A 57671-nucleotide genomic window follows, 5' to 3' on the forward strand; every position below is an offset into this window, starting at 1 on the left:
AGGCGCGCCCCGACGCCCCCCGTCACCGACCCCGCGCCCGAGCGCGCCGGGCCAGGGGACGAGGCGTGGCTGCGCGTCACGGTGCATCCCGCCACGGACGTCCTGCTCCCGGCCGGGGCGCGCCTGGGCGACGTGCGCGGGGGTCTCGCAGAGCTCGTGTGCCGTCCGGAGCTGCGCACCGCCGCCCTGCTCGTGGACGGCGTCCCGGTCGATGACGACCAGCGCTGCGGGACCCGCCCCCTGCTCCCCGGGGCGACGGTCGCCGTCGTGCCCGCCGGCGGGAGGCCGGTCGCCGGGGCGGCCCGCCCGGACGCCGTGCTCGCCGCCCCGCTCCACGTCGCCGTCCTCGCGGGCGGGGACGCGGGGCGGCTCGTCGCCGTCCCGGACGGCGCGGGCCGCGCCCGGGTCGACGCGCTCGACGTCCGCCGCCGCGGCACGCCACGTGGCACGCGGGTCAGAGTCCGCGTGCCGCGCGGGACCCGGCGCGTGCCCGACGACGCGGCGGTCCTCGTCGCACGACCGGCCGGTGCCGGTCGCCGGCTCCCGTCCTGGCGCACGGTCCGGTGGCGCACGGGCGACGCCCTCGCGACCCCTCACGGCGTCTACGCCCTGCGACCGCGCCCCGCCCTCGTGCACGGACCCCGCACCGGCCCCGTGGACCCGGCCACCGTCGACGCGTCCCCGGGTCGGCCGAGCGCCGGCCACCTCGCGACCGCGGTCGTGCCCGCGGTCGCGTCGCTCGCCCTCGCCGTGACGTTCCGCCAGCCGCTGTACGCGCTGCTCGCCCTCGCCGGGCCGCTCGCGCTCCTCGGCCCCGCGCTCGTCGAGGGCCGCCGACGCCGCGCGGCCCGTCGGGGCGGCCGAGGTCCGGCTCCGGGGTCCGACGTGAGGCGAACGCCCGGTGACGACGGCGCACGCGCGACGACGCCCGTCGACCCGCTGCGCCCTCGGCCGGCAGACGCGCTCACCTGGGCGACGCTCGCGCGGCTCGCACCGGTCGCCACACCCCCCGGTGGGGCTCCGCCGGGCCCGGGCGCCGACCTGCACGCCGTCGCGGTCGCACCCGTCGCGCCCGTGCGGCTCCCCGACGGGTGCGTCGCCGTCGTCGGCCCCCGCGCCCTCGCGCTCGCCGCCGCGCGCGCCGTGCTCGGAGAGCTCCTGTCGACCGGTGCCGTGCCGACGTTCCGGCACCCGCCGCACGCCGCGGCCGACTGGGCCTGGTGCCGCTGGCTCCCTCGGGCGAGCGCCGTCGGCTCGCTGGACACCGCACGACCGCCGACCGGTCCGGCCGCCGTCCTCGTCGTCGACGGGGCCCCGCCCGCGGGCGAGCTCGCCCGGGCCTGGGAGCGGCTCGGGGCGACGGGGACCGACCTGCTCCTCGTGCTCGACGACGCGGCCCGCGTCCCGGCGTGGTGCCGGACGGTCATGGACGTGTCCGGCCCGACCGTCGTGGTCACCGGCCCGGACGACGCACGCACCGTGCGCGAGCACGTCGGGGCGAGCGAGGAGTGGGCTGTCGCGCTCGCCCGTCGGCTCGCCGCGGCGGACCATCTCGGCCGGCTGGACGGCACCGACCCCGCCGGGCACGACCCCGGTGACCCGACCTCACCCTCGCTGCCGGCGGACGTCGCGCTCGGCGACCTGCTCGGCCTGCCGGACGAGCCAGGCGACCTCACGGCGTGGGTCGACGCCCGCTGGCAGGACGCGGCACGGCGCGACGGGACCGGTCTGCGGGCTGTGCTGGGCGTCGGGGCCGGGGGCGCACCGGTGACCGTGGACCTCGTCCGCGACGGACCGCACGTGCTCGTCGCCGGGACCACGGGGGCGGGCAAGTCGGAGCTCCTCCAGACCCTCGTCACGGGGCTCGCGCTCGGGCGCTCGCCGGCGGAGCTGTCGATCGCGCTCGTCGACTTCAAGGGCGGCGCGAGCTTCGGGGCGTGCGGGCTCCTGCCGCACGTCGTGGGCACGGTGACCGACCTCGACCCGGGTCTCGCCGGCCGCGCGCTCGCCGGGCTGCGGTCCGAGCTGCGCCGGCGCGAGCGCGTGCTCGCCGCGGCGGGCGCGACCAGCGTCGACGAGCTCGCCCGAGGACGGCTGCCGCGGCTCGTCGTCGTCGTGGACGAGTTCCGGGCGCTCGCCGACGACCTGCCCGACCTGCTGCCCGGCCTGCTGCGCGTCGCCGCCCAGGGCCGCGCCCTCGGCGTGCACCTCGTGCTGGCGACGCAGCGGCCCGCCGGTGCCGTGAGCGCCGACGTGCGGGCCAACATCACCCTGCGCCTCGCCCTGCGGGTCGTCGACGTCGCCGACTCGCGGGACGTCGTCGAGTCACCGCTCGCGGCGCTCGTCCCGGCGTCGGCTCCGGGGCGGCTCGTCCTGCGCCGTGGTGCCGAACCTCCGCTCGCGGTGCAGTGCGCCCGGGTCGGGGCGCCGGCGCGCGCCGCGGCGTCGGGTGCGCGCGGCGCTCCCCCGTGGGGAGTCGCACGAGGCCTCCCCCGCGGAACCTCCGCGCCCGACGACGGCCGCGCGCCCGGCCCGGGAGCACCCCGGCCCGCTGACGACCGCCTTCGCCGGATCGTGGCCACGGCCCGCGACGTCGCGGAGCGGGCCGGCCTGCGCCCGGCGCCGCCGCCGTGGCTGCCCGCCCTGCCCGACCGGGTCGGGCAGGACGACCTCGCGGGCCTCGCACGTGCGGCCGGCCCCGCCCCGCACGACGGCGAGCACGACGGCGGGCGCGACGGCGGGCCCGCTACCGACGGCGCGCCGGACGACCCTGCGCACCCCGGCGACGGTCGGGCCGGCCCGGGGGGTCGCGCGGTGATCGCCGAGGTCGCGGCGCTGCCCGTCGCGCTCGGCGACGTCCCCGACCTGCAACGCCGGACGGTCGTCCGGTGGGACCCCCGCGACGGGCACCTCGCGGTGCTGGGCCGCGCACGCTCGGGCCGGACGACGGCGCTGCGGACCGTGGGACGGGCCGCGCTCGCGCGCGGGTGGGCGGTCCACGCCGTCGGGTCAGGGCTCGCCGACCTCGCGTCGCATCCCGGGGCGGGGACGGTCGTCGACCGCGACGACCCGCGTCGCCTCGTCCGCCTCCTGCGGCTGCTCGCCGGTCACGACGACGGCCAGGGGCGCCCCGCGGGGACCGACGCCACCGGCCGGGTCCTCCTGCTCGTGGACGACGTCGACGCCGTCCGGTCGGTCCTCGCGGGCGTGGCGGGCGGTGCCGGCGCCGACGCGCTCGCGGACGTGCTCGCGGGCCCCGCCGCGGTCGCCGTGGGGTGCGCCAGCCCGACGGTCGCGGGGCTGTCGTCGCTGGTCGGGGTGCGCGCGGTGATGGTGTCGCGCGACCGCCACGACGACGTGGCGCTCGGCGTGCCCTCCGCGCTCGCCGGACGGGGAGGCCCGGCGGGGCGGGCGGTGTGGCTCGGTCGCGGCGAGCCGGTCCTGTGCCAGGTCGCCCTCCCCGCGCAGCCGCCGCCGGAGCACGCTCCCGAGAGACCGGCGCTCCCGGCCGCCGCACGGCCGGGAGCGCCGGACCGAGACGCTCGGCCCGGCGCGTTCCGGCTCGTGCCGCTGCCCGCGCGGGTCGCCCCCGCCGACCTCACCACCCCGGACCCGCTCCACGCGTCGGCCGGCCCGGGCCCCGCGTGTGCCGGGCCGGGCCCCGAGCCGGACGGTCCGCGCCTCGCGTCGGCTGCGTTCCACGTCCCGGTGGGTCGGGGCGGCGACACGGCCGTCACGGTCACGTTGGACGTGTCGGGCGGCGCGCTCGTGGTCGGCCCGCCGGGCTCGGGGCGCACGAGCGCGCTGACCCTCCTCGCGCGGCACGTCGCGCGCGCGGGCGCGCTGCGCGCGGTCGTGGCCCGCGACGCCGTGCTCGCCGCGGCCGGACCCGGGACCGACGTGGTCCGCCGGTACGCGCCGGCCGACGTCGGCGCGCTCCTCGACGCCGTCGCCGCCGGCACGCGCGAGACCGGGCAGGAGGACGCGCTCGGGAACGGTCCACGGGGACGGCCCGGCGTGGTCGTGGTCGACGACCTCGACGTCCTCCTCCAGCTCTGCGTGGTCGAGGGCGAACGGCTCGCGGCAGCGTGCCGGGACGGCCTCGTGCTCCTCGCGTCCGCGACCACCGGCGGCGCCGCGTCGGCACTGCGCGGCCCGCTCGCGGACCTGCGCGGCGTGCGCGCCGGCATCGTCCTCGCGGCGGGTGAGCGCGGCAGCGCCGAGGTGTTCGGTCGTGGCCTCGAGTGGCTCGCGGAGCCAGGGCGGCCGCGACCCGGCCGCGGGGTGCTCGTCCAGGGCGCTCGGCTCACCCCGGTGCAGCTCGCGCTGGCCTCGGCGGACGGTCGACGCTCAGGGGCGTCCGGGCACGCGCAGCCCGGGCATCAGGCGTGACGCACCAGGGGCCCGGGTGCCCGGCGCGCAGGTGTCAGGCCGCGGCCCGGGAGTCACGGGTCGTGGCCTCGACGACCGGCCGGAGCATGAGCAGGACGAAGACCACGACGGCGAGCACGAGCGCGGCGACGACCCACGGCGTGACGCCCACCTGGAGCGAGCTGATCGCCACGACGGCCTGAAGGATCTGCCACGTCGCGACCGGCGACCGCGCCCAGCGCTGCCCGCGCAGCAGGCCGCGCAGGCTCGCGGCGAGCACCGCGGCGACGCCCAGCGCGAAGACGACGAGGAACACGCTGACCCCGAACGACTGCGACCCGCCGCGCACGAGCTCGACGAGGAGGAGGACCGCGCCGACGACCAGGACCGCGACCTCGATCCCGACCCCGACGAGGAGCGCGGTCAGCACCGGGGGTCGCGACGCGCCGTCGGGCGCCGGTCCAGGCGTCGGGACGGGCGTCGTCGGGGGCTGCTCGGGCGGCTGTCCGGAGGGCTTGCGGGGAGGCACGATCACCCAGCGTACGCGCCGACCTGCGGCTTCACACCCGTGTGACGAAGACCTCACGATTCATGCGACGGAAACTTTCTCGTAACCCCTTGTGCTGCGCTTCACGAGGTGTGAACCTGGTTCAAGCATCAATCACCCCCGCCTCGAGCCCTGGTCCAGGCAGCCCCCTGCCGGGCATCACCGCGACGAGTCATCACCTCGCGACCAGGCTCCCCTCTGCCAAGGAGACGACGATCATGGACTGGCGCCACCGCGCAGCCTGCCTCGACGAAGACCCCGAGCTCTTCTTCCCCATCGGCAACACCGGACCCGCGCTCCTCCAGATCGAGGAGGCGAAGGCCGTGTGCCGTCGCTGCGACGTCGTCGACACGTGCCTCAAGTGGGCTATCGAGTCCGGGCAGGACGCGGGCGTCTGGGGCGGCCTCTCCGAGGACGAGCGCCGCGCCCTCAAGCGCCGCACCGCCCGCGCGCGCCGCGCCGGCTGACACGCTTCACCACGCTCCGCCCGCCCACGGGCGTCGAGCAGCACGTCGACGACGGGCCGTCACCCTCCGGGGTGACGGCCCGTCGTCGTACCAGGCAGTGGGTCCGGGCGGTCGCGCCAGGCGGCGCGCGGGGCGGGCGCGCCGGGACCCGAGTTCTCAGCCCTGGCGGTTGCCGTCGCGCAGGACGAGCGCGAGCACGACCTGCGTGCCCCCGCCGGGCCGCGGCGACCACTCGATGGTGCCGCCGAGCTCGTTCGTGACGAGCGTGCGCACGATCTGCGTCCCCAGGCCGCTCTTGGCGGCCTTGCCCGCCCGGGCGACGTCGCCGTCGGGCATGCCGACGCCGTCGTCCGCGACCACGATGCGCAGCGCGGAGCCCTCGCGCTCGACCGCGACCTCGACGGTCCCGGTCTCCTGCTTCGCGAGGCCGTGCTCCACCGCGTTGGTGACGAGCTCGGTGAGGATGAGCGCGAGCGGGGTCGCGTCCTCCGCCGGCACGAGGCCGAAGCTCCCGGTGCGGACGGTGCGCACGCTCGTGTCCGCGGACGCGACGTCGGCGGCGAGGCGCAGGGCCCGGCCCACCATGTCGTCGAACTCGACCTCCTCGTCGAGCGTCTGCGACAGGCTCTCGTGCACGAGCGCGATGGTCGCGACGCGGCGCATGGCCTCCTCGAGTGCGGCGCGCGCCTCGGGCACGTCCATGCGGCGGGCCTGGAGGCGCAGGAGCGCGGCGACGGTCTGGAGGTTGTTCTTCACGCGGTGGTGGATCTCGCGGATCGTCGCGTCCTTGGTGATGAGCTCGCGCTCGCGCCGCCGCAGCTCCGACACGTCGCGGCACAGCAGGACGGCGCCGATGCGCTGGCCCGACTCGGTGAGCGGCAGCGCGCGCAGCGACAGCGCGACGCGCTGCGCCTCGATCTCCGTGCGCCACGGCGCGCGGCCCATGACCACGAGCGGGAGCGACTCGTCGACGGGCGTCTGGTGCTCGATGAGGTCGGCCGTCACCTCCGCCAGCGAGCGCCCGACGAGCGGGCCGATGACGCCGAGGCGGTGGAAGCAGCTCAGCGCGTTGGGGCTCGCGTAGAGGACCTCGCCCTCGGAGTTGAGCCGGATGAGGCCGTCGCCGACGCGCGGGGCGCCGCGGCGCGGGCCGGTCGCCGCGTTGGGGAAGGGGAACTCGCCGCGGGAGATCATCGCGATGAGGTCGTCCGCGGCCTCGACGTAGTTGAGCTCGAGGCGGCTGGGCGTGCGCCCGCTGCCGAGGTTGGTCTGCCGCGCGACGACGGCGATCGCGCGCCCGGCGTGCAGGACGGGGATCGCCTCCTCCCGGACCGCGTACGCGCCGAACCAGCGCGGCTCGCGCGAGCGCTGGGAGCGGACCTCGGTGAGCGCGCGCTCGAGCTGCGGGCGCTGCCCCTCGGGGGCGAACGAGCCCACGATGTCGTCGTAGTGGACGGTCGCGCCGGTCGACGGGCGGCACTGCGAGACGGCGACGAAGTTGCCGTCGGTCGTGGGGAGCCACAGCACGAGGTCGGCGAACGCGAGGTCGGAGATCACCTGCCAGTCGCCCACGAGCAGGTGCAACCACTCGTTGTCCGCCGGGCTGAGGTCGGCGTGGCGGGAGATGAGGTCACTCATGGCAGACACGGACCCCAGCGTAAGGGGGTCGGACCGGTAGAGTCCCCTCAGCGCCCGCGCGCGCGGTCGCCCGAACCCGCCGACCGGCCCGGCGGCCGACCCGCACAGGTCGGCGGCAGGTCGGCCCGTGGCCCGAGGAGGTCCCGTGCACCTGAGCGTCGAGCTCCGCTACCCCGCCGCCGTCCCCGTGGTCGGCGCGATGCTCGCCGACGAGGAGTTCGTGCGCTGGCGCGCCGCACGCTCCGGCGGCGACGGGGCCCGCGTCGAGCAGGTCGACGTCACCGGCGGCGCCGTCGAGGGCTTCACGGTGACGGTCCGCCGCACCCTGCCCACCGACCAGATCCCGGCCCACGTCCGGTCCTTCGTCGGGGGCCAGCTCGAGATCCGGCAGGCGGAGGCCTGGGAGCCGGAGCGCGACGGCGAGCGGTCCGGGACCGTCTCGCTCGAGATCACCGGCGCCCCGGTGCGGCTCACGGGGACGGTCACGCTCTCGCCCGACGGCGACGGCACCGTGGAGCGCTACGCGGGAGAGGTGAAGGCCTCCGTGCCGCTGTTCGGCGGCGCGATCGAGCAGGCGGCCGCGGAAGCCGTCCGCGCGGCGCTCGCGGCGGAGGAGTCCGCGGGCCGGGAGTGGCTCGCGCGCTGACGCCGCCCGGCGCCCCGATCAGGTCCGGGGAGCCGGTCTCGAACCGGTAACGATTTCCCCGGAACCCTACCGACCGGTCGATCATGAAAACCTCCTGACCTGCGGGAACGCGCGAGTGGGAGCGCGACCACACCGTCGTCGTCGCGACCGTGGCTTGACACGGGTTCGGCCGGGAAAGCACGATCACCCCGTTGTGTGGAAGCGCTACCACATTGGAGGTGGGAGCGCTGCCACGACCCCGCCCCACCGACAAGGGAGTCACCGTGCTGAGCAGCACCCGTACGACCCGCCGGCCCCGCAAGGCGATCGCCGCCGTCGCAGGCCTCGCGGCCATCACCCTCACCCTGACCGCGTGCTCGAGCGGCTCCGGCTCGAACGACGACGAGACGGGCTCCGGCGACGGCGAGAAGATCACCCTCACCGTGGCCACGTTCAACGACTTCGGCTACACCGACGAGCTCCTCGCCGCGTACACCGAGGAGCACCCGAACGTCACCGTCAAGCAGACCAAGGCGGCGAAGTCCGAGGACGCGCGCACCAACCTCACCACCAAGCTCGCCGCCGGCGGCGATGGCCTCGCGGACATCGAGGCCATCGAGGTCGACTGGCTGCCTGAGCTCATGCAGTACCCCGACCTCTTCACCGACCTCACCGACTCGTCGCTCGACGGTCGCTGGGTGGACTGGAAGGTCCAGCAGGCCACGACGCCGGACGGCAAGCTCATCGGCTACGGCACCGACATCGGCCCGAGCGCGATCTGCTACCGCCAGGACCTCTTCGAGGCCGCCGGCCTGCCGACCGACCCCGCCGAGGTGGCGGAGCTCCTCGGCGGCGAGGACGCGACGTGGGACGACTACTTCGCCGCGGGCAAGACCTTCGTCGCCGCGAGCGACGCGGCCTGGTACGACTCGGCCATGTCGATCTCGCAGGCGATGGTCAACCAGATCGACAACGCCTACGAGGAGTCCGACGGCACGCCCAAGGACCTCGCGACGAACCAGCCGATCATCGACATCTACGACACGGTCCTCGAGCAGTCCACGACGAACGAGCTCTCGGCGGGCCTCGAGCAGTGGTCGGGCGACTGGGACGCCGCGTTCCAGAACGACGGCTTCGCGACGATGATCTGCCCGGCGTGGATGACGGGCCCGGTCGAGGAGCGCTCGGGTGGCGTGACCGGCTGGAACGTCGCGGACGTCTTCCCCGGCGGCGGCCTCAACTGGGGCGGTTCGTTCCTCACGGTCCCGGCCTCCGGCCCGAACGCCGAGGCGGCCAAGGAGCTCGCCGCCTGGCTGACCGACCCGGTGCAGCAGACGACGGCCTTCGAGAACGCGGGCACGTTCCCGTCGCAGATCGAGGCCCAGGAGTCCGACGCCGTGCAGTCGTTCACGAACGACTTCTTCAACAACGCCCCGGTCGGCACGATCTTCGTGAACCGTGCGCTCGCGATCGACAGCGCGCCGTTCAAGGGCGCCAACTACTTCTCGATCCACACGACCGTCCAGGACGGCATCAAGCGCGTGGACGTCGAGAAGACCGACGACGCCGCGTCCTCGTGGCAGAAGACGCTCCAGTCCTTCCAGGACCTGGGTCTGTGACCTGACGGGGCCGGGGCGGCACCACGGTGCCGCCCCGGCCCCGCTCGCGTCCACCGCCGGGCGCCGCCGCCCCGGCGGCCGCCCGACCGCCACCCGCAGTCACCAGCAGCCCAGGAACCTCACATGGCCGTCCTCTCGCCCACCCAGCCCTCCCCGGGGCTCAGCGGGCCGACGCCGCGCACGCCGCGACGCGTCGGCTTCTCCCAGCGCCTGAGCCGCTGGGACGTCAAGGTCTCGCCCTACCTCTACATCTCGCCCTTCTTCATCCTGTTCGCGATCACGGGCCTCTTCCCGCTCGTGTACACGGCCGTGGTGTCGGTCTACGACTGGAACCTGCTCGGCGGTCAGGGCGACTTCGTCGGCCTCCAGAACTACACGGACGTGCTCGCGCAGCCGACGTTCTGGAAGTCGCTGCGCAACACCGTCTCGATCTTCGTCCTGTCGTCCGTGCCGCAGGTGATCGCCGCCATCGCGATCGCCGCGCTGCTCGACCAGAACCTCCGCGCCGCCACGTTCTGGCGCATGGGGGTCCTGCTCCCGTACGTCGTCGCCCCCGTCGCGGTCTCGATGATCTTCGGCCGCCTCTTCGCCGACCAGTACGGCCTCATCAACGAGCTCCTGGGCTTCGTCGGCATCGAGCCGATCCGGTGGCACGCGGACGCGCTCGCGAGCCACGTCGCCATCGCCTCGATGGTGAACTTCCGCTGGACCGGGTACAACGCGCTGATCTTCCTCGCGGCGATGCAGGCCGTGCCGCGCGAGCTGTACGAGGCCGCGATCATCGACGGTGCCGGACGCGTGCGCCAGTTCTTCTCCGTGACCGTCCCGCAGATCCGCGCCACGATCATCTTCGTCGTCATCACGTCGACGATCGGCGGCCTCCAGATCTTCGACGAGCCGCGCATGTTCGACGCGCAGGGCCTCGGCGGCGCCGACCGCCAGTGGATGACGACCGTGCTCTACCTCTACGACGTCGCGTGGGGCAACCAGAAGAACTTCGGGCGCGCAGCCGCGGTCGCCTGGCTGCTGTTCCTCCTCATCATCCTCATCGGCATCGTCAACTTCCTCGTCACCCGACGGATCGCCACGTCCAACGCCCAGCCACGCCCGCCACGGTGGGTCCGCCGTCGCCGCGAGACCCAGAAGCGCCTGCGCGCCGAGAGCGCCATCTCGGCCCAGCGCTCGCGCACGGGCACCACGGACGCCGACACGACCGCCGCCAGCACGACCGACCGGAGGAAGCGATGAGCTCCGTCCCCGTCATCGCCCAGACCGCCGGGCCGGGTGCGGCCCGCGCCGCCGCCCGACGCCGCGGCGCCGGGAAGAACGTCGGCGGTACCCAGCGCCGGCCGCGGTGGGTCACCTACACGATCCTCGGGATCGTCCTGCTGGTCTCGATCTTCCCGCTGTACTTCACGCTGATCCTGGGCTCCTCCACCCCGGAGGAGATCTCGCGCAGCGCGCTGCCCCAGCTCCTGCCGGACGCGAGCCTGTTCGACCGGTTCGCCGAGGTCATGAACTCCGACGCGATCAACTTCTGGAAGGCCGCCTGGAACTCGGTGGTCGTCGCGGTGCTCACGTCGCTGTCCGTCGTGCTCTTCTCGACGCTCGCGGGCTTCTCGTTCGCCAAGCTCCGGTTCCGCGGGCGTGGGCCGCTGCTCGTGTTCGTCATCGCGACGATGGCGGTCCCCACGCAGCTCGGCGTCATCCCGATGTACATCCTCATGTCGGACCTCGGGTGGATCGGCAAGCTCCAGGCGGTCATCGTGCCGGCGCTCGTCACCGCGTTCGGCGTCTTCTGGATGACGCAGTACCTGGGTGAGGCGCTGCCCTACGAGCTCATCGAGGCGGCCCGCGTCGACGGCGCGTCGATGTTCCGCACGTTCTGGTCGATCGCCCTCCCGGCGGCCCGCCCGGCCGCGGCGATGCTCGGTCTGTTCACGTTCGTCCAGCAGTGGACGAACTTCTTCTGGCCGTCGATCGTGCTCAACCAGAACAACCCGACGCTGCCCCTCGTGGTGCGGTCCCTCCAGTCGAACTTCTTCGTCGACTACTCGCTCGTCATGGCGGGGATCTTCCTCGTGACCCTGCCGCTGATCGTCATCTTCATCTTCACCGGCCGCCAGCTCGTGGCGGGCATCATGCAGGGCGCCGTCAAGGGCTGACGCCCGGCGCCACCGCGCGGCCCGCACCACCCCGGTGCGCGACGCCGCGCGGCAGACCGTCGCGCGGGCGGGCCCACCGGCCCGCCCGCGCGCCACTCCTCGACCCTCGAAGGACAATCGACCCATGACCAGCTTCGTCCCGTCCGCGCCCCTCCTCCCGAACCCGGCGACCGCGACCGGACGCGTCGAGATGCCCCCGGGCTTCCTCTGGGGCGCCGCGACCGCCGCGTTCCAGATCGAGGGCGCCGGGCACACCGACGGCCGCACGGACTCGGTGTGGGACGCGTTCGCCCGCGTCCCGGGCGCCGTCGTGAACGGCGACGACGGCATGGTCGCGTGCGACCACTACCACCGGTACCGCGAGGACGTCGCGCTCATGCGCGAGCTCAACCTCGGCACGTACCGGTTCTCGACGTCGTGGGCGCGCGTCCGGCCCGACGGCGGCGCGCCCAACCCGGCGGGCATCGCCTTCTACGACCGCCTCGTCGACGAGCTCCTCGGCGCGGACATCCTGCCGTGGCTGACGCTGTACCACTGGGACCTCCCCCAGGCGCTCGAGGAGAAGGGCGGCTGGACCTCGCGCGACACGGCCTACCTCTTCGCGGAGTACGCCGTGACGATGCACGAGGCGCTCGGCGACCGCGTGGGCGTGTGGACGACGCTCAACGAGCCGTGGTGCTCGGCCTTCCTCGGCTACACCGCGGGCGTGCACGCGCCCGGCCGCCAGTCGCGCGAGGACGGCCTCGCCGCGGCGCACCACCTCCTGCTCGGCCACGGCCTCGCTGTCCAGGCGCTGCGCGAGCGCGCGCCCGAGGCGAACCTCGGCCTGACGCTGAACTTCACCGTGTCCGACCCGGTCGACCCGCAGGACCCTGCCGACGTCGACGCCGCGCGCCGCATCGACGGGCAGTTCAACCGGATCTTCCTCGACCCGGTCTTCCACGGCGAGTACCCCGCCGACGTCCTGGAGGACGTCGCGCCCTACGGTCTGCTCGACCACGTGAAGGACGGCGACCTGGAGATCATCTCCACGCCGATCGACACGCTCGGGGTCAACTACTACAACGGCGGTGCCGTCTCGGGGCACCCCCTGCCCGCGACCGAGTCCGGCGGCGGGACGCGCCCCGAGGGCGTGCGCGACGAGCCCGCGGACGACGCGCCGGTGCGCGCGACGTCGTCCCCCTTCCCGGCCGCGGACGACGCGCACGACCGCTCGCGCGGCCTGCCCCGGACGGACATGGGCTGGGAGGTGCAGCCCGAGGGCCTGACGCGCCTGCTCACGCGCCTCCAGCAGGACTTCACCGGCCCGCGCGGCGTGGCGATGTACATCACGGAGAACGGTGCGGCCTACCCCGACCAGGTGGGCGAGGACGGCTCGGTGGACGACCAGGACCGGCTCGAGTTCATCGACGCGCACCTGCGCGCGACGCGCGACGCGATCGACGCCGGCGCGGACGTCCGCGGCTACTTCGCGTGGTCGCTCCTCGACAACTTCGAGTGGGCGCTCGGCTACACCAAGCGGTTCGGCATCGTCCGCGTCGACTACGAGACGCAGGAGCGCACGGTCAAGGCGAGCGGCGCCTGGTACGCGCAGGTCGCGCGCGACAACGCCGTGCCGGCGCGCGACACGGCCGGCGCGGACGCCGCCGCCGGGGAGTGACGACACGGTGAGCGGGGCGGTGCGGTCGGCCGGGCGCGCGCGGGATACTGTCCTGATGAACAGCCTGCGCTCCGCGCCGACCCTGGACGAGGTGGCCCAGACGGCGGGTGTCTCGCGCTCGACCGCGTCGCGCGCGATCAACGGCGGCCTGCGCGTGTCGCCCGAGGCCCAGGCGGCGGTCGACGCCGCCGTCGCCCAGCTCGGCTACACGCCCAACCGCGCCGCCCGCTCCCTCGTGACGCGCCGCACCGACTCGATCGCGCTCGTGGTCCCCGAGCCGGACGAGCGCATCCTCACCGACCCGTTCCTCGCGGGCACGATGCGCGGCGTGAGCGCCGCGCTCGGCGGCACGGACCTCCAGCTCGTCCTGCTGTTCGCGCGGCCCGACGAGCAGCCGGGCCGCATCGTGCGGTACCTGAGCAGCGGGCACGTGGACGGCGCGATCGTCGCGTCGCACCACCGCGACGACGAGCTCGAGGAGGCGCTGCTCGCGGCCCGGCTGCCCGCGGTGTTCGTCGGCCGGCCGTTCCGCCCGACGCCCGACCTGCTCTACGTCGACGTCGACAACGTCGAGGGCGGCCGTCTCGCGGCGCGCCGGCTCGTCGAGGCGGGCCGCCGCCGCATCGCGACGATCGCCGGTCCGCAGGACATGACGGCGGGCGTCGACCGGCTCACGGGCTGGCGCGAGGTGCTCCAGGGTGCGGGCCTGCCCGACGACGCGGTCGAGATCGGCGACTTCGCCGTCGCGGGCGGCGCCGCCGCGATGGAGCGCATCCTCGCGGCACACCCCGACGTCGACGGCCTGTTCGTCGCGTCGGACCTCATGGCCGAGGGCGCGCTGCGCGTCCTCGCGGCGCACGGGCGCGACGTGCCGCGCGACGTGTCCGTCGTCGGGTTCGACAACCTCGCGACCGCCGCCTCGACGGTGCCGCCGCTCACGACGGTCCAGAACCCGATGGTCGAGATGGTCCGCGGCGCGACCGACCTCCTGCTCGACCTCGTCGGCGGACGCGGGGACGAGATCGCGTCGCAGGTCCTCTCCCCCGCGCTCGTCGAGCGCGACTCGGTCTGACCCTCCCGTCGCCGTGGCGCCCTGCCCTGGGCGCCGCGGCGGCGTGGGCGGGCGCTCGTAGCCTGAGCTCGTGACCTCGTCCTCGGCAGCCCCGACCCCGCTCTCGCGCGCCGACGTGCTCACGGCGCGCTGGCACGCCCAGCAGCTCGACCGCGCGCCCGGCGCGGCCGACTCCCCGGGCGACGTCTCCGTGCTCGACCTGGGCGTCCAGGACACCGGGCCCGACGGCGCGGCCTGGGGGCTCGCGGTGCGCGGCGCCCCGGGCGTGGCGCCGGGCAGCCTCCCGCCGGGCCTCGCCCTCGCGTGGACGCTGCGCGGCGCCCCGCACGTCTACCGTCGCGCGGACCTGGCCGACGTCGCCGTCGCGACCGCCCCGCTCTCCGAGGCCGACGCCGCCAAGCGGGTCTTCGACGCGAGCAAGCCACTGCGCGCGGCGGGCCTCGCCGTGCTCGACGCGCTGCGCACGGAGGCGCGGGTCGAGCGCGAGCTCGTCGTCGACCCCAGCGTCAAGGGTGATCTCTCGACGCGGCTCACGCAGCGCCTCCCCGAGCCCCACCTGCGCTGGTGCCGCTCCTGCGGCGCGACGCACAGCTACGAGCAGACCTTCCGCCTCGCCGCGCTCCAGGCGGGGCTCGAGCTGGAGCCCGGCACGTCGCCGCCGGTGCTGCGACGGGTGCCGGGCCTCGAGCCGTCGTTCTACGGCCGGCTCGGCGGCGAGGCCCCGCCGCGCCTCGACGTGGTGCGGGGCTACCTGCGCTTCTTCCCCGCCGCGAGCGTCCAGGACGTCGCGGGGTTCCTCGACGCGCCGGTCAAGGACGTGCGGGCCCACTGGCCCGACGACGCGGTGCGCGTGGAGATCACCGACGCCGAGCCCGGCGCGCGCCCGGCCGAGCGCTGGGCCCTGGCCGACGACGCCGAACGCCTCCGCGGCGCCGCGGCACGCCATCGCGACGCGCACCCCGGCACCGACGCGCCCGTCGTCCGGCTCGTGGGCCCGTACGACCTGTACCTCCAGCTCCGCGACCGCGCCACGCTCGTGGCCGACGAGGCCCGCGCCAAGGACCTGTGGCGCGTCCTCGGCCGGCCCGGGGCGGTGCTCGCGGACGGCGAGGTCGTCGGGACGTGGCGGCCCCGCGCGTCCGGCCGCCGGCTCATGGTCCTCACGGACCCGTGGGTCCCGTGGGAGGCCGGGCTCACCGACGCCGTCGCCGAGCAGGCCGAGCGCCTGCGCGCGTTCCGCGACGCGGCGTCCGTGACCGTCTCGTCGGCGGAGACCGCACCCACGAGGTAGCGGGATCAGCGCTTCACGTGGCCGTACCGGTGCGTCGTGCGGCTGACGGCCTGCTCGTGCAGGACCGTGAGCAGCTCGCGGCGGCCGCTCGCGACGACGGGGTGGTCCAGGACCGTGACCTCACCGACGCGCTCGGCCGCGGCCTCGTGCAGCCCGGGGGCGGAACCGACGACGCGGACGCGACCCCGGACGGCACCGGACGCGACGCGGCGCGCGAGCTCCTCGTCGCTCACCGCGGCGTCGCCCGTGCTCGGCACGACGACCGCCGGTACCCCCGCGGTGCGCGCGGCGTGCAGCACGCGCTCGACCTCGACCGGCGACGCGTCCGCGCCGACGCGCACGGTGAGCACGTCGACCGGGCGGTAGCGGAAGACGTTCGACTCGACGTGCAGGCCCGAGGGGTCGTGGCCCGCGGAGAACTCCCGCTCCCACCAGCGCGCGTCGTCGGCCTTCGCCCACGCGAGCCACGCCTCGGGCGCGGCCTCGCGCGCGGGCGGCGCGGCGTCGGCGGGCGCGGCCCGCCCGGGCGCCGTGGTTCCCGACGGCGTCCCCGCGCCCTCGTCGGCGCCCTCGCCCGTCGCGTCGGCCCAGCGGCCGAGCTGCGCGACGTAGTTCGGCCCGCCCGCCTTCGCGGCCGGTCCCACGGCCGACTGCTTCCAACCGCCGAACGACTGCCGCTGCACGATCGCGCCGGTGATGTGCCGGTTGACGTAGGCGTTGCCCACCTGGACGGCGTCGAGCCAGCGCTCCACCTCGGCGTCGTCGAGGCTGTGGATGCCGCCCGTGAGCCCGAACGGCACGGCGTTCTGGAGCGCGATCGCCTCGTCGAGCGTCGCGGCGGTCATGATCCCGAGGACGGGGCCGAAGTACTCGGTGAGGTGGAACGGCGACCCGGGGGCGACGCCCTCCTTGAGGCCGGGCGTCCAGAGGCGGCCCTCGAGGTCCGGCCCACCGTCCAGCTGCCGGGGCCGCACGAGCCACGACTCCCCGGGCTCGAGCGTCGTCAGGGCGTGCAGGAGCTTGCCGGACGCGCGCTCGGTGAGCGGACCCATGGTCGTCGAGACGTCGGTCGCGGGCCCGACCGCGAGCGAGCGCACCGCGTCCACGAGCTGGCGGCGCACGCGGCGCCCCGTCTCGGTCCGCGGGTCGCCCGCCGAGCCGACGAGGATCGCGAGCGACGCCGCCGAGCACTTCTGCCCCGCGTGCCCGAACGCCGAGCGCACGAGGTCCGCGACCGCGAGGTCGAGGTCCGCCGACGGCGTGATGACCAGCGCGTTCTTGCCCGACGTCTCGGCGAGCACCGGTCGCGACGGCTTCCACCGCGCGAAGAGCTGCGCGGTCTCGATCGAGCCCGTGAGCACCACGCGCGCGACGTCGTCGTGCGTGACGAGGCGCGTGCCGAGCTCGTCGTCGGGCACGCGGACGTACTGCACGACCTCGGTCACCGAGCCCGCGTCCAGCCCCGCGAAGTCCCCGGGTTCCGCAGCCACCGCGTCGCGCAGGCCCGCGTGGATCGCCTCGACGGCGACCTCGAGGCAGCGCGGCGTGGGCGGAGCAGGCTTGGCGAGCACGGCCGACCCGGCCGCGAGCGCCGCGAGGACCCCGCCCACGGGAATCGCGACGGGGAAGTTCCACGGCGGCGTGACGAGCGTGACGCCGTCGGGGGCGAACCGGGCGCCGGGCACGTGGTCCAGCTCCTCGGCGGAGCGCGCGTAGTAGCGCGCGAAGTCGACGGCCTCGCTCACCTCGGGGTCGGCCTCGGCGACGGTCTTGCCGGGCTCGTGCACCATCGCGGCGACGAGGTCCGTGCGCGCCTCCTCCAGGCGCCGGGCGACGGCGCGCAGCGCGGCGGCGCGGGCGGTCGGGGCGACCCGCGCCCACGCGCCGGTCGCGCGCACGGCGGTCGCGACGGCGTCGTCCACCTGAGCGGTGGAGGTGAGCCGGGGCGTGCGGACGGCCACGAACCCGGACTCGGGCCCGGCCACGTGCCGCGCCCAGTCGCGCGACGCGGCGACGGCGGGGTCGGTGTCGGCCGCGTTCGCGAACCCGCCGAACCCGGCGTCACGGGCGGGGTCGGCGTCGTCGTGGCCGACAACCCCGGGCTCGGCGGGCTGGTGCGGCCCGACGGCGGTCGGGGCGCCCGTGCGGGGGCGGCGGCGCGGCGTCACGTCGGCCTCCGCGTAGTGCACCCCGTGGCGCACGGACGCGCGGAACGCGGCCTCCTGGCGCTCCATGGGGCTGGCCGCGGGCGACCCGTCGGGCGCGAACATGGCATGCAGGAAGTTCTGCTCGGCGGCGTTCTCCTCGAGGCGGCGCACGAGGTAGGAGATCGCGACGTCGAAGTCCTCGTCGCGCACGACGGGCGTGTACAGCACGACGCGCCCGCCGCGCCCAGCGTGCGGGCCGCTCTCGACCCGGTCGGCCGCGACCTCGTCGCGCACGGCGCGGGCCTCGCCGGGGGCCATGCCCTGGAGCATCTCGACGTCGAGCGCGTGGCTCACGCCGCGGGCCCGGCCGAGGAGGACGGCGAGCGCGACGTGGAACAGGTTGTGGCTCGCGACGCCGATGCGCACGGCGTCGGTGCGGGGCTCGCGCAGCGCGTGGTCGAGCAGGCGGACGTAGTTCGCGTCGACGTCGGGCTTGGTCGGGTAGGGCGCCTGCGGCCACCCGTGCAGCTCGGCCTCGACGGCTTCCATGGCGAGGTTCGCGCCCTTGACGAGGCGGACCTTGATCGGCGCTCCCCCGGCGGCGACGCGCTCGGTCGCGAACCGGGTGAGCCCGTCGAGCGCGCCGAGCGCGTCGGGCAGGTACGCCTGGAGCACGATCCCGGACTCGAGGTCGTGCAGGTCGTCGTGCGCGAGGATCTCGCGGAACACGGCCGTCGTGAGGGCGAGGTCCTTGTACTCCTCCATGTCGAGGTTGAGGAAGACGCCGTGGTCGCGCGCCGCGCGGTAGAGCGGCAGCAGCCGCTCGACGACGCGGGCGCACGACCCGTCGAGGTCCCACGTGACGAGCTGCGACGCGACGGACGACACCTTGACCGACACGTAGTCGACGTCCGGGCGCCGCACGAGCGCGAGCGTGCGCTCGAGGCGCGCGTCCGCCTCGGCCTCGCCGAGCACGGCCTCGCCGAGGAGGTTGACGTTGAGCGCGTAGCCCTCCGCGCGGGTCCGGGCGAGGTGCGGGCCGAGGCCGCGGCCGGCGTCCGCCACGAGGTGGCCCACGAGCTGGCGCAGGCGCACGCGCGCGGCCGGCACGACGACGCGCGGCAGCACGGGCGCGACGCCCGCCCCGACGCGCAGCAGCGTCCGGTCGACCGGGCCGAGGAACGATCCCGCGCTGCCCGCGAGCTCGCCGAGGCGGCCGAGCGCCCGCGCGGCGACCTGCACGTCCTGGGGCCGCGCGACGTCGTCGACGAACCGGACCGCGAGCTCGAGGCCCGCGGGGTCGGAGACGAGCGCGCCGAGCCGCTCGGCGGTCTTCCGGGCCCGGGCGTCACCGGCACCTTCGCTGGCCGCGAGCCAGCGACCGGCCAGGGCCACGGCCTCCTCGACGAGGTCCTCCGGGGAGGTGAGGGTCGTTCCGCCGACGGCTCCGGGGGTGGGGAGCGGCCGGGCGGGCGCGTCGTTGCTCATCCCTCCAGGGTGCCTCGGGTCGCCGTGACTCGTCTTGTACGATCCGGGGCGACATGGCACCCGTTCGCGACAACCTGTGGCCCGAGGGCGCGGCGCTCCTCGCGGCGCTGAGCCCGGCGATGGTCGCGCTCATGGACGAGCTGCCGGACACGATGTTCTGCGCCAAGGACGTCACGGGCCGGTACGTCGCGGTCAACCCGGTGTTCGTCGCGCGGACCAACGAGCGGTCGCGCCGCGCGGTGCTGGGCCGACGCGCGCGCGACCTGTTCGTCGCGCAGCTCGCCGAGCGCTACGAGCAGCAGGACGCCGAGGTGCTGCGCGGGCGCGCGCTGCGCGGCGAGCTCGAGCGCATCCGGCGGCTCGGCGGGACGTCGGGCTGGTTCCTCACGTCCAAGCTCCCCGTGCACGACGACGCGGGTCGCCTCGTGGGGATCGTCTCGGTCTCGCACGACCTGCGCGCGGGCGCGGCGGACGACGCGACGATGGACTCCCTCGCCGCGCTCGTCACCGCGGTCGAGGCGGACCTCGGGGCGCGCTGGACGACGGCGCGGCTCGCCGAGGCGGCGGGTTCCACGCCCGCGGTGCTCGACCGGCGCGTGCGGCGCGTGTACGGCGTGACGCCGCGCCAGCTCGTGCTGCGCACCCGGGTCGACCACGCGACGCGCCTGCTCGCCGGGAGCACCGTCTCGATCGGCGAGGTCGCGGCGGAGAGCGGCTTCTACGACCAGCCGTCGTTCACCCGCACGTTCGCGCGCCTCGCCGGCGAGACCCCGGCCCAGTACCGCCGCCGCACCCGTCGCTGACCGCCCACGCCCTGCCGCCGAACCCTGGTTCTCTCCTCACCGTCTGCCAGTCCTGGGGAGAGATCCAGGGCTCGGCGAGGACCCGGTGAGGGCCGCGCGGTGGCGAGCGGCGGCGTCGGGCACGGAGACTGGCGGCATGACCTCCACCACCTCCTCCCCCGGCGCCTCCGCCGGCCCAGTCCCGACCGTCGACCTGCCCGGCGGCGCGATGCCGCTGCTCGGGCTCGGCACGTGGCAGTCCGAGGGCGACGACGCGTACCGCGCCGTGCGCCACGCGCTCGACGTGGGCTACCGGCACGTCGACACCGCGACGGGCTACGGCAACGAGGCCCAGGTGGGGCGTGCGCTCGCCGACTCGTCCGTGGACCGCGCCGACGTGTTCGTCACGACCAAGCTCCCGCCGGACGCCGCGGGCCGCGAGCGCGAGACGCTCGAGGCGTCGCTGCGCGGCCTCGGCACGGACCACGTGGACCTGTGGCTCATCCACTGGCCGCCGTCCGGTGAGGCGTCGCCGTGGGTCTGGGAGCGGTTCGTCGAGCTGCGCGACGAGGGCAAGGTGCGCTCGATCGGGGTGAGCAACTACTCGGTCGAGCAGGTCGACGTCCTGTCCGAGCAGGTCGGCGAGACGCCCGCCGTCGACCAGATCCCGTGGAGCCCGGCCGACTACGACCACCGCGTCGTGCACGAGCTCGCGCAGCGCGGCGTCGTGCTCGAGGGGTACAGCCCGTTCAAGCGCACCGATCTCGACGCGCCGGTGCTCGCCGAGGTCGCGGCCACGCACGGCGTCACCCCCGCGCAGGTCGTGCTGCGCTGGCACCTCGACCACGGGTTCGTCGTCATCCCGAAGTCCGTGACGCCGGAGCGCATCGAGGCGAACTTCGCGGTGACCGGCTTCTCCCTCTCCGCGGACGAGCTCGAGGCGATCGACGCCCTGGGGCACCGCCGGGGCGCGTGAGGGGCGAGCGCCCGCGCCGGGGGTAGCGTGACCCTCGGTGCCGCACACCCCCGCGGCACCGAGGAAAACCCTCGAACCGGAGGAACCGTGACGACGACGTCCGTGCCGCCCACCCTCACCAGCGGCGAAACCACCCCGAACGACCCCGCTCCCCGTACGACCTCCCGACCCGACGCCGCGACCGCACCGGCGTCCGCCCTCGACACCGCGCACGCGCAGCTCGCCGGCGCGGTCCGCTTCCTCGGCTACGACGACGGCCTGCACGAGATGCTCGCGACACCACGGCGCGAGGTGAACGTGGCCGTCCCGCTGCGGCGGGACGACGGCCGCACCGTCCTCTTCCACGGCTACCGCGTGCAGCACAACGTCTCGCGCGGACCCGGCAAGGGCGGGCTCCGCTACTCCCCGAGCGTCGACATCGACGAGGTGCGCGCGCTCGCGATGTGGATGACCTGGAAGTGCGCCCTCGTCGACCTGCCGTACGGCGGGGCGAAGGGCGGGGTCTCGATCGACCCGCGCTGCTACTCCGAGGCCGAGCTCGAGCGCGTCACGCGCCGCTACACGTCGGAGATCATGCCGGTGATCGGCCCGGAGCGGGACATCATGGCGCCCGACATGGGCACGAGCGAGCAGACCATGGCCTGGGTCATGGACACCTACTCGGTCAACCAGGGCTACACGATCCCGGCAGTCGTGACGGGCAAGCCCATCACCGTGGGCGGTTCGCTCGGGCGCACGACGGCGACCAGCGCGGGCGTGGTGCACGTCACCGCCGCGGCGCTCGACGAGGCCGGCGTGCCGCTGTCCGACGTGCGCGTCGCGATCCAGGGGTTCGGCAAGGTCGGCTCGCACGCGGCGGCGCTGTTCGCGGCGCGCGGGGCGCGTGTCGTCGCGGTCTCCGACCAGTACGGCGGCGTGCACGACCCGGACGGGCTGGACGTGCGCGCGCTGTTCGAGCACGTCGCCGCGACCGGCAGCGTGGTGGGCTTCGACCGCGCCGACCCGGTCGACAACGACGCGCTGCTCGCGCTCGACGTCGACGTGCTGGTCCCGGCGGCGGTCGAGGGCGTGCTCGACGGCGACACCGCGGGCACCGTGCGCGCGCGCTGGGTCGTCGAGGGCGCCAACGGCCCGACGACCGCCGAGGGCGACCGGGTACTCGCCAAGAACGGCGTGACGGTCGTGCCGGACGTGCTCGCGAACGCGGGCGGCGTCGTCGTCTCCTACTTCGAGTGGGTCCAGGCGAACCAGGCGTACTGGTGGACCGCGGAGGAGATCGGCGACAAGCTCGAGCACCGCATGCTGCACGCGTACGAGGAGGTCGCGAGCCTCGCGCGCCGCGAGGAGCTGAGCCTGCGCGACGCCGCGCTCGTCATCGGCGTCCAGCGCGTCGCCGAGGCGCACCAGATCCGCGGCCTCTATCCCTGACCTGCAAGGTGCCCCGCCGAGCACGGGGTCCTCGGCCGTCCTGGGCTCGACCCGGTCGCGGACCGCGTGCTCGGCGGGTGATCAGGCGCGCGCCGGGCGGGTCGCGGCGAGGACCGCCGCGACGAGCGCGACCGCGGACGCGCCGACGGCCGCCCAGGCCACGGTGGTGTCCACGAGCTCGCCCTGGAACCGCCCGACGGCGATCCACGCGAGACCCCACGACATCGCGAGGCCGATGCCGAGGGCGACCGCCCGGCGTCCGGCGGCGAACGCCGCCCACGCGACGGACAGCGCCGCGGCCGCCACGACGAGCACGACGGACCAGCCCGTCGCGCCGAGGCCGAGCTCGCCGACGCCCGCGTCCGCGAGCGCCGCGGCGACGTTGGCGAGCGTCGCGACGCTCACCCAGCCGGTGTAGAGGCCCATGGTGCCGTCGAGCACGACGGCCTGCCCGGTCGACTCGGGCCGCCGGCGCACGAGCCGCACCACGACCACGGCGTTGACGGCGAGCAGCGCCGCGATGACGACGACGCTCAGCGGGATCCACCCGGCCTGGACGACGCCGATCCACGCGGCGTTGAGGACCATGGAGACGAGGACCCACCACGCGGTCACCCGCAGGCGCGGGCTCGCGGCGTGCCGGGGCAGCACCTGGTAGACGGCGAAGACGAAGAGGCCGAGGTAGATCACGGACCAGATGCGGAACGCCGGGTTGTCGGGCGCCACGGGCGTCGCGGTCGAGGACAGCGCTCCCCCGGCGGTCTGCTCGACGGCGGTGCCGCCGAACGCGCCCGCGCCGTAGGCCGCGGCACCGGCCGCGACGAGCGAGCCGACGAGGACGACGACCTGGCGGACGCGGTCGGAGGGCGCGGGGGCGGGGACGGCGTCCGCCGGGACGGCTGCTGTGGTCATGCCTCCAGCCTGACATCACTCAGCATGCTGAGCATCTCGGGCGCCGACGCGCCCCGCTGCCGAGAACGACGCTGCTCGCTGCCGAGAACGACTCTGGTGTCGTGATCCGACGGATAACGACACCAGAGTCGTGTTCGGCGCGGGCCGGGTCAGGACAAGGGCTGGCGGTCCGCCCAGGCGGTGAGCGTCGTGCGCGGGCCCGTGAAGAACGGGACCTCCTCGCGCACGTGGCGGCGCGCCTCGGTCGCGCGCAGCTCGCGCATGAGGTCGACGATGCGGTGCAGCTCGTCGGCCTCGAACGCGAGGATCCACTCGTAGTCGCCGAGCGCGAACGACGCGACCGTGTTGGCGCGCACGTCCGGGTAGTCCTTCGCCGCGAGCCCGTGGTCGCGCAGCATGGTGCGGCGCTCGGCGTCGGGCAGCAGGTACCAGTCGTACGACCGCACGAACGGGTAGACGGACAGGTAGTCGCGCGGCGCCTCGCCCGCGAGGAACGCCGGCACGTGGCCCCGGTTGAACTCGGCAGGGCGGTGCAGCGCCGCGTTCGACCACACGGGCTCCAGGTGCGCCCCGAGGCCGCTCGCGCGCAGGCGCTGGTAGGCGCCCTGCACGGACTCGACCGTCGGGCCGTGCCACCACACCATGAGGTCGGCGTCCGAGCGCAGGCCCGCGACGTCGTACCAGCCACGGACGACGAGGTCGCCGTCCGTCGCGGCCGGGTCGTCGCCCCCGCCGACGGCGGTCAGCGCGTCGGCCACGAGGCCCCCGCGCTCGTCCGCGTCGGCGGGCAGGGGCGCCGCCGTCGCGAAGACGGACCACATCGCGTAGCGGATGGTGGTGTTGATCTGCTCGTGGTCCGCGGGGACGCGCGCGGCGTCGTTCATCGGGGTTCCTCCCTGATCGGTACGGGGCTCAGCTGTGGACGTCCGTGCTGCACAGCGCGGGGACGCCGCTCGGCTCCCCGTCGCGACGCAGGCAGCAGCCGGGCGCGCACACCGAGCGGAAGGCGGGCAGGCTGCCGACGGTGGCCTCGGTGACGGCCTCGCCCCGCGCGAGGGCCGCGCGCTCGACGAGCAGGTCCACGAGGCCGCGCACGAACGGCTCGCGCGTGCTCACAGTGCCCGCGCGGACCGCGGTCATCTCGAGCCCCGTCGCGGTCTCCATCGCCTCGGTGTCGAGGTCGTACGCGACCTCCATGTGGTCGGAGACGAAGCCGATCGGCGACAGCACGACGTCGCGGACGCCGTCCTGCGCGAGGGCCTCCAGGTGGTCGTTCACGTCGGGCTCGAGCCACGGCTGGCTCGGCGGGCCGGACCGCGAGCAGTACGCGAGGTCCCACGCGACGTCGTGGCCCAGGCGCGCGGACACCTCGGCGGCGATCACGCGCGCGAGGTCGAGGTGCTGCTCCGAGTACGTCGCGTGCGAGACGCGCGACGCCGCCTCCATCGTGTCCGGGATGGAGTGCGTGACGAACACGAGCCGCGCGGCCGCGCCGTCGCCGCCCTTCTCCGCGAGCGCCGCGTAGCCGTCGAGCACCGCGTCGACGTTCGCCTGCGCGAAGCCCGGGTGGTTGAAGTAGGAGCGCACCTTGTCGAACTGCACGCCCGTCGAGCCGTCGGGACCGAGCTGGCCGCGCCCGTCGAGGACGACCGCGAGGTCCTCGCGGTACTGGCGGCAGCCCGAGTACGACGAGTACGCGGACGTCACGAGCGCGACGGCGTTCTTCGCGCCCAGCGCCTCGAGCTCGTCGATCGCGTCGGTCGTGTACGGCTCCCAGTTGCGGTTGCCCCACACGACGGGCAGCTCGACGCCGCGGCGCGCGAGCTCGGCCTCGAGCGCGGCCTTGAGCGCGAGGTTCTGCTCGTTGATGGGGCTCTTGCCGCCGAAGCCGTAGTAGTGCTCGCCGACCTCCTCGAGGCGCGCGTCGGGGATGCCCTTGCCCGCGGTGACGTTGCGCAGGAACGGCACGACGTCCTCGGGCTTGTTGGGCCCGCCGAACGAGTACAGCAGGAGCGCGTCGTAGGGGCGCAGGTCAGGGGTGGGACCGGGGTCGACGGCGCTCGCGGGGGCGGCGACGGGCTCAGCGGCCCGGCCCGTGTCGGCAGCGACGTCCTGGGGGGAGAACGGGGGCATGCTCCCGATCATGGCACCTGCTTGGGGCCCCGCCCGCCGGGAAGCCGACCGGGAGGACGTGACATTGACGGGACAGAGTGTCACCTCGTCCGGGCGGCTTCCCGCGGCCCCTAGACTCGGGCTCGCTCGCTCCTCGGGCCGGGCACCGGGCGCCGTCGCCCGCCCCGCAGAGCCGCCCGAGCCGGACCACGTGGAGGTGGAGCAGTGCCGCTCCCGGAGATCACCGAGCGCGTCGCGCTCACCCTGCCCGACGGGAGCCTCGACCGCCGGTCGGTCGGCTGGGCGCGGCAACCGCTCGTCGACACGTCCGGCGTGGCACGGGACGGCCGCGGCCGCTGGAGCCGTCACCGTGGCCGGAACAAGCGCTGGGAGTACTGGGGCGTCGTCACCCCGACGCACGTCCTCGCCCTCACCGTGTCCTCGCTCGACTACGCCGCGGTGCACGAGGTGTGGGTCCTGGACCGGGAGACGGGCCGCACGTGGGGCGAGGCCGCGACCGTCGTGCCGGCGCGCGGCGTCGAGCTGCCCGGGTCGCTCGGGGACGGCCCGGCGCGCGCCCGGGCGAAGAACCTTGCGATCGACCTCGACGAGGTCGACGGCGGGACGCGCCTGCGCGCGCGGACCCGCGACGTCTCGTTCGACATGGTCGCCGAGCTGCCGCCCGGGCACGAGCGGCTCGCGGTCGTCGTGCCGTGGAGCGACACCCGCTTCCAGTACACGGTCAAGGACGTCGCGCGCCCGGCGCACGGCACGCTGTGGGTCGACGGCCGGACGGTCGAGGTGCCCGCCGGGTCGTCGTGGGCCGTGCTCGACCACGGGCGCGGCCGCTGGCCGTACGACGTGCGCTGGAACTGGGGCGCGGGCTCGGGCGCGAGCCACGGGCGAGTCGTCGGGATCCAGGTGGGCGGACGCTGGACCGTCGGCACGGGCTCGACCGAGAACGCCGTCCATGTGGACGGCCGGATCCACCACCTGCCCGACGAGATCGTGTGGGACTACGACCTCGCGGACCCGGACCGGCCGTGGCGCGTCACCGGCGACGGTCTCGACGCGACGTTCGAGCCCTTCCACACCAAGGTGACGCGCACGCACCTCGGCATCGTGTCGTCGTCGACCGACCAGTGCTTCGGGACCTGGTCGGGCACGTTCGCCCCGCCCGACGACGGCCGGTCGGGCGCCGCTGCGATCGGGCCCGTGCGGTTCGACGGCCTCGTCGGCTGGGCCGAGGAGGTCCACAACCGCTGGTGAGCGCGCCGCGCCCCCGCTCCGCTTGCCAGTGCCCGGGCCCTGCCTAGCGTGGGGACGATCCGGCGGCACCGACGCCGCCGGGCGCGGCCCGCGCGCGACGGCGACACCGTCCCCTCCGCGGCCGTGCCGGCACCGGCAGCGACGCCGGTGGGAAGGGGAGGCTCATGCAGTCACGACGAGGACAGCTCCGGGCAGGGACCACGGGGGTCGCGGCGGCCGCGGCGCTCGTGATGCTCCTGCCGTTCGGCGGGAGCGAGCGCGGCGGCGGCCAGGGTCAGGGCCACGGGAACGGGAACGACCGCGCCCGCAACGTCATCTTCATCCAGGGCGACGGGCTCGGCCTGTCGCACCGCGAGCTCATCCGGCTCGCGACGGTCGGCAAGGACGGGCAGCTCGCGATGGACTCGCTCGAGCACGCCGGCTGGACCACCACGGACTCGGCAGACCCCGAGGAGGCGGTTACCGACTCCGCCGCGGGCGCGACCGCGTTCGCGTCCGGGGTGCGGACCTACAACGGGGCGGTCGGCGTGGACGTCGACGGCAACCCGGTCCCGACCCTCCTCGAGGCGGCCCGGGGCGCGGGCAAGGCCACCGGGCTCGTCACGACGGCGCAGGTCACGGACGCGACCCCCGCGGCGTTCGGGGCGCACGTGCCCGACCGCGGCGACCAGAGCGAGATCGCGCGCCAGTTCCTGGAGAGCTCGCGGCCCGACGTCGTCCTCGGCGGCGGCGAGGACTGGTGGTACCCGGCGGGAGACCCGGGCGCGTGGGAGGACAACCCTGCGAAGGACCCGACCGAGCAGAGCAAGGGGACCGAGGGGAACCTCGTCGAGCGCGCACAGGACCTCGGCTACACGTACGTGAGCGACGCCGAGGGGCTCGCGGACGCGCGCGGTCGCAAGCTGCTCGGCCTGTTCGCCAACGAGGAGATGTTCGAGCAGCGCAACGAGGGCGAGGGCGACCTGTACGAGCCGGAGGTGCCGCTCGTCGACATGACGGCCAAGGCGCTCGACGTGCTGAAGCGCGACCGCGACGGGTTCTTCCTGCTCGTCGAGGAGGAGGCGGTCGACGAGTTCGCGCACCGCAGCAACGCGACGCGCACGATCCAGGCCGGGCAGGCGCTCGACGAGACCGTCGCGCTCGCGCTCGACTTCGCGAAGAAGAACCGGGGCACGCTCGTGCTCGTCGTGGGCGACCACGCCACGGGCGGGCTGGCGATCGAGAACGTCGACCCCGAGGACGAGAGCGGCGAGGGCGCCACGACCGAGGACGGCCCGTTCGACCTCGCGGGGTCGGACCTCCAGTTCACGGTCGACTGGACCACGGGCGGCCACACCGGCGAGGCCACGCCGATCACCGCGCAGGGGCCGGGCGCCGAGCGGCTCGCCGGCGCGCAGCGCAACACCGACGTCCACGACGCCGTCCTGCGCGCGATGCAGCCCCGCGGCCGCGGCTGAGCACGACCGCGCGCGCGGTCGAGAACGACTTTGGTGTCGTTATCCGCGGGATAACGACACCAAAGTCGTGTTCGGCGATGTACCGGGGGTCAGCCCTTGACCGCTCCTCCGAGGCCGGCGCCCTGGAGGAACATGCGCTGGAACACCAGGAACAGCGCGACCGGGATGAGCGTGGAGATCGCGAGCGCCGCGAGGAACACGCCGAGGTCGGTCGACGCCTCGATCGACGGCAGGCGCACGGACAGCGGCTGGATCGCCGGGTCCTTGAGGACGAGCAGCGGCCAGAGGAAGTCCTTCCAGGCCGCGATGACCGCGAACACCGAGACGACGCCGATGATCGGCTTGGACATCGGCAGGACGACCGACCAGAACAGCCGGTACGGCCCGGCGCCGTCCATGCGCGCGGCCTCGAACACCTCGCGCGGGAGGCTGTCGAAGAACCGCTGGACGAGCAGCACGTTGAACGCGCTCGCGCCCGCCGGCAGCCACACGGCCCAGAAGCTGTTGATGAGCGACCGGCCCAGCAGCGGCGGGTCGAGGATCGTCAGGTACAGCGGGACGAGCAGGACGATCGCCGGGACGAACATGGTCGACAGGACGAGCGCCTGCACGACCTTCCCGTACCGGGGCCGCAGGACGGACAGCGCGTAGCCGCCCGTCGTCGCGACGAGGATCTGGGACGCCCACGACCCGACCGCGAGCCAGATCGTGTTGAGGAAGTACCGGCTGACCTGGACGTCGTTCCACGCCTTGTCGAGGTTGTCCCACGCGATGCCGTTCGGGAAGATCGCCATCGGCGTGCGCAGGATGTCCTGCGTCGGCGTGACCGCGTACTTCGCGAGCAGCAGCATCGGGCCGAGCCCCGCGACGACGAGGATCACGAGCAGCAGGACGTGCGTGGTGCCCATCCCCCACCGGATCGACGGGCGGCGCCAGTCCGCCTCGGAGAGCGCGCCGCGGTCCTCGACGCCGTCGAGCGCCTTGCGACGGCGAGCGCGCACCCTGCGGCGGTCGGACTCGCGCCGGGAGCGGCTCGCCGCGGCGGCGCGGCGGGACGTGCCGTCCGGGTCGTCGACGGCGTCCGTCGCGGCCGCGGAGTCCTGCGAGACGACGCCGATCTCGCTCGGGTTGTCGGTGGGCGAGAGAGTCATGACGTGCTCCAGGACCGGGTGAGCCGGAAGTAGAGGATCGAGAAGACGGCGAGGACGGCCGCGAGCATGATCGACAGCGCGGTCGCCGCCCCGTAGTCGCCGCCGAGGCTGTTCTGGAAGGCGTAGCGGTAGATGAGCAGCAGGATCGTCAGCGTCGCGTTGTTCGGCCCGCCGCCCGTGAACAGGTAGGGCTCGAGGAAGACCTGCGCCGTGCCGATCACCTGGAGGATCAGCGTGATGAACAGGACGCCGCGCAGCGCCGGGAGCGTCACGTGCCAGATCTTGCGCCACAGCCCCGCGCCGTCCACCTCGGAGGCGTCGTAGAGCTCGGGCGGCACGCTCGTCAGGGCGGCGAGGTAGATGATGATCGTCCCGCCGGCGCCGGCCCACGTGGCGGCGAGCACGAGCGAGGGCATCGCCGTCGAGGCGTCCTGGAGCCACGGGTACGGGCCGAGGCCGACCCAGCCGAGGATCGTGTTGAACACACCGGTCGGGCTGCCGTTGTAGAAGAACTTCCACAGCAGCACGGCGACGACCGGCGGCACGACGACCGGGAGGTAGGCGAGCGCGGAGTACAGCCCGCGTGCCCGGCGGACCTCGCGCATCAGCACGGCCGCGACCAGCGGGATCGGGTACCCGAACAGCAGGGCGAGGAACGCGAAGTACAGCGTGTTCTTCACGGCCTTCCACAGGAGCGGGTCGTTCAGCACCTGGCGGAAGTTGTCGAGCCCGACGAACGTCGGGTCGCTCACGAGGTTCGTCTCCTGGAAGCTCATGATCACCGCGCGCACGATGGGGAACCACGAGAAGACGCCGAAGATCAGGATGAGCGGCAGCAGGAAGACGAGGTTGCTCAGGCCGCCGCCACGGAACCACGTCACGGGGCTGCGGCGTCGGCCGTCGCGGTCGGCCCGCGCGTGGGAGGCGGGTCCCCGTCGCGGCGGGGCGGTGGTGGCGGTCACGGGCGAACGTCCTTCGGTGCGGTGGGGAGGTGCCCGACGACGCGAGGTGCGTCGCGCCGTCGGGCACCGGCGGGGTACGGGTCGGCCGGCAGGGGGCGCTGCCGGCCGACCCGGGTCTGCGGGTCGCGCGGCCCGGTGCGGGCCGCGCGACCGCGGGGCGTCAGCCCTGGTCGAGCAGGGCCTGCGCCTCGGTGTTCGCCTGCTCCAGCAGCGCGTCCACGTCGGCGTTCTCGTCCGTCAGGACGGCCTGGACGACCGGGTCGAGCAGGGCGTAGATCTCCTGCGTCTTCTGCGACGGCTCACCGACGAGCGGCAGGTCGAACATCGTGTCCGTGTAGCTCGTCATCTGGTCGAGCGGGACGTTGATGTAGTCCTTGATCCACTCCTGGTTCTGCTCGTACTGCTCCTGGGAGAACATCGGCAGGACCGGGGTGCCCACGGGCTGGTCGTTCGCGACGAGCGTCTCGGCGTCGGCGACGGCGCGCTTCTCGTCGACGAGCTTCCCGAGGTAGAAGAAGTCGATCCACTTGATCGCGGCCTCCTTCTTCGACTCGTCCACGTTCGCCGGCATCGCGGCGAGCGTGCCGCCGGTGAGGACGCCCGCGTCGTCGCCCTCGAGCGGGAGCGCCGCGAGACCGTAGGTGGCGGGGTCGATCGCGTTCGTCTGGACGAGCGACGTGAAGACGTCGGAGCCCGACGTGTACATCGCGACCTGGCCGGCGGCGAACGCCTGGTTCATCGTGCCCCAGTCGAGGAGGAAGTTGCTCCCGAGGGAGTTGTCCTCCCAGCGCATGGCCTTGAGCCACTCGAGCGCTTCCTTGGTGCCGTCGTTGGTCAGCGTCGAGGTGGCCGTGCCGTCGTCCGCGACCTCCTGCGTGCGGCCGCCGCGCGCGAACGTGTTGACCGTGAGCTGCCAGCCGCCCGTGTTGTTCTGCGACATCTGCATGTAGCCCGCCACGCCGGGGTTCGCGTCCGCGATCTTCTTCGCGTCCTCGCGGACCTCGTCCCACGTGGTCGGCGGCTGGTCGGGGTCGAGCCCGGCGGACTCGAACAGCGCACGGTTGTAGTGCAGGCCCACGCCGTACACGTTCTTCGCGGGGATCGCGTAGACGTGGCCGTCGGCGCCCGTCCCGGCCTCGATGATGGCCGGGTTGAACTTGTCGGCGTAGGGCAGGGTGCGGAACTGCTCGTCGAGGTCCGCGAGCTGGCCGTTCTCGACGAGCGTCTTCGCGTCGGTGAACGGGATCTCGAAGACGTCGGGCAGCGTGCCGCCGGCGAGCTGGGGGGCGAACGTCGTCGCCTTCCACTCGTACTCCTCCGGCACGATGTCGATGTCGGGGTTCGCGGTCTCGAACTCCTCGACCTGGGCATTGAAGGCGTCGATCGCCTCCTGCTCGGAGCCCGGGAGGAGGGAGACCACCTTGAGGGTGACCTTCCCGTCGCCGTCCGAGCCGCTGCTCTCGTCGTCGCTGCCCGAGCCGCCGCTCGAGCACGCGGCGAGCGTGCTGATCGCGAGCGCCCCCGCGAGGGTGAAGGCGATCGCCTGACGTGTGGACTTCATCGTCACTCCTGTGTTCCGGTGGTGCTGGGTGTGTGCTGGGTGGGTGCTGGGTGTCCGGGCCGACCGGCTCGCGGCCCGGGGTCTGTGGCGGTCAGGCCTGACGGCTCGTGCGCGCCGTCAGGCGCGCAGCCAGACCGCGGTGTCGGGGGCGAGGCGCGTCGGTGGCTCCGACGCGTCCGCCCCGTGCGGGGTGCCGCTGTGGAGGAGGACCTCCGCGTCCGCGGGCAGCGGCACGTCCTCGGTCCCGAGGTTGACGACGCACGTGACCGCGCGGTCGTCGTCGCCGCGGGTGTCCTCGCGGACGAACGCGAGCACGTCGTCGCCGAGCGCGACCCCATCGAGGGAGTCGAGCCAGCGGAACGCCTCGCCGTGCAGCGCGGGCTCCGCGCGCCGCGTCGCGAGCACGCGGCGGTAGAGCGCGAGCATCGACGTCTCGTCGTCGGCCTGCGCCTCGACGGAGACCTCGCCCCAGCCCGCGGGCTGGGGCAGCCAGGGCTGCGCGCCGCCGTCGGGCCCGAACCCGTTGCTCGTGCCGCCGCGCGTCCACGGGAGGGGGACGCGGCAGCCGTCACGACCGGGGTCGACGCCCTCGGAGCGGAAGTGCATGGGGTCCTGGATCGCGTCGAGCGGCAGGTCCTCGACCTCGGGCAGGCCGAGCTCGTCGCCCTGGTAGAGGTAGAGCGACCCCGGCAGCGCCGCCGAGAGCAGCGCCGCGGCGCGGGCCCGACGGCGGCCCGTCTCCAGGTCCGTCGGCGTGCCGAAGCGCTTGGTCGCGAACGCGAACGAGCTGTCCTCGCGCCCGTACCGCGTCACGGGACGCGTCACGTCGTGGTTCGAGAGCACCCACGTCGCGGGCGCCGCGACCGGGGCGTGCGCGTCGAGCGTCGTCTGGACCGACTCGCGCAGCGCCTTCGCGTCCCACGGGCGCGCCATGAAGTCGAAGTTGAACGCCGTGTGCATCTCGTCCGGGCGCAGGTACTGGGCGAACCGGGCACGGTCCGCGAGCCACACCTCGCCCACGAGCACGCGGGGCTCCTCGTAGGAGTCCGCGACGGCGCGCCAGCCGCGGTAGATGTCGTGGAGCTCGTCGCGGTCGACGTGCGGGTGCTCGCCCGGGCCGGGGTGGGCCGGGACCTCGGGCAGCGCCGGGTCCTTGACGAGCTGGGCCGCCGAGTCGATGCGGATACCCGCGGCGCCGCGGTCGAACCAGAACCGCAGGATGTCCTCGTGCTCCCGACGCACGTCGGGGTGGTTCCAGTTGAGGTCCGGCTGCTCGGGCGCGAACACGTGCAGGTACCACTCGCCAGGCGTGCCGTCGGGGTTCGTCGTGCGCGTCCACGTGCTGCCCTGGAACTCGGAGACCCAGCGCGTCGGGATCTCGGAGCCGTCGTCGCCCTTGCCCGGGTGGAACCAGAAGCGCTCGCGCTCGGGCGACCCGGGGCCGGCCGCGAGGGCCGCCTTGAACCACTCGTGCTCGGACGAGACGTGGTTGGGGACGACGTCGATGATCGTGCGGATCCCGAGCTCGCGGGCCTCCGCGATGAGGCGCTCCGCCTCGGCCAGCGTGCCGAACTGCGGGTCGATCGCGCGGTAGTCCGCGACGTCGTAGCCGCCGTCCGCGAGCGGGGACACGTACCAGGGGGTGAACCAGATCGCGTCGACCCCGAGGTCGCGGAGATAGGTGAGGTGCTGGCGCACGCCCGCGAGGTCGCCCGTGCCGTCGCCGTTACCGTCCGCGAAGCTGCGCACGTACACCTGGTAGATCACGGCGCTGCGCCACCAGTCGGGCGACGCCGCCGCCGGCTCCCGCACCGCCTGCGCGAGGGTCGCGTCGGGGGTGGGTTCGCCGTCGGCGACTCGGGGGTGATCGTTGCTCACCGCGTCCTCTTCCGTGAGTTCGTGGGCTGCACGTGCCGGGGCCGTGTCTCGCCTGCTGCTGCGCACTGCGTTCGTTCCGACCGGGTGGGCGCCCGGGACGGCCGTCGTGCACCGGGTGCCGACCGCGCCGTCGTGGAAGACTGTAACTAGACGACAGGATGCGCGCAAGAACCTGACAGCGCCGTTATCGAAACGCTATCTCTCGACGTCGAGAGACCTACGCCCCCTTGCGCCCGACGGACCCCGACCGCGCCGAGCCCGGGGATGTCGGCGGGCTCGATCTCCGCCGTGCCGACGACCCCGGGTTCGGCGACCGCGGGAGGGCACGACGACGAGGGCCCCGGTCCGGCGCGCGCGAGCGGCCGGGCCGGGGCCCTGGAGGAGCGGAGTGCGGGCTAGGAGGCGGTGGCCTCGCGCCCGGCGGTGTGCGCCGCCGCGGTCGAGCCGCGCACGACGAGCTCGGGCTCGAACAGGAGCTCGTCGCGCGAGACGTCGGCGCCCGCGATCATGCTCGCGAGCAGGTCGACCGCGGCCCGGCCCATGGGCTCGATGGGCTGGCGGACCGTGGTCAGCGCCGGGTCGGTGGAGTTCATGAGGTTCGAGTCGTCGTAGCCGACGACGGAGACGTCCGTCGGGACGTCGAGACCCGCGCGCCGCACCGCGCGGACGGCGCCCAGGGCGAGCGGGTCGCTCGCGCACACGATCGCCGTCGCGCCGGCCTCGAGCAGCCGGTTCGCGGCGGCCTGCCCGCTCTCGAGCGAGTACTGGCTGTGCACGACGAGCGACGCGTCGAGCACGTGCCCCTGCCGCTCGGCGAACGCCTGTGCCGCGGCGAGCTTGCGCTCGGACGGCACGTGGTCCGCCGGCCCGAGCAGCAGGCCGACCTTCTCGTGGCCGAGCGAGAGCACGTGGCCGAGCGCCTGGTTCATCGCGACGAGGTCGTCGCACGAGACGCGCGGGAAGTCGAGGTCCTCGATCGAGGCGTTCATGAGCACGACCGGCAGCCCGAGCTTCTCGAGGCGGCGGAAGTGCGCATGGTCGGCCAGGCGCTCGGCGTAGAAGCCGCCCGCGAAGATCACGCCGGACACGTGCTGACCCAGGAGGAGGTCGATGTACTCGGCCTCCGTGACGCCTCCGGCGGTCCGTGTGCACAGCACCGGGGTGAAGCCCTGCTGCGCGAGCGCGCCGCCGATGACCTCGGCGAACGCTGGGAAGATCGGGTTGACGAGCTCGGGGAGCACGAGCCCGACGAGGCGGCCGCGCTCGCCGCGCAGCTTGGTGGGCCGCTCGTAGCCGAGCACGTCGAGCGCGGTGAGCACCGCGTCGCGCGTCGCCTGCGACACCCCGGGCTTCCCGTTGAGCACGCGGCTCACCGTGGCCTCGCTGACACCGACCTTGGTGGCGACCTCCGCCAGACGTCTCGACATGCCGCCGACTATACGCCGCGCTGCAAGCCGCTTGCGTAATTCCGAGCCGCCCGAACGCATGCTTGCGTCAAGGAGTATCGCGCAGGTCCGCGCCCCGCGGCACGGTTCTGCCGAACACGACATGAGGGTCGTTCTGGCGCTCATACCGACCGCCATGTCGTTCTCGGCGCGGGGTCGGAGCGGGTTCGAGGCGGGGAGGGGATAGCCCGGCTCGGGTGGAGGTGGGGAGTCGGCGGCGGTAGCGGCTAGGCTCGTTCGGTGTCCTTCCAAAAGGTGCCCGCGCCCTACCCCGTGTCCACGACGGACCCGTTCGGGATCCTCCCTGCTCCTGCGGCGCTGACGCCCGGCGAGGGCACGACCGCCGTCGTCGACGGGGCGCGGGTCGTGGCCGACCCGGCGCTGCGTGCCGCCGCGCGCTGGTGGCGCCGCGTGACCGAGGACGCCTTCGGCCTCGACCTCGTGCCGGCCGGCGCCTCGGAACCCCGCACCACGGTGACGTTCGCGCTCGACGGCGACCTCCCGGCGTCGGGCTACCGCCTCACGGTGGACGCCACCGGCGTCCGCGTGGACGCCGGCGACCTCGACGGCGCGCACGCCGCCGCGCAGACGCTCCGCCAGCTCGCCGGCCCGGCCGCGTTCCGGCGTGCCCCGGCCGACGCCTCCACCACGCCGACGCTGGTCCTCCCCCACGTCACGATCACCGACCATCCCCGGTTCCCGTGGCGCGGCGTGCTGCTCGACGTCGCGCGCCACTTCCTGCCCACGGCCGACGTGCTGCGGTTCGTCGACCTCGCCGCGGCGCACCGGCTCAACGTGCTGCAGCTCCACCTCACCGACGACCAGGGGTGGCGCATGGAGATCGCGCGCTACCCCCGGCTCACCGAGGTCGGGGCGTGGCGGCGTGAGTCGGGCGTCGGCACGTGGCGCGCCGGAGTCTTCGACGGCCGCCCCCACGGCGGCTTCTACACGCAGGACGACCTGCGCGAGATCGTCGCGTACGCGCGCGAGCGCGGGGTGACGGTCGTGCCGGAGATCGACGCGCCGGGTCACGTCGAGGCCGCCGTGGCGGCGTACCCCGAGCTCGGCACGCGCAAGCAGCCGCACGAGGTGCGTACGACGTGGGGCGTGAGCACCGAGGTGCTCGACCCGTCCGAGGAGTCGCTGACGTTCTTCCGGCACGTGCTCGACGAGGTGCTCGACGTGTTCGACGCGCCGTTCGTGGCGATCGGCGGCGACGAGGTGCCGACGACGCTGTGGCGCGAGAACCCGGCGATCGTGGCGCGCGCGGAGGCGCTCGGGCTCGACGACGTCGGCGGGCTGCACGGCTGGTTCCTCGCCCGGCTCGCGGAGCACGTCGCGTCGCGCGGGCGCCGCGCGGTCGTGTGGGACGAGGCGTTCGGCCCCGCGCTCCCGCGCGACGTGGTCGTGACGTCGTGGCGCGGCTGGGCCGTCGGGGCGGACGCGCTCGCCGCCGGGCACGACGTCGTCATGGCGCCGGAGCAGGTCGTCTACCTCGACCACCGCGGCGGCGACGCCCCGGACGAGCCGGTCCCCGTCGGGTTCCTCAGCACGGTCGACGACGTGTACGCGTTCGAGCCGCTGCCGGCGGGGCTCGCGGGCGCGGACACCGACCCGGGCACGGGCCCGGGCGGGCCCGGTGCGGGCCGCACCGGCGCGCTCCTCGGCGGCCAGGCGGAGCTGTGGTCCGAGCACCTCGACTCCGCGCGCCGCGTCGACTACGCCGCGTTCCCGCGCCTCGCGGCGTTCGCGGAGGTCATGTGGTCGCCCGAGGCCGACCGCTCCCCCGGTTCGCCCGCGTCGCGCGCGTTCCGCGAGCGCCTGGTGACGCACCACCTGCCGCGCCTCGACGCGTACGGGGTCGAGTACCGGCCGCTCGACGGCCCGCACCCCTGGCAGACCCGGCCCGGCGTCGCAGGCTGGCCGCGGGACCGCGCGGCCGAGCTCGCCGCGGGCGGCCTGCGCGGCGTGGGCGGCTGGGTCGAGGGGCGCGACGAGGACGAGGGCGGCCCCGCATGAGCGCGCTCGTGGTCCGTGGCGCCCGGCTCGTCGGGCCCGACGGCGGGGCCTCCTCCCCCGTGGACGTGACGGTCCGCGGGGACCGGGTCGAGAGCGTCGACCCCGCGGCGGGCGCCGGGGCGTTGCCCGACGACGTGGCGATCGTCGAGGCCGACGGGCGCCTGCTGCTGCCCGGTTTCGTGGACGCGCACGTGCACGGCGAGGCCGCGGTGCTCGACGAGGACGTGCAGCTCGCGATGCTGCGCCAGGGCGTGACGAGCGTCGTCGTCGGGCAGGACGGGGTGTCCTACGCGCCCTCGCCCACCCCGGGCGAGCAGCGCACCGCGGGCGACGAGACGGCGTCGGGCCTGCACGACGCCGCGACCTGGGCGAGCGGGTACTTCGCCGCGATCAACGGCGAGCACCCCACGTTCCGCGGCGGGTCGGTCGCAGACCTGCTCGCGACCTACGACCGCACGACGCGCGTGAACGTCGGCTACCTCGCCCCGCACGGCACGATCCGGTACGCGGTCCTGGGCGCGGCGGCCCGCACCGCGACGCCCGCCGAGACCGACCGCATGCGCGCGCTGCTCACCGCCGCGCTCGACGACGGCGCCCTCGGCATGTCGACCGGCCTGGAGTACGTCCCGGCGACGTACGCCGACGAGGCCGAGCTCGTCGCCCTCACGAGCATCCTCGCGGCGCGCGGGGTCCCCCACGTGTCGCACATGCGCGGCTACGAGGACAAGGCCGGCCCCGCGTTCGCCGAGCTCGTGCGCGTCGCGCGCGCGTCGGGCGTCGCGACGCACGTCTCGCACTACCACGGCCCGGCCGCGGAGCTGCTGGGGTACGTCGACGACGCCCACGCCCAGGGCCTGGACGTCACGTTCGACTCCTACCCGTACCTGCGCGGCTGCTCGATCCTGTCGATGGTGTCCCTGCCGACCTGGCTGCCCATCGCGGACGTCGACGCGACCGTGGCCGCGCTGACCGACCCGGCCGTCCTGGACCGCCTGCACCGCGAGCACTTTCCCACCCTGACCGACCTGTGGCCCCGGGTGACGATGGCCGCGGTCCCCACCGGGGCGGCGGCAGGCGCACCGGCAGGTGGACCCGCCGACGACCTCTCCTGGGCCGAGGGCATGACCCTGCCCGACGTCGCCGCGCACCTGGGCCTGTCGCCCGCCGCCGCAGCGGTGCGCCTGCTCGTCGCGACACGGCTGCGCGCCTCGTGCGTGTTCGCCCAGCCCCCGACCAACTCGCCCGAGTCCGTGCGCGCCCTGCTGCGCCACCGCGCGCACGTCGGCGGGTCCGACGCGATCTACGCGCCCGTCGGAGGTGGTGGCCGGCCGCACCCGCGCGGGTGGGGCGCCTTCGCGCGCTTCCTCGCCGAGCACGTGCGTACGCTCGGGGACTGGACGTGGCACGACGCCGTCACGCACCTGTCGACGCGACCCGCCGCGCGGTTCGCGCTCGCCGGGCGCGGCGTGGTCGCGCCGGGCGCGGTCGCGGACCTCGCGCTCGTCGACCCCGACCGGGTGCGCGACGAGGCGACGTACGAGGACCCGCGTCGCCCGGCGTCCGGCGTCGCCGACGTGCTCGTGGCGGGCGTGCCCGTCCTGCGCGACGGCTCGCTCACCGACGCCTTCCCGGGACGACCGCTGCGCCCGGGCGCGCCGGCGACGTGAGCCGCGAGCCGTCCAGCACGAGAGCCCCACTCCCGAGGAGGACCACATGACCGGCACGACGGACGACGTCGCGCGTCCCGCACCCGACCGACCCTGGGCGGGCGACGTCGTCGGGCCCCGGACCAAGGGGTTGCGGCTCGGCGCCTCGGCGACCGTCGCGGACGTGCTCGCGGGCTCGCCGCGCCTCACGGACGCCGCATTCTCCTGGCCGCTGCTCGCGCTCGACGACGCGACGCTCGACCACAACGTCGGCGTCGTGGCGCGCGTGTGCGCGGAGCGCGGCGTCGAGCACGCGCCGCACGTGAAGACCACCATGTCGCGCGCCCTCTACGCGCGGCAGGCTGCCGCGGGCGCGTGGGGCGCGACCGTCGCGACACCGGCGCAGCTCCGGACGGTGCGCGACTGGGGCGTGCCGCGCGTGCTGCTCGCGAACGAGCTGCTCGACCCGCGGGAGATCGCGGGGCTGCGCGACGACCTGTCGAGCGTCGTCGACGGGGCCCCCGACGAGGTGTGGCTGTGCGTGGACTCGCCGCACGGCGTCGACCTGCTCGCGCGCGGTCTCGCCGACGCGCCTGCCGCCGTCCGGGCGCGCCTCGGCGTGCTCGTCGAGCTCGGCGTCCCGGGCGGGCGTACGGGCGTGCGCAGCACCGCCGCGGCGCTCGACCTCGCGCGCGCGGTCCGCGCGTCCGGCCTGCGGCTGCTCGGCGTCACGGGGTACGAGGGCTCGGTCGCGGGCGGCACGACCGACGACGAGCTCGCCGCCGTCGCCGCGTGGTGCGACGGCCTGCGCGACCTCGGCGCCGCGTTCCTCCGCGAGGGCCTCGCGGGCGTCGACGAGCCGCTCGTGCTGTCCGCGGGCGGCAGCTCGTTCCTCGACGTCGTGCTGGCCGAGCTGCCCGGACCCGTCGCGGCCGGCGACGGAGACGAGGCCGAGGTCCGCGTCGTCGTGCGCTCGGGTGCGTACGTCACGCACGACCACGGCTTCTACTCGCGCACCGACCCGTGGAGCCGCATCCCCGGCGCGGAGCCGCTCCGGGGCGCCGCGACGGTCTGGGGCCAGGTGCTGTCCGTCCCGGAGCCGGGCCTCGCGATCTGCGGCATCGGGCGCCGCGACGTGTCGTTCGACATCGACCTGCCCGTCGCGCTCTGGCTGCGCTCGCAGTCCGACGACGGCTGGCTGCCCGCGCGCGAGCTCGCCGGGACGCGCGTCACCGCGCTCAACGACCAGCACCTCTACCTCGCCCTCGACGCGGGTGCCGGCCAGGTCACCGGTCCCGCGACCGCCCAGGTGCGCCCGGGCGACGTCGTCGGCTTCGGCATCTCCCACCCCTGCACGACGTTCGACCGCTGGCGCGTCGCCGCCGTCGTGCGCGGCGACGAGGTCGTGGACCTCGCGACCATCGATCTCTGACCATCGCCCGTGACCACCTCCATCCCGCGACCCCGTAGAACCGAGAGGACATTATGACCAGCGAGAAGACCGCGATCTCGACCCCCGACGCCCCGGCCCCCGCGCACACGTTCCACCAGGGCGTGCGCAAGGGCCCGTTCGTCCAGGTCTCGGGCCAGGGCCCCGTCGACCCCGCGACGAACGAGTACCTCTACCCGGGTGACGTCGCCGCGCAGACCACGCGCACGCTCGAGAACGTCAAGGCCATCGTCGAGGCGTCCGGCGCGACGTTCGACGACGTCGTCATGCTCCGCGTCTACCTCACGAAGCGCGAGGACTTCCCGATCATGAACGACGCGTACGGCGCGTTCGTCGCGCAGCACACCACGAAGGGCGTGCTCCCCAGCCGCACCACCGTGTTCACGGGCCTGCCGCGCGAGGAGATGCTCGTCGAGATCGACGCCTTCGCCATCACCGACTGATCCCGCCCCGCGCTGTGGGCGTGAGACGGGCCCGGTTCTCGGTCGAGAACCGGGCCCTTCTCACGCCCACAGCAGGTCAGCGGGTCAGAGCAGGTGCGCGAGCAGGATGCGCACGCCGAGCAGCACGAGCACGGCGCCACCCGCGACGGTCGCCCAGCGGCCCAGGCGCTCGCCCGCACGGGCGCCGAGGCGCACCCCGAGGCCGGACAGCACGAGCGTCACGACGCCCACGAGCGCGACGGCGGGGAGGATCGGGACGCCGAGCACCGCGAACGTGACGCCGGAGGCGGCCGCGTCGATCGAGGTCGCGATCGCCAGCGGGAGCAGCACGCGGTAGGCCACGCGGGGTCGCCGGGTGGCGGGCGGCGCGAGCGTCGCGACGGCCGCCGGCGCTCCAGAGGCACCGCCGTCCGCGGCCGCGGTCTGGTCCCCCGCCGGTCCCTCCACGTGCTCGACGGCGTGCTCGGCCTCGTCCTGGAGGCCCTCCTTGACCATGTGCGCGCCCACGAACGCGAGCATCCCGCAGGCGATCCACGGCGCCACGCCGGAGACCGCGTCCGCGAACCACGTGGACAATGCCCACCCGGCGAGCGGCATGAGGGCCTGGAAGAGGCCGAAGAGGACCGCGACGCGCGCGGTCTCGCGCCACGTCGGGCGCCGCATCCGGGTACCCTGCGCGAGCGCCACGGCGAACGCGTCCGCCGCGAGCGCCACGGCGACCACCACGAGCTCGAGAATTCCCACGGGAAAGCAGCCTAGAAAGCGCCGAAGGAATGCGTCCAGGGGCGTCGTGGTGACGCTGGTCTCGGCATTTCCGGACGTGGTTCCCGGCATTCCTGGACGCGCTTTCCCGCATTCCTGGATACGGACGTCCGCAACCTCGGGTGCGGGCGTCCGCGGCACCGGCCGCGCCCGCGTGGGAGGCGACGCGTAGCGTGCGCGGCGGAGGTGACGATGCTCGCGACGATCGCCGTGGAGGGGTACCGCTCCCTGCGCAGCCTCGTGCTGCCGCTCGACCGGCTCACGGTCGTGACCGGGGCCAACGGGACCGGGAAGTCGAGCCTGTACCGCGCGCTGCGCCTGCTCGCGGAGTGCGCTCTCGGGGGCGCGGTGGGGGCGGTCGCACGCGAGGGCGGGCTGCGCTCGACCCTGTGGGCCGGGCCGGAGCAGGGCGGCAGCCGCGCGCTGCGCGACGGCGGACCGGTGCAGGGCACCCGGCGGACCGCGCCCGTCGCGCTGCGGCTGGGGTTCGCGGGCGCGGCCCCGGGCGACCTCGGCTACGCCGTCGACCTCGGGCTGCCGCAGCACCCCGGCTCGGCGTTCGGACTCGACCCCGAGATCAAGGTCGAGACGATCTGGTCCGGACCGGCCCCGCGACCCGCGACGCTCCAGGTCGAGCGGCGCGGGCCCGCCGTCCGCGTGCGGGACGACGCCGGGCGCTGGGTCTCCTCCCCCGCCCGGCTCCGGTCGTTCGACAGCGTGCTCACCGAGCTCGTCGACCCGGTGGGCGCGCCGGAGGTCGTCGCGGTGCGGGAGACCCTGCGCTCGTGGCGGTTCTACGACCAGCTCCGCACCGACGCCGGCGCCCCGGCGCGCGCGCCGCAGGTCGGCACCCGCACGCCCGTCCTCGCGCACGACGGCGCGGACCTCGCCGCCGCCCTCGAGACCGTGCGCGACCTCGGCCGCGGCGACGAGCTCGACGACGCCGTCGCGCGCGCGTTCCCCGGCAGCCGCCTCGCGGTCCAGGCCGACGACGGACGGTTCGAGCTCGCCCTCCACCAGCACGGCCTGCTGCGACCGCTCACCGGCGCCGAGCTCAGCGACGGCACGCTGCGGTACCTGTTCCTCGTGGCCGCGCTGCTCTCGCCGCGCCCGCCCGCGCTCCTCGTGCTCAACGAGCCCGAGACGAGCCTGCACCCCGACCTGCTGCCCGCGCTCGGCGCGCTCGTGCACGCCGCGGCCCGGGAGACGCAGGTCGTCGTGGTGACCCACGCGGCGCCGCTCGTCGCAGCGCTGCGGGACGCGACGGCGTCGGGAGCGGCCGACCTGCCGGGTCCCGACGACCTCCTCGAGGTCGAGCTCGTCCGCTCGCCGTTCGGTGAGACGACCGTCGCCGGGCGTGAGGGCCTGCTCGACCAGCCGCCCTGGACCTGGCCCCGGCGGTGACACCGGCGGCGCGGGCGTCCGGGCTCGAGCCCGCCTCGGGGGCGGTCAGCGCCGCGAGGCGACGTGGAGGCTCGTGACCGTCGCGGCGAGATCGGTCAGCCGGGAAGCAGTCCGGTCGAGGAGCTCGTCGAGCTCGATGGGGCCGGGAGCGATGCTGAACGCGGCGGCGATGCCGGCGTCGCGCGCCTGGTGCGCCGGCAGCAGGACGCGCCCCGCGAGCACGACGACCGGCGGACGGTGCGGCGCCTCGGCGGCGAGCGCGCCCATCGCGTCGGCGACCTTCCCGTTGACCGACTGCGAGTCGAACGACCCCTCGCCCGTGACGACCAGGTCCGCGCGACGGATCGCGTCCGGCAGCCCGACGGCCTCGGCGACGAGGCGTGCGCCGGGCTCCAGCTCGGCTCCGAGGACGCCGACCATCGCCGCGGGCACGCCGCCCGCGGCCCCGGCGCCCGCGAGCTCGGACACGTCGAACCCGGCCTCCTCGGCGAGCACGCCCGCCCAGCGGCGCAGCGCGTCGTCGAGGAACGCCACGTCGGCCTCCTGGGCACCCTTCTGCGGGCCGAACACGTGGGCGGCGCCCCGCTCGCCGTGCAGGGGGTTGGTCACGTCGACCGCGAGGCGCCAGCGCACGTCGCGGGCGCGCGGGTGCAGCCCGGACAGGTCCAGGCGCGCGACGCGCGCGAGCCCCTCCCCGCCGTCGGGCACCTGCGCGCCGGTGGCGTCCAGGAGCCGCGCGCCGAGACCGGTGAGGATCCCCGAGCCGCCGTCGGTCGAGGCCGACCCGCCGAGGCACACGATCACCTCCTCCACGCCCGCGTCGAGCACGGCCGCGGCCGCCGCGCCGGTGCCGAGGGTGTGCGCGTGCAGGGGCTGGAGCGCGACGTCGCTCACCTGCGGCAGACCGCTCGCCTCCGCGAGCTCTACGACGCCCAGGCGCCCGTCGGCCGAGACCCCGTACCGCGCGGTGCGCGGGCGCCCGATCGCGTCGACCGTCGCGACCTCGCGCGCCGGCACGCCCCACACCGCGAGGAGCGCCTCGAGCGTCCCCTCGCCGCCGTCGGCCATGGGGAGCTCGACGACCTCGGCGTCGGGGACGACGCTGCGGATCCCGGCGGCGACGGCGTGCGCGACGTCCGCGGCGCTCAGGCTGCCCTTGAACGAGTCGGGCGCGACGACGACGCGCAGCGGGCCGTCGGGGCGCGGCTGGGCGGGACCGGTCGGGGTGGTGCTCGGCGTTGAGGACACGCTCGCATCCTAGGCAGCCGGACCCGCCCTGGTCCGCCCGGGAACGGACGGACCGGACGTGTTCCCCGCCACAGCGGTCAGGGTCACCACCCGTCCGCCCGGGGGTCCACCGCGTCCGGGATCGTGGACTGCGCCGCACGCAGCCGCTCGAGGAGCGCGCCGAGCGTCGCGAGCTCGTCGTCGTCGAGCGCCCCGCCCACGTAGGTCGCGATGGCCCGGGCGTGCGCGCGGCCGGTCGCTCGCTGGAGGTCCCGACCCGCCGGGGTGAGCCGGACGAGCGTGCCGCGTGCGTCGTCGGGCGCGGACGTCCGCTCGACGAGGCCGCGCGTCGCCAGCCGGTCCACCATGCGGCTCAGCGAGGGCTGGCTGAGCAGGATGTAGACGTTGAGGTCGCGCAGGCGCATGCCCTCGTCGGGGCCCTTGGTGAGCGAGAAGAGCACGTCGTACTCGCGGAGGGTCAGGCCGTCCCAGACGGGGTCCGACTGGAGCCGGCGCATGATGGTCACCTGCGCCCGGAAGAGCGACTCCCACGTCTCCACCGCGAGGCGCGGGCTCGCATGGCCGGGTGCGGTCACGGGCCCGTCGTCGCGGTAGCCCTGCTCGGCCATGACACCCCCGGACGGCTCGATCGATGCGTTCGCATCGACCTTATCGGCTGAGCGACGAGATCAGCGGCCGAGCCGGCGCTCGCGCTGGGAGTACGCGCGCAGCGCGCGCAGGTAGTCGACGCGCCGGAAGTCGGGCCAGTAGGCCTCGCAGAAGTAGAACTCGGAGTGCGCGCTCTGCCAGAGCAGGAACCCGCCGAGGCGCTGCTCGCCCGACGTGCGGATGACGAGCTCCGGGTCCGGCTGGCCCTTGGTGTACAGGTGCTCCTCGATGTGCTCGACGTCGAGGTTCTCCGCGAGGTCCTGGAGCCGCGCGCCGGCGGCCGCCTGCTCGCGGAGGTAGGACCGCACCGCGTCGGCGATCTCGTGCCGGCCGCCGTACCCGATGGCCACGTTCACCTGGAGCCCGTCCACGGAGGCCGTGCGCTGCTGCGCCTCGCGCAGCGCGGCCGTGAGGCGCTCGGGGAGCAGGTCGAGCCGGCCCATGACCCGCAGGCGCCAGCGGCCCGAGTCGGCGAGGTCGCGCACCGCGTCCTCGATGATGTCGAGCAGCGCGGAGAGCTCCTCCTGCGAGCGCGAGAGGTTGTCGGTCGAGAGCATCCACAGCGTGACGACCTCGACGCCCTGGTCCTCGCTCCAGCCGAGGAACTCCGCGATCTTGTCCGCACCGCGGCGGTGGCCGGTCGCCGTCGACTCACCGAACGAACGCGCCCAGCGCCGGTTGCCGTCGAGGATGACGCCCACGTGGCGCGGCACGCTCTCGTGCGAGAGGGTCGCGGCGAGGCGACGCTCGTAGAGTCCGTAGACAGGGCGGGGCAGGCGCACGACGGTTCCTCGACGGTGGAAGGACGGGGTGTCGCCCGGCGGGCTGGTCCTTTTCGGGACGAGCGGGCCGAACCCGCACACGCTACCGCTCCGCATCGCTCGGACGGCAGGGCGGCGGCGGCCGCCCACGCCCCTGCCCAGGATCTTCACACCGCGGCGCCGTCCGCGGTCATCTACCTACGCTGCCGTAACCTACGATGGCGTAGGTTGACCGGGACGGCACCGCACGCCGGCCCCGTCAGACCGAGCACGACCCTGACCGCGCCCGATCCGGCCCGACCCCGAGGAGACGCCGTGGACCGACCGACCGACCGCGACCGCACCCCGAGCGCACCCGACGCGGGCGCCCTGGAGAGCGTCCGCGAGAGCGTGGGCGACGCCGTCGAGAAGGTCGCCGAGGCGGTCAAGCCCCGCCTGCGCGGGTGGATCCACGCCGGGACGTTCCCCTTCGTCCTCGTCGCGAGCATCGTCCTCGTCGTCGTCGCGCCGCCGGTCGCGGGCAAGGTGTCGTGCGCGATCTTCGGGCTCAGCGCGTGCCTGCTCTTCGGCACGAGCGCGGTCTACCACCGCGGCACGTGGTCGCCGCGCGTCGCCGGGGTCCTCCGCCGCGCCGACCACTCCAACATCTTCCTCATCATCGCCGGCACCTACACGCCCCTCGCGGTGCTCCTGCTCCCCCAGCGGACCGCGACGATCCTCCTCGCGATCGTGTGGGGCGGAGCCGTCCTCGGCCTCCTCGCCCGGATCCTGTGGCTCGACGCCCCGCGCTGGGTCTACGTGCCCATCTACGTAGCGCTCGGCTGGGTCGCCGTCGGCTACATGCCGCAGTTCTGGACCACGACGAACGGGCCGGCGATCGTCTGGCTCGTCGCCGCGGGCGGCCTCGCCTACACGCTCGGCGCCGTCGTCTACGGCATCAAGAAGCCGAACCCCAGCCCCCGCTGGTTCGGCTTCCACGAGATCTTCCACGTGCTCACCGTCGTCGGCTTCACGTGCCACTACGTCGCGATCATGCTGGCGGCGGTCGCGGCGCGCTGAGCGCGCCGCGGGCTCAGTCCCGAGGGACGACGGCGTAGCGGCGGTTGGCGAGCGACGGGTTGCGCTCGCGCACGCTCGCCAGGGCCGCGGGATCGAGGTCGGCGCTGCGCAGCTCGGCGCCCTCGCCGAGCTCGAGACCCACCTGGCCGTCCGGGCCCACGAGGACCGAGCGGCCGGTCACGCCCTTGCCCGCCTGGCCGACCGCGAGCACGACGGCGGTGTTCTCGATCGCCCGCGCCCGGGCGAGGGTGCGCCACTGGTCCGCCTTGAGGTCGCCCGCCGCCCACGCCGCGGGCACGACCAGCACGTCCGCACCGGCGTCGACGAGCCGCCGCGCACTCTCGGGGAACCGCAGGTCGTAGCACGTCATGACGCCGAAGGACAGGTCACCGAGGCGCAGGACCAGCGGGGGCGCCGCCGGGTCGCCGGCGTCGAGCCGGTCCGACTCGCGGTGCCCGAACGCGTCGTAGAGGTGGACCTTGCGGTACGTGCCCACGAGCTCGCCGGACGCGTCGACGGCGACCACGACGTTGACCGCACGTCCGGCTGCGCTGCCGGGCACGAGGGTGCCCGCGATCGCGGCGACCCCGTGCTCGCGCGCGAGCCGGCACAGGGTCGTCACGAACGGCCCGTCGAGCGGCTCGGCGTGCTCGACGCCCGTACCTCGCGGGTCGAATCCGGCCGCGTACTCGGGGAGCACGAGCAGGTCCGCGCGCACGCGCGCCGCCTCCCGGAACGCGGCGCCGACCGCGACGAGGTTGGCCGCGTGGTCGGCCGACACCTCGAGCTGGCCGATGGTGACCCGCGCCCCGGTGGCCACGGTCAGCCCTGCCGCGCGGGACCGCCGCCGGGCGCCCCGCCGGGCGCGCCGCCGTCGGGTGCCCTGTCGTCGCCCGTCGCGCCGCTGGGGGACTCTCCGTCGGAGGTCGCGCCACCGTCGCCGTCGCCCGGCTCCAACGGTCCGTCCGCGCCGATGCCCTGCACCTCGGCGTTGTGCCGCATGCGCCGGAGCTGGCGGGACAGCGCGAAGAAGAGGCCGACGGTCGCGAGGGCCACCGCGAAGATCGCGAGGAAGCCGACGAGGCCCGGCGACACGTCGTTCGGGTCGAGGTCCTCGCGCAGGGGGTCGTCCGAGGGGCTCGGCGTCGCGGTCTCGGCCACGACGTCGGCCGCCCAGCCCGGGCCGCCCGCACCGGTCGCCGCCAGGGAGTCCACGAGGGACGTCGTCGTGGTCACGAGGCCGCCCCCTCGCTCGCGACGAGCTCGCGGACGCCCGCGAAGAGGTCGTCCTCGGGCAGCTGCGTGGGGACGCGCGACTCGGCGAGCTCGAACTCCTCGAACGGCCACACGTCGACCTCGAGGTCGCGCGGGATCGCGAAGAAGAAGCCGTCGGGGTCGATCTGCGAGGCGTGCGCGATGAGCGCCGCGTCGCGCTGCGCGTAGTAGCGCGCGACGTGCACACGCGTCGTGACCTCGCGCTCGGGGATCTCCCGCGCGGACCGCGACTCGACCCAGTCGCCGAACGGCGACTCCAGGCCGGCACCCTGCATCGCCTCGTGCAGCGTGCGGATGCGGTTCATCGAGAAGTCGTGGTTGTAGTACAGCTTGAGCGGCGCCCACGGGGCCGCGCCGCCCTCGCGGCGGTAGCGGTCGGGGTCGCCCGCGGCGTGGAACGCCTCGAACGCGACGCGGTGGCACATGACGTGGTCGGGGTGGGGGTAGCCACCCGACGGGTCGTACGTCGTCACGACGTGGGGCCGGAACTCGCGCACGAGCTCGACGAGCGGCGCGGCCGCCTCCTCGAGCGGGACCAGGCCGAACGAGCCCTCCGGCAGCGGGGGCAGCGGGTCGCCCTCCGGGAGCCCCGAGTCGACGAACCCGAGCCACTGCTGGCGGACCCCGAGCGCGCGCGCCGCGGACGCCATCTCGACACGGCGCAGGGCGCGCATGCCCTCGATGCCGTCGGGCCCCTCGCCGAAGCTCGGGTTGAGGATGTCGCCGCGCTCACCGCCCGTGCACGTCGCGACGAGCACGTCGACGCCCTCGGCCGCGTAGCGGGCGGCCGTCGCGGCGCCCTTGCTCGACTCGTCGTCGGGGTGGGCGTGCACGGCCAGCAGACGGAGCGTCTCCGGCTGCTCGCGGTGGGTGGTCGATCCGGCCGCGGGTTCGGCCACTGGTCCTCCCGGGTACGTCGTACGTCTCCTCGCACGGCCGGACCTGTCGTGGGTGCACGACGAGCGCCCGGGCTCTGCGAAGATGGGTCGAGGACATGATCCCCCACCGCGCCCACACCTGACGAACCGCCGGGACCACCGGCAGGACGCCGGGCCTGCGACCGGACGCGGCGGCACCGACCACGGGACCGCACCATGACGAACGAGACCACCGCCCCGCAACCGAGCTCGGGTGCCCCCCTGCGACCGCCGGCGGGCCGCTACGGTCCCGAGCCGACCGAGCGGCGCCGACGCCTGGCCGTCGTCGGGATCGTGCTCGTCGCGATCGTCGGGCTCGCGATCACGCTCGTCATCGGGCTGCGGTACGCGAACGAGCCGGTGCGGTTCAAGGACTTCGGCTACACCGTCGTGAGCCCGGAGCGCGTCGACGTGACGTTCGAGGTCTACATGGACCCGGGGACGACGGCGACGTGCACGCTCGACGCCCTCGCCGAGAGCTTCGCCCAGGTCGGGACGGTCGACGTGACGGTCGGCCCGGTCGAGGTCACGGAGTCCCGGTACACGGTGAGCGTGGCGACCTCCGAGCTCGCCACGACGGGCATCGTCCAGTCCTGCCGCGTCGCCCCGTGACGGACCCCGGGGTGTCGGCCCCGCGCGCAGACTGACCTGCGGCGTCGCTGTCGGAGCCCTGTGCTTTGCTATCCTGAGGGATTCCCGCACCCGATCGTGTGGAGCCCGAGACTGCGTGCTGGTGACAGGCACGCGTCCTCCGGGCACCCCGGCGACCAGCGGGAGACCAGTCCTACGCGCTGCCACCCGGCCAGCGTCACCGACCCGGGCAGGCAGGCGCACCGCGAACGCACGCGCCCCGGCTGCCCGTACCCGTACGGCCGTGCGACCGACCCGGCCGTCGACCATGGAAAGGAAGGAGCGAACCGTGACCGACACCACCGTCACCTGGCTGACCCAGGAGGCGTACGACAGGCTGCAGGCCGAGCTCGCCCACCTGTCCGGCGAGGGCCGTACCGAGATCGCGGAGCGCATCGCCGCCGCGCGTGACGAGGGCGACCTCAAGGAGAACGGCGGCTACCACGCCGCGCGTGAGGAGCAGGCCAAGAACGAGGCCCGCATCCGCGAGCTCACCGAGAAGCTGCGCAACGTGCAGGTCGGGACCCCGCCGGACGACGGCATGGTCGAGGCCGGCATGGTCGTCACCGCGGTCGTCGCGGGCGACGAGATGACGTTCCTCCTCGGCTCGCGCGAGATCGCCGGCACGACCGACCTCGACGTGTACTCGCCGACGTCGCCGCTCGGTGCCGCGATCGACGGCAAGACCGTCGGTGACGAGACGAGCTACACCGCGCCCAACGGCAACGAGATCGCCGTGAAGATCGTCGCCGCGAAGCCCTTCGAGGGCTGACGCGCCACCCGCGGACGCTCCGACGGCCCGGCCCCTCTGCGGAGGTGCCGGGCCGTCGTCGTCAGAGGCCGGGCGACCCGCCGTCGCTGCGCTCGACGCGGTAGCCCTCGGAGCGCAGGTGCGCGACGAGCTCGTCGCAGTGCTCCGGCCCCTTGGTCTCCACCTGCATGCGCACCCACGCCTCGCCGATCGCGAGGCCCACGTCGGTGCGGTCGTGGTCGATGTGCATGATGTTGCCGCGCTTGGTCGCGATGACCTCGAGCATGCGCGCGAGGGCGCCGGGGCGGTCGTCGAGCAGCACCTGGAGCTGGATGTACCGGCCGGCCGCCGCGAGGCCGTGCCGCACGACCCGCAGCAGCACGAGCGGGTCGATGTTCCCCCCGGACAGGACGACGACGACCGGTCCCTCGACCGGGTCCGCCGCACCCGCGTCGACCGCGGCCGTCCCGGACAGGAGCGCGGCCACGCCGGTGGCCCCCGCGGGCTCGACGAGCAGCTTGGCGCGCTCGGCGACCATGAGCAGCGACCGGGAGATCTCCTCCTCGGTCACCGTGCGGACCTCGACGCCGTGCTGGGCCAGGATCCCGAACGGCACGTGCCCGGGCGTCCCGACCGCGATGCCGTCGGCCATCGTCGCGGCGAGCCGCGCCGTCGTCGGCTCCCCCGCGGCGAGCGAGCCGGGGTAGGCAGCGGCGCGCTCCGCCTGCACGCCGATCACGCGTACGTGCGGCGCCGTCTGTGCGAACGCCCCGGCGAGTCCCGCGACGAGCCCGCCGCCGCCGAGCGGCGCGATCACGGTCCGGACGTCCGGCACCTGCTCGAGGATCTCCAGCGCGATCGTCGCCTGACCGGCGACGACGTCGGGGTGGTCGAACGGGTGGATGAACACGGCGCCCGTACGGTCGGCCTCGGCGCGGGCGGCGGCGAGGGTCTCGTCCACGTCCGCGCCGACGAGCCGGACCTCGGCGCCGTACTGGCGCGTCGCCGCGACCTTGGGCAGCGCGGCGTCGACCGGCATGTACACGACGGCCCGGATGCCGAGCAGACCGGCCGCGAACGCGACGCCCTGCGCGTGGTTGCCGGCGCTCGCCGCGACGACGCCGCGGGCCTTCTCGTCGTCGCTCAGGCGCGCCATGCGCACGTACGCGCCGCGCACCTTGAACGACCCCGCGCGCTGGAGGTTCTCGCACTTGAGCAGCACCCGGACGCCCGCGGCCTCGCTGATGGCGCGCGTCGTCTGCACCGGGGTGCGGTACGCGACGCCGTCGAGCAGGCGCGCTGCGTCGCGGACGTCGTCGAGCGTGACCGACAGCGGTCCTGACGTCACCGCGTCTCCCCGGGCGCGTCCTCCACGGGGCCGGCGTCCTGCGGGTCGACGACGGCGGAGTCCTCCCCGGCGCCCGCGCGGGTCCGACGGCGCGCGCCCACGTCCTCGAGGTCCGCCTCCGCGCGCGCGATGACCGGCGGTTGCGGGCTCCCCCGCACCACGACGCGGTCGTCCGTCCCGAGCTCGGGGAACTTGTCGTGCCCGTGCAGGTAGAGGACGACGGTGTTGAGGACCGCGGCGATCGGGACGGCGAACAGCGCGCCGACGATGCCCGCGGCGAAGCTGCCCGCCGCGACGACGAGCAGCACCGCGACCGGGTGCAGCGACACGGCGTGGCCCATGAGGAACGGCTGGAGGATGTGGCCCTCGATCTGCTGGACGAGCAGCACGATGCCGAGCATGACCAGCGCCTGGACCCAGCCCTGCGCGACGAGCACGACGAGCACCGCGATGGACCCGGTGACGATGGCACCGACGATCGGGATGAACGACCCGACGAACACGAGGATGCCCAGCGGCAGCGCGAGCGACGGGACGAAGAACGCGGCACCGATCCCGATGCCGACGGCGTCGACCGCCGCCACGAGGATCTGCGTGCGCGTGTACGCGGCGAGCGTGACGATGCCGCGGCGACCCGCCTGGTGGACGTTGTCGCGGGCGCGCAGGGGAAGCAGCCCGACCACCCAGGACCAGATCGTGCGCCCGTCGAGCAGGAAGAAGAACGTGCAGAACAGCGCGATGAGCGCGCCCGCGACCACGTGGCCGATCGTCGTGGCCGCGCCGAGCGCACCGGAGACGATCGAGTCCTGGTTCTCCGAGACCGCGGTCCCGGCCTGGTCGAGCCAGTGCGAGATCGTCGTCGAGTCCAGGCCGAGCGGGCCGTCGGCGAGCCACGCGGTGAACTGCTCGAAGCCCTCGACCGCCTGGTCGCGCAGGTCCTGGAAGCCGCTGACGATCTGCTGCCCCGCGATCGCCACGAGCCCCGCGACGACGACGATGAGCGCGATGAGCGCCGCACCGGACGCGAGGCCGCGGGACATGCGCAGATGACGGCGGAAGAAGCGCTGGACCGGCGTGAGCAGCACGGTGAGCAGGAGCGCCACCGCGATGGGGACGACGATCACCTTGAGCTGCGTGACGAGCCACAGGCCCGCCGCGATCGTCAGGCCGATGAGCAGGAGCCGCCACGACCAGGCGGCGGCCGAGCGCACCGAGTCGGGCACCGCCGCCGCTCCGGGTCGCCCGGGAGGAAGCGGGTCGGGGGTCCTGTGCTGGTCGGCCTGCGCGCTCACAGCGCAACACTAGGCGAGCGGCCCGCCCCGCGCGCCGACGAGCGCCCGCGACGCGCCCGGGTGTGCGCAGGATCTCCCCACGGCGCGGCGAGGGCCCCGGGCTAGGCCAGCGCCTGCGTGAGGTCCGCGACGAGGTCCTCGACGTCCTCGATGCCCACGGAGAGGCGGACGAGGTCGTCGGGGACCTCGAGCGCCGTCCCGGCGACCGAGCCGTGCGTCATGCGGCCCGGGTGCTCGATGAGCGACTCGACGCCGCCGAGCGACTCCGCGAGCGTGAAGACCTGGGTCCGGGCGCACACGTCGAGCGCCTTCGCCTCGCTGCCCGCGCGGAACGACACCATGCCGCCGAACCCGCTCATCTGCCGCGCCGCGAGCTCGTGCCCGGGGTGCGAGGCGAGGCCGGGGTAGATCACCTCGGTGACCGCGGGGTGGGCGGCGAGGAAGTCGGCGACGGCCGCGGCGTTCGCCTGGTGGCGGTCCATGCGCACCGCGAGGGTCTTGAGACCGCGCAGCGTGAGCCACGCGTCGAACGGCCCGGCGACGGCGCCCGACGCGTTCTGGTGGAACCCGACCGCGCCGGCGACGTCGGTCCCGCTCGCGGGCGACGCGAGCCCGCCCGGGAGCTGCGCGCCCGACGCCACGACGAGCGCTCCTCCGACGACGTCGCTGTGCCCCCCGACGTACTTGGTCGTCGAGTGCACGACGACGTCCGCGCCCAGCGCGAGCGGCTGCTGGAGGTACGGGGTCGCGAAGGTGTTGTCGACGACGAGCAGCGCGCCGGCGTCGTGCGCGACGCCCGCGAGCGCCGCGATGTCGGAGACCCCGAGCAGCGGGTTGGTCGGTGTCTCGACCCACACGACACGCGTCTCGGGGCGCACCGCGGCCCTGACGGCCTCGACGTCCGTGAGGTCGACGGGCGTGTGCTCCACGCCCCACGGCCCGAACACCCGGGCGATGAGCCGGTACGTGCCGCCGTACGCGTCGTCGGGCACGATCACGTGGTCCCCGGGACGCACGACGGCGCGCAGCAGCGTGTCCTCGGCGGCGAGCCCGGAGGCGAACGCGAACCCGCGCGCGGCGGGCGAGCCGTCCGCCGTCGGGCGCAGGCCGCCGGACTCCGCCGCCGCGAGCGCCTCCTCGAGCGCGGTGCGCGTGGGGTTCGCGGAGCGCGAGTACTCGTAGCCGCCGCGCAGTCCTCCGACGCCGTCCTGCTTGTACGTCGAGACCTGGTGGATCGGCGGCACGACGGCGCCGGTCGTCGCGTCCGGGTCCTGGCCCGCGTGGATCGCACGCGTGGAGAAGCCGGTGGTGGTCCAGTCGGGGTGCTCGCTCGAGGTGGTCACCTGGCCAGCCTACGGCGCACCGCCTGCTCGGCCGCGGTGGCGACGGGCGTCGTCGCGCGGGACGGTGGGTGGGGCGGCGCGCGTCGCCCGGCGCGGAGGGAGCACGCATGGAGATCGACCTCGGCGGGCGCAGGGCGCTCGTCACCGGCTCGGCGCAGGGCATCGGCCTCGCGATCGCCCGCGCCCTCGCGGGGTGCGGGGCGGCGGTCGTCGTCAACGGGCGCTCGGAGGAGACGTCGCAGCGGGCTGCCGACGACGTCCGCGAGCACGTGCCCGGGGCCGACGTGCTCGGTGTGGCGGCCGACCTCGCGACCGACGAGGGCACGGCGGCGGTGCTCGACGCCGTGCCACACGTCGACGTCCTGGTGAACAACCTCGGGATCTTCTCGAGCGAGGACCCGCTCGCGATCGACGACGCCACGTGGCGCCGCTACTTCGAGGTGAACGTCCTCGCGGGCGTGCGGCTCACGCGCGCCTACCTGCCGGGGATGGTCGAGCGCGGCTGGGGCCGGGTGCAGTTCGTCGGGAGCGACTCGGCGGTCGTGATCCCGGCCGAGATGATCCACTACGGCGTGAGCAAGACGGCGCTGCTCGGCGTCTCGCGCGGGTTCGCCAAGGCGGCGGCGGGCACGGGCGTCACGGTGAACAGCGTGCTCGCGGGCCCCACGCACACGGGCGGGGTCGAGGCGTTCGCGCGCGAGCTCGTCGGCGACGACCTGCCGTGGGACGAGGCGCAGCGCGTGTTCATGCGCGAGCACCGCCCGCAGTCGCTGCTCCAGCGCCTCATCGAGCCGGAGGAGATCGCGCACCTGGTCGCCTACCTCGCGTCGCCGCTCGCGTCGGCGACGACGGGTGCGGCCGTGCGCGTCGACGGCGGCTACATCGACTCGATCGTCCCGTGAGAGGCTCGTGCCGTGCGCCCGCCCGGCTCGCGGAGGGCCGGCGTCGGCCCGGAACACCCGCCGCCCCCGCGGCGTTCTACCCCGTGCCAGGACGATGCGTCGTGGGCCAGCGCCCCGGTCGTCCGGTACTTCAGGAGGTAAGCGATGAACTCGATCTTCGACGCGATCTTCGGCTCGTCCGGCAAGACGACGATGATCGCCCCCGAGGACGCGCTGCCCGGGCGCCAGTCGCCCGTGCTGCAGACCCCGCGTCCCCACACCGTGCTCGGCACGTCGATCACCGGTCCGTGGCCCGAGGGCACGCGCGTGCTCTACCTCGCGATGGGCTGCTTCTGGGGCGCCGAGGAGATCTTCTGGCAGGTCCCCGGGGTGGTGAGCACCGCCGTCGGGTACATGGGCGGCACGACGCCGAACCCCACCTACGAGGAGGCGTGCACCGCGCGCACCGGCCACACCGAGACGGCGCTCGTCGCGTACGACCCCACGAAGGTCTCCGAGGAGGAGCTCCTCAAGATCTTCTGGGAGCGCCACGACCCGACGCAGGGCTACCGCCAGGGCAACGACGTCGGCACCCAGTACCGGTCCGCCGTCTACTGGACGACGCCGGAGCAGGAGCAGGCGGTCCGCGACACCGCGGCGCGCTACTCGGCGGTGCTCGAGGCCAAGGGCTACGACCCCGTGACGACCGAGATGCGCCCCGCGGCCGAGGCCGGCCCGTTCTACTACGCCGAGGACTACCACCAGCAGTACCTCGACAAGAACCCGAACGGATACCGCTGCCACGCGACCACGGGAGTCCCCTTCCCGAGCGCCGCGTAGCACCCGCCGAGAGAAGAGGAGCGGCCCCTGATCCCCGCGGATCGGGGGCCGCTCCTCGTCCCTCGCCCGCGCGACGGCCCCGGCGCCCCCGTCCCGCCGGGGTGCGTGCCGCACCGGGCCCGACGCACCATGGGGCCCATGACGATCCCCACCCTCAGCGCCCAGGACGGCACGACGATCCCCGCGATCGGCTTCGGCACCTACCGCCTCAACGGCGAGGAGGGCGCGGAGACGGTCGCGCGCGCGATCGACGCGGGCTACCGGCTGATCGACTCGGCGTTCAGCTACGAGAACGAGGGTGCCGTGGGTGCGGCCGTCCGCCGTGCGGACGTCCCGCGCGACGACGTGATCGTCACGTCCAAGCTCCCCGGTCGCCACCAGGCCCACGACGACGCGGTCCGCACCGTCGAGGAGTCGCTCCTGCGCACCGGTCTCGAACGCATCGACCTGTACCTGATCCACTGGCCGAACCCGCGCGTCGGGCGGTACGTCGAGGCGTACGAGGCGCTCGTCGAGTGCCGCGAGCGCGGGCTGGTCCGCCACGTGGGCGTCTCGAACTTCCTGCCCGAGCACCTCGACGCGGTGATCGCCGCGACGGGCGTGACCCCGGTCGTGAACCAGGTCGAGCTGCACCCGTACTTCCCGCAGGCGGCGCAACGTGCCGCCGACGCCGAGCGCGGGATCCTCACCGAGGCGTGGAGCCCGATCGGCCGCGCGAGCGACCTCCTGCGCGACCCCGCCGTCACGGCGGTGGCTGCGGCGCACGGCGTCTCCCCCGTCCAGGCGATCCTGCGCTGGCACGTGCAGCTCGGCGTCGTGCCGCTGCCCAAGGCGTCGACGCCCGAGCGCCAGCGCGAGAACCTCGACGTCTTCTCGTTCGAGCTCACGACCCACGAGATGAACGCCCTCACGGGGCTCGCGCGTCCGGACGGACGCACGAACGACCAGGACCCCGCGGTGTACGAGGAGCTCTGACGGGCTCAGGCCCGCATCCCGAGCAGCACCCGGGTGACGCGCGTGCGCCGTACCAGCAGGTCGTAGACCGCGAGCAGCGCGCCGAGCGAGGCCACGACGATCACCACGTACTTCGCCGGGGCGGGAAGCTCCCACCCCACGACCGGGTACGCGACCGCGACCACGACCGGCTGGTGCAGCACGTACAGCGGCAGCACCGCCGCACCGAGGTAGGCCCAGGCCCGACCCCGCCACGGACGGACCGCGACGGCGGCTCCCCGGGAGGTGCTCGTCGCGCCCAGGGCCACCTCGGCCGCAGGAGCGGCGGCCGCCGTGCGTCGGCGCGCGCCCCACCGGTCCAGGAGACCGAGCAGCCCGACCACCCAGCACCACCCCGCGACGCCGTAGAGGAACCGGAACACGACCGCACCGGCCTCGCGACCCGTGAACGCGTCGACCTCGCCGGCGGGTCCGAGGAACAGCACCATGCCCACCGCGAACGCGCCCAGCCCGACCAGCCCGGCGAGGGCCGCATCCCGGCGCACCGCCGACCGGAACCGCGCGTCGGACGCCAGCACGAAGCCGCCGAGGAAGAACAGCAGGTACCCCCAGCGGCTCCACGCGGCGAAGCCCTCCTCGAGCTCGTGCGCCGCGCACACGACGCCGACGACCACCGCGGGCGCGAGCACCGCGCCCCGCGCCCCCACCGCCCGGGCGAGCCGCCCGCGCGCCCGGCGCGCGACGTCGTCGGGCACGAGGCGCACGAGCGCGGCGAGCACGAGCGCCCAGGTGAGCAGCAGCACGAGGAACCACAGGTGCCCCGTCTCGAAGTGCTCGCCGTCGAGGACGAACGGGACGTCCCCGGGCTGGAAACGCACGTCGAAGAACCGCAGCCAGAACGCGAGGTACGAGCCGGTCCACGTGCCCTCGGCGCGGGCGCGCAGGAACTGCGGGACGGGTAGGAGCAGGACGAGGGC

47 protein-coding genes (1 of these 47 running past the window's edge) are annotated in these 57671 nt (G+C 74.9%); 25 read left to right on the forward strand and 22 right to left on the reverse strand.

Going from position 1 to position 57671, the window contains the following annotated elements; all coding sequences use genetic code 11:
* On the forward strand, positions 1-4392 hold a 4392-nt coding region (locus A0J59_RS03670; RefSeq protein ID WP_064315263.1), incomplete at its 5' end, for an FtsK/SpoIIIE domain-containing protein.
* A 34-nt stretch (positions 4393-4426) separates the two neighbouring features.
* Here A0J59_RS03670 and A0J59_RS03675 read toward each other — a convergent pair.
* Positions 4427-4900, reverse strand: coding sequence for a hypothetical protein (locus A0J59_RS03675; protein ID WP_144425500.1), 474 nt, complete (start codon positions 4898-4900; stop codon positions 4427-4429).
* 236 nt (positions 4901-5136) lie between these two features.
* Between A0J59_RS03675 and A0J59_RS03680 the strand changes: the two genes are divergently transcribed.
* Entirely contained in the window at positions 5137-5385 is a 249-nt protein-coding gene (locus tag A0J59_RS03680) for a WhiB family transcriptional regulator (protein ID WP_021481972.1), read from the forward strand.
* 156 nt (positions 5386-5541) lie between these two features.
* Here the strand turns inward: A0J59_RS03680 and A0J59_RS03685 are convergent, their stop codons facing one another.
* Positions 5542-7023, reverse strand: a complete 1482-nt coding sequence (locus tag A0J59_RS03685) for a sensor histidine kinase (RefSeq protein WP_047232092.1) — start codon at positions 7021-7023, stop codon at positions 5542-5544.
* Between the two features lie 145 nt (positions 7024-7168).
* Between A0J59_RS03685 and A0J59_RS03690 the strand changes: the two genes are divergently transcribed.
* The 7 genes from A0J59_RS03690 to A0J59_RS03720 all read left to right on the forward strand — a co-directional run bounded on the left by A0J59_RS03690 (position 7169) and on the right by A0J59_RS03720 (position 15455).
* On the forward strand, positions 7169-7669 hold the full coding sequence (locus A0J59_RS03690; RefSeq protein ID WP_047232091.1) for a DUF2505 domain-containing protein: 501 nt from the start codon (positions 7169-7171) through the stop codon (positions 7667-7669).
* A 263-nt stretch (positions 7670-7932) separates the two neighbouring features.
* A complete protein-coding gene (locus A0J59_RS03695; protein WP_064315264.1) occupies positions 7933-9267 on the forward strand; it encodes an ABC transporter substrate-binding protein in 1335 nt (444 codons plus the stop codon).
* 123 nt (positions 9268-9390) lie between these two features.
* Positions 9391-10515, forward strand: coding sequence for a carbohydrate ABC transporter permease (locus A0J59_RS03700; protein WP_082141062.1), 1125 nt, complete (start codon positions 9391-9393; stop codon positions 10513-10515).
* The gene (locus tag A0J59_RS03705) at positions 10512-11432 is read left to right on the forward strand and encodes a carbohydrate ABC transporter permease (protein ID WP_047232089.1); all 921 of its coding nucleotides are present in this window, start codon (positions 10512-10514) and stop codon (positions 11430-11432) included. Before A0J59_RS03700 ends, A0J59_RS03705 begins: the two co-directional genes overlap by 4 nt.
* Positions 11433-11556: 124 nt before the next feature.
* Positions 11557-13092 carry a glycoside hydrolase family 1 protein gene (locus A0J59_RS03710; RefSeq protein WP_053370069.1) on the forward strand — a complete coding sequence of 512 codons (1536 nt, stop codon included), beginning with the start codon at positions 11557-11559 and terminating at the stop codon, positions 13090-13092.
* A 55-nt stretch (positions 13093-13147) separates the two neighbouring features.
* Positions 13148-14164 carry a LacI family DNA-binding transcriptional regulator gene (locus A0J59_RS03715; protein WP_047232087.1) on the forward strand — a complete coding sequence of 339 codons (1017 nt, stop codon included), beginning with the start codon at positions 13148-13150 and terminating at the stop codon, positions 14162-14164.
* 70 nt (positions 14165-14234) lie between these two features.
* The gene (locus A0J59_RS03720; protein ID WP_064315265.1) at positions 14235-15455 is read left to right on the forward strand and encodes a DNA glycosylase AlkZ-like family protein; all 1221 of its coding nucleotides are present in this window, start codon (positions 14235-14237) and stop codon (positions 15453-15455) included.
* Between the two features lie 5 nt (positions 15456-15460).
* On the opposite strand, the gene A0J59_RS03725 is transcribed toward A0J59_RS03720, so the two are convergent.
* The gene (locus A0J59_RS03725) at positions 15461-19090 is read right to left on the reverse strand and encodes a proline dehydrogenase family protein (protein ID WP_082918717.1); all 3630 of its coding nucleotides are present in this window, start codon (positions 19088-19090) and stop codon (positions 15461-15463) included.
* 53 nt (positions 19091-19143) lie between these two features.
* On the opposite strand from A0J59_RS03725, the gene A0J59_RS03730 reads away from it, so the two are divergent.
* From A0J59_RS03730 to A0J59_RS03740, 3 genes are all read left to right on the forward strand, one after another.
* Complete coding sequence (locus A0J59_RS03730) at positions 19144-19893, forward strand: AraC family transcriptional regulator (RefSeq protein ID WP_064315266.1); 750 nt, start codon at positions 19144-19146, stop codon at positions 19891-19893.
* A gap of 136 nt (positions 19894-20029) precedes the next feature.
* Positions 20030-20848, forward strand: a complete 819-nt coding sequence (locus A0J59_RS03735; protein ID WP_064315267.1) for an aldo/keto reductase — start codon at positions 20030-20032, stop codon at positions 20846-20848.
* An 87-nt stretch (positions 20849-20935) separates the two neighbouring features.
* On the forward strand, positions 20936-22276 hold the full coding sequence (locus tag A0J59_RS03740; protein WP_231581743.1) for a Glu/Leu/Phe/Val dehydrogenase: 1341 nt from the start codon (positions 20936-20938) through the stop codon (positions 22274-22276).
* An 81-nt stretch (positions 22277-22357) separates the two neighbouring features.
* Here A0J59_RS03740 and A0J59_RS03745 read toward each other — a convergent pair whose 3' ends face one another.
* The 3 genes from A0J59_RS03745 to A0J59_RS03755 form a co-directional block, all read right to left on the reverse strand.
* Positions 22358-23188, reverse strand: a complete 831-nt coding sequence (locus A0J59_RS03745; RefSeq protein ID WP_064315268.1) for a tryptophan-rich sensory protein — start codon at positions 23186-23188, stop codon at positions 22358-22360.
* A 149-nt stretch (positions 23189-23337) separates the two neighbouring features.
* Positions 23338-24072, reverse strand: a complete 735-nt coding sequence (hemQ, locus tag A0J59_RS03750) for a hydrogen peroxide-dependent heme synthase (RefSeq protein ID WP_053370074.1) — start codon at positions 24070-24072, stop codon at positions 23338-23340.
* Between the two features lie 28 nt (positions 24073-24100).
* Positions 24101-25321, reverse strand: a complete 1221-nt coding sequence (locus A0J59_RS03755; RefSeq protein WP_082918724.1) for a ferrochelatase — start codon at positions 25319-25321, stop codon at positions 24101-24103.
* A 204-nt stretch (positions 25322-25525) separates the two neighbouring features.
* Between A0J59_RS03755 and A0J59_RS03760 the strand changes: the two genes are divergently transcribed.
* Both A0J59_RS03760 and A0J59_RS03765 read left to right on the forward strand, forming a co-directional pair.
* The gene (locus A0J59_RS03760) at positions 25526-26569 is read left to right on the forward strand and encodes a DUF2804 domain-containing protein (protein WP_064315269.1); all 1044 of its coding nucleotides are present in this window, start codon (positions 25526-25528) and stop codon (positions 26567-26569) included.
* A gap of 164 nt (positions 26570-26733) precedes the next feature.
* Positions 26734-28026 carry an alkaline phosphatase gene (locus tag A0J59_RS03765; protein WP_053370076.1) on the forward strand — a complete coding sequence of 431 codons (1293 nt, stop codon included), beginning with the start codon at positions 26734-26736 and terminating at the stop codon, positions 28024-28026.
* An 89-nt stretch (positions 28027-28115) separates the two neighbouring features.
* On the opposite strand, the gene A0J59_RS03770 is transcribed toward A0J59_RS03765, so the two are convergent.
* The 5 genes from A0J59_RS03770 to A0J59_RS03790 form a co-directional block, all read right to left on the reverse strand.
* Positions 28116-29177, reverse strand: a complete 1062-nt coding sequence (locus tag A0J59_RS03770; protein ID WP_082141061.1) for a carbohydrate ABC transporter permease — start codon at positions 29175-29177, stop codon at positions 28116-28118.
* Entirely contained in the window at positions 29174-30139 is a 966-nt protein-coding gene (locus A0J59_RS03775; protein ID WP_172820007.1) for a carbohydrate ABC transporter permease, read from the reverse strand. Before A0J59_RS03775 ends, A0J59_RS03770 begins: the two co-directional genes overlap by 4 nt.
* A gap of 160 nt (positions 30140-30299) precedes the next feature.
* Positions 30300-31700 (reverse strand): ABC transporter substrate-binding protein, encoded by a 1401-nt coding sequence (locus A0J59_RS03780; RefSeq protein WP_064315298.1) that lies wholly within the window; start codon positions 31698-31700, stop codon positions 30300-30302.
* Positions 31701-31817: 117 nt separating this feature from the next.
* Positions 31818-33512 (reverse strand): glycoside hydrolase family 13 protein, encoded by a 1695-nt coding sequence (locus tag A0J59_RS03785; RefSeq protein WP_172820010.1) that lies wholly within the window; start codon positions 33510-33512, stop codon positions 31818-31820.
* Positions 33513-33973: 461 nt separating this feature from the next.
* Positions 33974-35005 carry a LacI family DNA-binding transcriptional regulator gene (locus A0J59_RS03790; protein WP_053370080.1) on the reverse strand — a complete coding sequence of 344 codons (1032 nt, stop codon included), beginning with the start codon at positions 35003-35005 and terminating at the stop codon, positions 33974-33976.
* Between the two features lie 258 nt (positions 35006-35263).
* Here A0J59_RS03790 and A0J59_RS03795 point away from each other — a divergent pair, with 258 nt between their 5' ends.
* Genes A0J59_RS03795 through A0J59_RS03810 form a run of 4 tightly spaced genes read left to right on the forward strand, consistent with a single transcriptional unit; the run spans position 35264 to position 40581 of the window.
* Complete coding sequence (locus A0J59_RS03795) at positions 35264-37042, forward strand: beta-N-acetylhexosaminidase (protein WP_255364961.1); 1779 nt, start codon at positions 35264-35266, stop codon at positions 37040-37042.
* Positions 37039-38709 (forward strand): amidohydrolase family protein, encoded by a 1671-nt coding sequence (locus A0J59_RS03800; protein ID WP_064315270.1) that lies wholly within the window; start codon positions 37039-37041, stop codon positions 38707-38709. Before A0J59_RS03795 ends, A0J59_RS03800 begins: the two co-directional genes overlap by 4 nt.
* Positions 38710-38755: 46 nt before the next feature.
* Positions 38756-40120, forward strand: coding sequence for an alanine racemase (locus tag A0J59_RS03805; RefSeq protein ID WP_064315271.1), 1365 nt, complete (start codon positions 38756-38758; stop codon positions 40118-40120).
* 53 nt (positions 40121-40173) lie between these two features.
* A complete protein-coding gene (locus A0J59_RS03810; RefSeq protein WP_064315272.1) occupies positions 40174-40581 on the forward strand; it encodes a RidA family protein in 408 nt (135 codons plus the stop codon).
* Between the two features lie 84 nt (positions 40582-40665).
* Here the strand turns inward: A0J59_RS03810 and A0J59_RS03815 are convergent, their stop codons facing one another.
* Positions 40666-41325 (reverse strand): manganese efflux pump MntP family protein, encoded by a 660-nt coding sequence (locus tag A0J59_RS03815; RefSeq protein WP_064315273.1) that lies wholly within the window; start codon positions 41323-41325, stop codon positions 40666-40668.
* A 210-nt stretch (positions 41326-41535) separates the two neighbouring features.
* Between A0J59_RS03815 and A0J59_RS03820 the strand changes: the two genes are divergently transcribed.
* Entirely contained in the window at positions 41536-42747 is a 1212-nt protein-coding gene (locus A0J59_RS03820) for an AAA family ATPase (protein WP_047232071.1), read from the forward strand.
* 45 nt (positions 42748-42792) lie between these two features.
* Here the strand turns inward: A0J59_RS03820 and A0J59_RS03825 are convergent, their stop codons facing one another.
* From A0J59_RS03825 to A0J59_RS03835, 3 genes are all read right to left on the reverse strand, one after another.
* Complete coding sequence (locus tag A0J59_RS03825; protein ID WP_082141059.1) at positions 42793-43995, reverse strand: glycerate kinase; 1203 nt, start codon at positions 43993-43995, stop codon at positions 42793-42795.
* Positions 43996-44078: 83 nt separating this feature from the next.
* Positions 44079-44603 (reverse strand): MarR family winged helix-turn-helix transcriptional regulator, encoded by a 525-nt coding sequence (locus A0J59_RS03830; RefSeq protein WP_064315274.1) that lies wholly within the window; start codon positions 44601-44603, stop codon positions 44079-44081.
* Positions 44604-44663: 60 nt separating this feature from the next.
* A complete protein-coding gene (locus A0J59_RS03835; protein ID WP_047232070.1) occupies positions 44664-45425 on the reverse strand; it encodes an isoprenyl transferase in 762 nt (253 codons plus the stop codon).
* A gap of 294 nt (positions 45426-45719) precedes the next feature.
* On the opposite strand from A0J59_RS03835, the gene A0J59_RS03840 reads away from it, so the two are divergent.
* Positions 45720-46463, forward strand: coding sequence for a hemolysin III family protein (locus A0J59_RS03840; protein WP_047232069.1), 744 nt, complete (start codon positions 45720-45722; stop codon positions 46461-46463).
* 13 nt (positions 46464-46476) lie between these two features.
* On the opposite strand, the gene A0J59_RS03845 is transcribed toward A0J59_RS03840, so the two are convergent.
* From A0J59_RS03845 to mca, 3 genes are read right to left on the reverse strand one after another with little or no spacing between them, the layout of a single operon-like run.
* Entirely contained in the window at positions 46477-47283 is an 807-nt protein-coding gene (locus A0J59_RS03845; protein WP_064315275.1) for a carbon-nitrogen hydrolase family protein, read from the reverse strand.
* 2 nt (positions 47284-47285) lie between these two features.
* Positions 47286-47699, reverse strand: coding sequence for a hypothetical protein (locus tag A0J59_RS21770; RefSeq protein WP_047232068.1), 414 nt, complete (start codon positions 47697-47699; stop codon positions 47286-47288).
* Positions 47696-48637: a mycothiol conjugate amidase Mca gene (gene mca / locus A0J59_RS03855; protein WP_047232067.1), complete on the reverse strand. Its 942-nt coding sequence runs from the start codon at positions 48635-48637 to the stop codon at positions 47696-47698. Before mca ends, A0J59_RS21770 begins: the two co-directional genes overlap by 4 nt.
* Before the next feature lie 195 nt (positions 48638-48832).
* On the opposite strand from mca, the gene A0J59_RS03860 reads away from it, so the two are divergent.
* Together A0J59_RS03860 and greA are read left to right on the forward strand one after the other, a co-directional pair.
* Complete coding sequence (locus A0J59_RS03860; RefSeq protein ID WP_064315276.1) at positions 48833-49267, forward strand: DUF4307 domain-containing protein; 435 nt, start codon at positions 48833-48835, stop codon at positions 49265-49267.
* Between the two features lie 307 nt (positions 49268-49574).
* Positions 49575-50057, forward strand: a complete 483-nt coding sequence (gene greA / locus A0J59_RS03865; RefSeq protein WP_047232065.1) for a transcription elongation factor GreA — start codon at positions 49575-49577, stop codon at positions 50055-50057.
* Positions 50058-50118: 61 nt separating this feature from the next.
* Here the strand turns inward: greA and ilvA are convergent, their stop codons facing one another.
* The 3 genes from ilvA to A0J59_RS03880 form a co-directional block, all read right to left on the reverse strand.
* Positions 50119-51384, reverse strand: a complete 1266-nt coding sequence (ilvA, locus tag A0J59_RS03870) for a threonine ammonia-lyase (RefSeq protein WP_047232064.1) — start codon at positions 51382-51384, stop codon at positions 50119-50121.
* Complete coding sequence (locus tag A0J59_RS03875) at positions 51381-52676, reverse strand: AI-2E family transporter (protein ID WP_064315277.1); 1296 nt, start codon at positions 52674-52676, stop codon at positions 51381-51383. Before A0J59_RS03875 ends, ilvA begins: the two co-directional genes overlap by 4 nt.
* A gap of 101 nt (positions 52677-52777) precedes the next feature.
* The gene (locus tag A0J59_RS03880) at positions 52778-54019 is read right to left on the reverse strand and encodes a cystathionine gamma-synthase (RefSeq protein ID WP_064315278.1); all 1242 of its coding nucleotides are present in this window, start codon (positions 54017-54019) and stop codon (positions 52778-52780) included.
* Between the two features lie 107 nt (positions 54020-54126).
* Between A0J59_RS03880 and A0J59_RS03885 the strand changes: the two genes are divergently transcribed.
* The 3 genes from A0J59_RS03885 (at position 54127) to A0J59_RS03895 (ending at position 56715) form a co-directional block, all read left to right on the forward strand.
* Complete coding sequence (locus A0J59_RS03885) at positions 54127-54921, forward strand: SDR family NAD(P)-dependent oxidoreductase (protein WP_047232061.1); 795 nt, start codon at positions 54127-54129, stop codon at positions 54919-54921.
* A 144-nt stretch (positions 54922-55065) separates the two neighbouring features.
* Positions 55066-55740 carry a peptide-methionine (S)-S-oxide reductase MsrA gene (gene msrA, locus A0J59_RS03890; RefSeq protein ID WP_047232060.1) on the forward strand — a complete coding sequence of 225 codons (675 nt, stop codon included), beginning with the start codon at positions 55066-55068 and terminating at the stop codon, positions 55738-55740.
* Between the two features lie 138 nt (positions 55741-55878).
* Entirely contained in the window at positions 55879-56715 is an 837-nt protein-coding gene (locus tag A0J59_RS03895) for an aldo/keto reductase (RefSeq protein ID WP_064315279.1), read from the forward strand.
* A gap of 5 nt (positions 56716-56720) precedes the next feature.
* Here A0J59_RS03895 and A0J59_RS03900 read toward each other — a convergent pair whose 3' ends face one another.
* A protein-coding gene (locus A0J59_RS03900) for an acyltransferase family protein (RefSeq protein WP_220084432.1) crosses the window boundary here: on the reverse strand, positions 56721-57671 show its 3' portion. It continues 303 nt past the right edge of the window; the window shows 951 of its 1254 coding nt (coding positions 304-1254); its start codon lies off the right edge, out of view; the stop codon is at positions 56721-56723.

It is taken from the genome of Cellulosimicrobium sp. I38E (assembly GCF_001647255.1).
In the GTDB taxonomy this organism is placed as follows: Bacteria; Actinomycetota; Actinomycetes; order Actinomycetales; family Cellulomonadaceae; genus Cellulosimicrobium; species Cellulosimicrobium cellulans_E.

Coding starts and splice junctions, on each gene's coding strand:
- hemQ (WP_053370074.1), bottom strand. CDS start 24,072: ATGAACGACGCCGCGCGCGTCCCCGCGGACCACGAGCAGATCAACACC.
- A0J59_RS03680 (WP_021481972.1), top strand. CDS start 5,137: ATGGACTGGCGCCACCGCGCAGCCTGCCTCGACGAAGACCCCGAGCTC.
- A0J59_RS03895 (WP_064315279.1), top strand. CDS start 55,879: ATGACGATCCCCACCCTCAGCGCCCAGGACGGCACGACGATCCCCGCG.
- A0J59_RS03730 (WP_064315266.1), top strand. CDS start 19,144: ATGGCACCCGTTCGCGACAACCTGTGGCCCGAGGGCGCGGCGCTCCTC.
- A0J59_RS03805 (WP_064315271.1), top strand. CDS start 38,756: ATGACCGGCACGACGGACGACGTCGCGCGTCCCGCACCCGACCGACCC.
- A0J59_RS03710 (WP_053370069.1), top strand. CDS start 11,557: ATGACCAGCTTCGTCCCGTCCGCGCCCCTCCTCCCGAACCCGGCGACC.
- A0J59_RS03830 (WP_064315274.1), bottom strand. CDS start 44,603: ATGGCCGAGCAGGGCTACCGCGACGACGGGCCCGTGACCGCACCCGGC.
- A0J59_RS03755 (WP_082918724.1), bottom strand. CDS start 25,321: ATGCCCCCGTTCTCCCCCCAGGACGTCGCTGCCGACACGGGCCGGGCC.
- A0J59_RS03745 (WP_064315268.1), bottom strand. CDS start 23,188: ATGACCACAGCAGCCGTCCCGGCGGACGCCGTCCCCGCCCCCGCGCCC.
- A0J59_RS03700 (WP_082141062.1), top strand. CDS start 9,391: ATGGCCGTCCTCTCGCCCACCCAGCCCTCCCCGGGGCTCAGCGGGCCG.
- A0J59_RS03685 (WP_047232092.1), bottom strand. CDS start 7,023: ATGAGTGACCTCATCTCCCGCCACGCCGACCTCAGCCCGGCGGACAAC.
- A0J59_RS03820 (WP_047232071.1), top strand. CDS start 41,536: ATGCTCGCGACGATCGCCGTGGAGGGGTACCGCTCCCTGCGCAGCCTC.
- A0J59_RS03810 (WP_064315272.1), top strand. CDS start 40,174: ATGACCAGCGAGAAGACCGCGATCTCGACCCCCGACGCCCCGGCCCCC.
- A0J59_RS03885 (WP_047232061.1), top strand. CDS start 54,127: ATGGAGATCGACCTCGGCGGGCGCAGGGCGCTCGTCACCGGCTCGGCG.
- A0J59_RS03860 (WP_064315276.1), top strand. CDS start 48,833: ATGACGAACGAGACCACCGCCCCGCAACCGAGCTCGGGTGCCCCCCTG.
- A0J59_RS03780 (WP_064315298.1), bottom strand. CDS start 31,700: ATGAAGTCCACACGTCAGGCGATCGCCTTCACCCTCGCGGGGGCGCTC.
- A0J59_RS03715 (WP_047232087.1), top strand. CDS start 13,148: ATGAACAGCCTGCGCTCCGCGCCGACCCTGGACGAGGTGGCCCAGACG.
- A0J59_RS03735 (WP_064315267.1), top strand. CDS start 20,030: ATGACCTCCACCACCTCCTCCCCCGGCGCCTCCGCCGGCCCAGTCCCG.
- A0J59_RS03790 (WP_053370080.1), bottom strand. CDS start 35,005: ATGTCGAGACGTCTGGCGGAGGTCGCCACCAAGGTCGGTGTCAGCGAG.
- A0J59_RS03800 (WP_064315270.1), top strand. CDS start 37,039: ATGAGCGCGCTCGTGGTCCGTGGCGCCCGGCTCGTCGGGCCCGACGGC.
- A0J59_RS03705 (WP_047232089.1), top strand. CDS start 10,512: ATGAGCTCCGTCCCCGTCATCGCCCAGACCGCCGGGCCGGGTGCGGCC.
- A0J59_RS03725 (WP_082918717.1), bottom strand. CDS start 19,090: ATGAGCAACGACGCGCCCGCCCGGCCGCTCCCCACCCCCGGAGCCGTC.
- msrA (WP_047232060.1), top strand. CDS start 55,066: ATGAACTCGATCTTCGACGCGATCTTCGGCTCGTCCGGCAAGACGACG.
- A0J59_RS03765 (WP_053370076.1), top strand. CDS start 26,734: ATGCAGTCACGACGAGGACAGCTCCGGGCAGGGACCACGGGGGTCGCG.
- A0J59_RS03770 (WP_082141061.1), bottom strand. CDS start 29,177: ATGACTCTCTCGCCCACCGACAACCCGAGCGAGATCGGCGTCGTCTCG.